We start from the raw sequence: 57671 nt of genomic DNA on the forward strand, positions 1-57671 counted from the left end.
ATTCGCTTTCGCGAAAGCGTTAAATAAAGTCGTTACATACCAGCGACGTCCTACGGTATTCAAGAACTCAGCAATTTTCGCATCTACGTTGTTACCATGATAGTTGTTCAAAATAGCTTGCTCGTACCAAACCATAGTGATGTAAGAGTTAGTGGAATTAGTGAAGTCAAAGGTATCATCTAGTTGTTGCATTTGATCCACCGAAATGTCCTCTGGAAAATTGCGAACGAAATGTACCCATTCTTGAGGTGTCCAGTTTTGCGTTGCTGCGACGTCAATTTTGTTGGTCTCAATAAATGATTGCAAGGTTTTCTCCACGTTTGTGAATGCGTTTGATTTTATAATCGCTGCATTATCGGGAACTCCAGGTTCATAAATCCATTCCTCTGTATTAAAAGTGATGTTGTTTTTTTCTAGCAAATTCTCGTTGAGATAAGTGATGAAATCCTCCGTATTTGTTGTAGAAAAAGCATTTTTATTGAAGTAAGATTTTAGAAAGGCATCCATTTTTTCACGACCTACTTTTTCTTCTAGCGTGCGCAAAAACAAATATCCTTTATCATAAGCGATGCTGTTCATACCATCATCTGGATTACGACCTTTTAAATCTAGTTTTAATTTGGTGTCATTAGGAGTTTCTTTCATTCCTTCTAATTCATCATCTAGATCTTGACGACCTATTAAGGCTAGCATATTTGCACGTTCTTTTCCATAAAGAGCTTCCATGATTCTGATTTCAAAATACACTGTGAAACCTTCATTGAGCCAGAAGTCGTTCCAAGTCGCATTTGTCACTAAATTTCCAGACCATGAATGAGCCAACTCGTGAGCCACAAGTGATGTCAAGCTTTTATCTCCAGCAATAACCGTAGGAGTCGCAAAGGTCAACCGCGGATTCTCCATACCGCCAAAAGGAAAACTAGGTGGCAACACAATCACATCAAACTGTTCCCAGTCGTACTCTCCATATAAATCCTCGGCAGCAACAACCATTTTTTCCATGTCTGAGAATTCCTCATGAACTTTATCCAGCATAGATTTTTCTGCATAGACACCAGTGCGGTCGCTGATCGCTTTGTATTCAATATCTCCTACTGCCAGCGCTATCAAATAAGCTGGAATAGGCTGTTTCATCTTGAAGTTATAAACTCCAGAAGCATTTTTCTCTTTAGGATTCTCAGCACTCATTACTGCCATGAGGTTTGACGGTACTTTTACAGTCGCATCATAAGTAATCCTTATTTGCGGACTATCCTGAATAGGAATCCAGGTACGAGTCAATATCGCTTGACCTTGTGTAAATAGAAAAGGATTGGTTTTTTCAGCAGTTTGTTGAGCGGTGAGCCATTGTAGCGCTTCAGTTTGTGCTGTGGTTTTATAAGTAATGGCTATTTTTTTAGTGTCTTCTTTAATTTCAATAGTTAATGGTTGCCCTAAGGATTCATCCATTGTGCCTAGATAGAAACCTACTTCCTTACCATCAGCTGTTACTTCTTCAATTTCTAGGAATTTGGTATCTAGAATTATGAATGAACTGCTGTTATTTACGATATCATACGTTGCCACACCGCTAATTACTTGTGTGTCAAAATCTACGTCGATGTCTAGGTTTAAGTGTGTAATTACCGCATCATTAGGTTGTGCGTAGGAATGGGATTCTTCTAGGTAAGTTTTTGTGTTTTCTTGTTTAGATTCTTTGTTTTCTTGACAGCTGATTAATGTCAATATACTGGTAAGAACTAGAAATAGTGCCTTTTTCATTTGGGTTATTTTGGAGTTGCTAAAGTAAGAAAAGGGTAATGGAATGGGAAGGATTGTTCAATGGATTAAATAGAGTTTGATAATTCTATAACCATTTTTTTAGCATCTTCATAATCAGAAATATAATTGTCAAGTACCTCTATCATAATGTATTTGGCCTGTTTTAACGGCTCAAAATCATCAGGAAGTTTTTCTGTCGATTGTTTTAAATAATTAACACCAGATATAGCTTGGTTAATTGAACTCGGAATACTATTCAATAATTCTTTAGAGAAGTAAACCTCATTGTCATTCCCATTCATATTTTTATGTATTTTTAAAATTTGCTCATACGCGAACAATCCTTCAGTAAATGACTCAGTAAAAATTTGGTTTTCATTATCCATTCTTTTAGACAAAATCATTATATCTTTTGCAAATCTCCAAATTACAGCTTCTGCTTCTGGCGATTTTATAGATTGTCCCGATTTATTAAAATGTTTTACTTTTTCACCACAATCTCTAGTTTTCTCACCCATTTCTTCTATCATATTTACCATTCTAGAAGTTGACTCATTTGCATCTGCTATACATTTAGTTTTTTCTGAAAGATGATACAAACTTCTTTCATCGATTTGTTTCCCTTGGAAAATTTTAATTGATTGGTATTCTTTTCTCTTATTTGAAAGTAGCTTCGTTAAAACAGATTTAGATTTATAATTTAGTAAGTTTTCATATGGGATCACTAGTTTCCAACTTTTCTTAATTTTCTCAATTTTAACTTTTGAAATTTCTTGCCAATATGTTTTTTTATTTTCCGGTAAGTGCGCTATTATAATAACAGGTATGTCAAAATTTAACCAATAGTTATAATGTATATTCGAAATGTAATAGGTTAAACTATTCTTTGAAACATGGAAGTTACCTTTTCCACTTTTAATTTGTAGTGCAATGAATTTTCCTTTTGGATCGCCATTTACTGACTGTTCTACAAAAGCATCAATTCCTACGTCAACGGCATCTTGGACTCTGAAAATCCAATCAAAATCATTAATGAAGATACTCTCAGCGGCATTTACTCCAATTCTTTCTATTTTGTTGTATCTCATGATCTGTAATTAAAACAATATGATTTAAGTTTCAAAATATAATTATTATAACGTTGATTGAGCTCTAATTAATTTTTACAGATTCGATACCGAATGAGTTCTCCATTAGATGATTCTCGTATAATTCTATTTCTTTAAAATTTATATAGTTTTCTCTAAGTATTTCAATTATTTTTATTTTTAGTTTATCACTTGTATTTACTCCAAAATAGACTGATTTTAATCTATTTGGAGAATATTTTCTTTTTCTAGAACTTGGATTAGTAGGGTCAATATTATCTACAATCGATCTGTACTCATTTTCGTAACTCCATTCTTCTGACTTACTATACGTTAAATGAAATTCTGAATCCTTAACATTATCATAGTAATTTGTTTTATTAAAATCTTTGATATAATTCACTGGATATAGTTCTTCCTCTTTTTTTATAAACTCTAAACAATAACCTTTATGACTATTGGAGTAATGCGACCACATTAATATTGAATCTTTCTTAGTCGTAAAGCAACAAATCCCAATATTATCAAGTCTGTTTTTGAATAACTCTTTCTTTTTCTTATTAGTCTTTTTAAATTTACCGTTTTTTTTAAACGAAACTAAATTAATGTTACAATCAAAGGGATCATTAAATGATTTAAAACTGCTATAGTATAAATACTTATTTTTCAGAGCATCTAGATTTAAACCCTTTTCGTCATTCGAATAGTATTTAAATATCGTTTGAGGTTGAACTTTTTGTTTGCGTAATCTCAAAAGAACACCTTCTGTTGATCTTGAATAATCAAAACTATTTTTATTATCTAACAAATATTTCTCGCTGTCAATTAATTTTAAATAACTTTCAATAAAGGCAACTGTATCTCCGTCAAGTTTTGTGGTAGGTCTTAATTCTATTTTTAAATTTAGATAGTTTGCAATTTCACCAAATCGATTTAATGAAATGTTATGCTCTCTTAAAAACTTATTTAACCTTAAATTTCGTATCAATTCTCAAAATTTTAATCACTAATCAAAGAAGTGGTTTTAATATTATTATTTATAATAGCTTTTTTATTTTAACCCCAACAATTCCCCAGCCGCATCAAAAGGACTTTTCTTTTTACTCAACACTTCTTTTTCTAAAACAACCAATTTTTCGATCACTTCTGGTCGGTTATAGAAGTTGGTTTTAATGGCGTCTTCTACGGTTTGATGGAACCAGTAGAGTTCTTGTGCGTGGCGTTTTTGGGTAAAGCTTTGATTTGTGGTGGCGTGAGCTTTGTAGTTGTTAATTTCTTCAATAACTTCCGTAATGCCTATGCCATTCAAACCGCTACAAGTAAGTACTTGGGTAGGCCAGCCGTGATCTTTTTGTGGCATGAGGTGCACGGCGTTTTTGAACTCGCGTCGGGCATGTTTTGCGGCGAGTTGGTTATCACCATCGGCTTTATTGATGATAATAGCATCGGCCATTTCCATGATGCCGCGTTTGATTCCTTGAAGATCATCTCCAGCACCAGCGAGTTTGAGTAGTAAGAAAAAGTCGGTCATGGAGTGGACCGCAGTCTCGCTTTGTCCTACACCTACGGTCTCTACGATGATAAAATCGTATCCTGCGGCTTCACATAAAATGATTGCTTCTCTGGTTTTACGTGCCACGCCACCTAAGGTTGTTCCTGCTGGGCTAGGTCTTATGAAGGCTTGGTCGCTTTTGACGAGTTCTTCCATGCGTGTTTTATCTCCCAAAATACTTCCTCGTGAGATGTTGCTCGATGGATCTATGGCGAGTACGGCTACTTTCTTGCCACTTGCTATTAATTGTTTACCTAATGCTTCAATGAATGTCGATTTTCCCACGCCTGGCACTCCAGTGATTCCTAGTCTAAAAGACTTACCTGACTCGGGTAGGGCTTGTTGAATTAACGCTTTCGCGAAAGCGGCATCACTACCAGCAGTACTCTCCACAAGAGTTATCGCACGACTTAACGCACTAACTTGTCCAGCTTTCAGGTCGTTGAAAAGCTGACTTATATTTAGAGTTTCCTTATTGCGTCTTGCCTTAGGGTTGATATGAGATTTTGAGTCCAATTATGATTTTGGAGTTTTACAGGTTGCAATTTTACCGCCAATCCATGCCATAGGGATGTAAGCTAGTAATAGATCTGCTACGTTGAACCACATTGCTCCAGGATAGGAAACCACCATGATTATTCCACCTAGTAAAAAGAAGAATCCTATAGCCATGGCAAATTTCATTTTATGAGTTGCAGCAATAATACCAGCTACCATGGCACCTATTAAGGTTCCAATCGCATGTCCTAAAAATGGAAAAATGTAATTCTTAAATTCAAATTGAGAAATAGCTCCTTTTAATCCTTCAGGTGTAGTGATGTCGTATCCTTCTATAGGAAATACGGCGTTTCCAGTTTCTACTAATGATATGTTTACAAATCCACCGACTAAAATCCCTACGATTACTGCGATGATGTTTCTTAATATTGGGTTCATGATAATTGGTTTTAGGATTTAAAAATAGTAATAATAGTTGTTACTCCAGTCAAACCTCACAGGTTTCCAAAACCTGTGAGGTTGACTCCTTTACGTCATTTAAAAGCTCTTCGCCTAAGAATAGGCGAGGACAGATGATACTTCGCTTGCCGAAGTAATATCAGGAGTGGTTGAAATACCTTGATGTTATTATAATCTTTATAGATCTTCAACCTTTCCGACCAAAGTTCGCTGTCGCTTACTTTGCCCACCTTTCCTCATCTGAGGCAAGGAGCTTTTACAATCTAGAATGAAAAGCTTCTCGCCTTAGAAAAGGCGAGGACAGATTTAGCAGCTTTGCTGCAAATCAGGAGTGGTTGAAAAATGCTGATTTAATACTCAAAATTCTATTCTAACTTACAATGTTTCTTAATATCTCCTAAAACATGCTCTAACTCTTCAAAAACATAGTTGTTCTCATATCTTAATACAGTCAAATCCATTTCACTGAGTTCCTTATCTCTTAATTCATCTTTATTTTGCTGTTCTGTCTCATCATGATAATCTCCGTCTAACTCTATGATCAATTTGTGCTGAGCACAATAAAAATCAACGATGTAGTATTTAATAGAATGTTGTCTCCTAAACTTTATACCATGAAACTTCTGAGATTTTAATTCATTCCATAAAAAAGCTTCAGCTGGAGTAAGACTTTTTCTTAGACCTTTACGGTTCCTTTGTAGATTTCTCAGGTTATGGATAGGTTTGCGGCGATTCATAATTTGAAGATAATTAAAATTGGTGATTTGAATAATATTTGTGTTTTCAACCTTTCCGACCAAATTTACGCTGCGCTACAATTTGCCCACCTTTCCTTTTCTAAGGAAAGGAGCCTTTTTTGATTTGGTTTTTAAAATCTAATCGTTCACCCAAACATGCCGAAAGTTAAACTTTGCATATTAGTAAAAAACTATTGATTGAGGACTGAGGTTCTCGAAGTCCGCATTTCGAGAACCTTAATATTGGTGTTGGCATGGTATAAAACGGTTGTAAGAATGTTTAATATATTTTGATAAGCAAAACCTCACAGGTCTTCAAGACCTGTGAGGTTGGATTTAAAAAGGTAAAACAAAAAATGCCTTACTATTGAGTAAGGCATTTTTGAAATTATCTTTTCGCAATAGCGTGATTAAAATACTATCGTTCCAGAACCCATTCTCCTTTATTAATTAAAGGTAGAGCAGACTTATACTTAGTTTCTTTAGTCTCGCCGGTCATTATATTTTTAATAGTGACCTTATCATTACGACCTATTTTAGGTTGGTCACGTGTAATGGTCTCAGTAACTGGTGGACGTTGTCCTGCGCTACTTGCTCCAGCACCTACGGCACGGTTTTGTGCCGCGCGCTCATCACTATTTAAAACTTCTTCTTTTTGAGTAGTCGTCTTTTCAACTTTGCGCTGTTGAGCCTCTTGAATGGCTGTGGTATCTCGAGAAGGTAAATCTCCTTTAAACATAAAGCTGATCACTTCTTTATTTACCTTATCTACCATCTTTTTGAAAAGCTCAAATGCTTCAAACTTATAGATGAGTAGTGGATCTTTCTGCTCGTGAACGGCAAGTTGAACACTTTGCTTCAACTCATCCATTTTACGCAAGTGTGTTTTCCATGCGTCATCTATGATAGCAAGAGTAATGTTCTTTTCAAAGTCAAGTACAAGTGACTTTCCTTCACTTGTATAAGCTTCTTCAAGATCTGTAGAAACATTTAAGGTTTTAAGACCATCAGTAAATGGAACGGCGATGCGCTTGTACTGGCGCTCGTCATTTTCATATACATTCTTAATTACCGGATACACCTCTGCAGCAGAGCGTTCCATTTTTTCTTTATAATGCTGGTAAGCTGCTTTATAAATTTCTCCTGTGATTTGTTGTTCACTCTTAGAACCAAATTCTGATTCAGAAATTGGGCTCGTCATGGAGAAATAACGCATGATTTCAAACTCAAAATTCTTATAATCCTGTGCTTGTTTATTGCTTTCAGTAACGACCTCGGCAATATCATAAATCATGTTTGCGATATCTACCGCAAGGCGATCTCCAAATAATGCATTATAACGACGTTTATAAATTACTTCACGTTGCGCGTTCATGACATCATCATATTCTAGCAGTCGCTTACGTACACCAAATGCGTTTTCTTCTACTTTCTTTTGTGCTCGTTCAATAGATTTAGAAATCATAGAATGCTGAATCACTTCACCTTCTTTCATTCCTAGTTTATCCATGGTTTTTGCCATACGCTCAGAACCGAACAAACGCATCAAGTTATCATCAAGTGCTACATAAAACTGTGAGCTACCTGGATCTCCTTGACGACCAGCACGACCACGTAACTGTCTATCTACACGACGTGAATCATGACGTTCTGTTCCTATAATAGCTAGTCCGCCAGCGGCTTTTACCTCGTCAGATAATTTAATATCTGTTCCACGACCTGCCATGTTTGTGGCAATGGTAATTTGTCCAGGATCACCAGCTTGTGCTACAATCTCTGCCTCACGTTTGTGTTGCTTTGCATTCAGTACGTTATGATCTATTCCTGCACGTTGTAATGTTCTACTTAAAATCTCAGAGATTTCTACAGAAGTTGTTCCTATCAAAACAGGACGACCAGCTTGTTTTAAACGAGTTACTTCTTCAATAACTGCATTATATTTTTCACGTTTTGTTCTGTAAACTAAATCTTGACGATCATCACGAGCAATAGGTCTGTTAGTAGGTATTTCTACTACGTCTAGTTTGTATATTTCCCAGAATTCTCCAGCCTCTGTAACTGCAGTACCTGTCATACCAGACAGCTTGCGATACATACGGAAGTAATTCTGTAAAGTAATCGTTGCAAATGTTTGAGTAGCGTCCTGAATTTTTACATTCTCCTTAGCCTCAATCGCTTGGTGAAGTCCATCGCTATAACGACGTCCATCCATAATACGACCAGTTTGCTCATCTACAATCATTACTTGCATTTCTTGCACAACACCTTGAGGAGTGCGTTTTTCATGCGCTTGAACTACATACTCTGTATCTTTTTCAAATAAAGTATATGCTTTCAGTAATTGATTCAAGGTATGAACACGTTCAGATTTTACAGAGAACTCACGGAATAGCTCTTCCTTAGCCTCAGCCTGTTCTTCAACGCTCAATCCTGATTTTTCAATCTTACCTATTTCTAATCCCATTTCTGGCATTACAAAGAAGTTAGGATCATCAGCACCAGAGATGTACTCAATACCTTTGTCAGTAAGTTCTACTTGGTTATTTTTTTCATCGATAACAAAGTAAAGTGCCTCATCAATTTTAGGCATTTCACGATTGTTATCCTGCATGTAGAAATTCTCAGTTTTTTGAAGTAGGGTTTTAATTCCTTCTTCACTTAAGAATTTAATCAGTGCTTTATTTTTAGGTAAACCTCTAAAGACGCGTAGTAATTCTTTTCCTCCTTCTTTTTGATCACCATCTGCAATCAGTTTTTTTGCAAGGGCAAGAGTTTTAATAAGCTCAGTACGCTGTGCTTGAACTATGTTTTCAACAGGAGCTTTCAATACATCAAATTCCTGACGATCTCCTTGTGGTACTGGACCAGAGATAATTAATGGAGTACGAGCGTCATCAATAAGAACAGAATCTGTCTCATCAATAATTGCGTAATTGTGCTTGCGTTGCACTAAGTCTTTAGGACTGTGCGCCATGTTATCACGCAGGTAGTCAAAACCAAATTCGTTATTAGTACCGTAAGTGATATCTGCATTATAAGCAGCTCTACGTTCTTCAGAGTTAGGCTTGTGGTAATCAATACAGTCGATTGTTAAACCGTGAAATTCAAATAATGGTCCTATCCACGCACCATCACGTTTTGCGAGGTAATCATTTACAGTTACTACGTGAACACCATTTCCAGATAATGCATTTAAGTAAACTGGCAGCGTTGCAACGAGTGTTTTTCCTTCACCAGTTTGCATCTCAGCAATTTTCCCTTGGTGTAAAGCAGCTCCACCTATGAGTTGCACATCATAGTGAATCATGTCCCAAACGATAGGTTTACCAGCGGCATCCCATGAGTTTTGCCAGATGGCGTGATCACCTTCAAGGCTTACATAATCTTTAGTAGCAGATAAGATACGGTCTTGTTCTGTAGCTTCCACTTTTATGGCGCTATTATGGAAAAAACGTTTTGCCGTTTCTTTCATTACTGCAAACGCTTCAGGAAGTAATTCGTTTAAGGCAACTTCACCTTGCTCGTATGCAACATCTTCTAGCTTGTCGATTTCATTGTAGATATCCTCACGCTTATCGATATCTTCTTCGTTCTCTGCTTGTTCTTTAAGAGCAGTTATTTTTGCTACTGTGTCCGCTTTCGCGAAAGCGATTTTATCTTTAAACTCTACGGTTTTATGACGTAGCTCGTCTATAGAAAGGCTTTCAATAGCTGGACCTAGAATTAAAGTTTGATCAACTAAAGGTTGAATTTCTTTAATGTCTTTTTTGGTCTTGTCGCCTACAAATACTTTGAGTACGGAATCTAATAGTCCCATTATGTGGTTATTTAATTGGTTTATAGTGGTTTATGAAAACACACGTTCCAGTTGCAATATCAAAAAATTAAAGCAAAAAAAAAGCCTCTTACGAGACTTTTTATGCAGCGATTATCGCTATTAATATTCGTCCTCATTCCAGAGGTAGTCGTCGTCTGTAGGGTAGTCAGGCCAGATCTCTTCAATAGAGTCGTACATCTCTCCTTCATCTTCAATTGCTTGAAGATTTTCAACTACTTCCAGAGGTGCACCTGTGCGAATAGCGTAATCAATAAGTTCGTCTTTCTCAGCAGGCCAAGGTGCGTCACTTAAATAAGATGCTAGTTCTAATGTCCAGTACATAATTTTACCGTTTTAATTTTTGCAAAAATAAACTTATCGTGAAACTACACAAGTTATTTTTGAATTAATGATATCAAGATTTTAAAGAGCGTATGAGCCTTTAGAAATCAAATTGTTTTTGCTGAAAATACTCCTCAGTTGCCCCACGTTTTTAATACTTTTTTGGGATCCATTTGATTTCTTCTGCTTGTAAGTCTTGTGACAATTTACGTGCCAAGACAAAAAGGTAGTCAGAAAGTCTATTCAAGTACTTCAATACTTGTTGATCAATAGGAGATTGTGCGTGTAACTCGGCTGCAATACGTTCTGCACGACGGCAAACGGTACGTGAAATGTGACAGAATGACACAGATTGATTGCCTCCAGGTAGAATAAAATGAGTCATAGGCGGCAGTTCCTGCTCCATAGCGTCCATTTCGTTTTCTAGCATCGTGATTTTTTCGTCGTCTAATTTAGAGATATTGAGACGTTCTTTCCCGTTTTTAAGGATGGCTTTTTCTGGGTCTGTTGCCAGTATGGCACCTGCAATGAATAAATGATCTTGAATATCAATTAAAACCTTTTTAGTGTGCTCATTTACCGGTTGATCTCTTACTAAACCTATCCAAGAGTTCAATTCATCTACAGTTCCATAACTATCTATGCGCAAATTATGTTTAGGAACACGTGTTCCACCAAATAATGCTGTAGTTCCTGCGTCTCCTGTCTTTGTGTATATTTTCATAGGTTTAGGTATGTTAATTTTCTGTTTGCTTTCGATTTTCTTTAAGTCTCGATTTTAAGTTACCACGATAACTTTTTCTTTTTTCTACTCGTTTACTTCGTTGATGATTATTCAACCATATAAAAAAGAATATTCCACCGAATCCAAGGCTACCCCATAAAAGCATAACAGCTGTTTTTATTCAAATATAAAACAGTACTCTTAAAAATCCCATCTGTTCTGTATACATCTTCCCAAAGGGAAGAATTAACCTAAAGCTGACGGCTTACAACTACTAATTAAATGCTTGCTCAAGAAAATGACTGAGGACTGAAGACTAAAAGACTAAAGACTTACGCTTTTTCCACCGCATCCCAGTACTCATATGCACGGCGTAAATGAGGAATAACGATCGTTCCACCTACAAGCGTAGCAATAGAAAGAGCTTCTACAACTTCTTCTTTAGTTAAACCAGCTTTGTGGCTTGCTTCAAGATGATATTTTACACAGTCGTCACATCGCAGCACAGTACTTGCTACTAGACCTAGCAATTCTTTAGTTTTTTTATCAAGGGCACCTTCTGCAAAAGCGTTTGTGTCCAGATTGAAAATGCGTTTGATAATTTTATTATTATCCTCAAGAATGGCACCGTTCATTTTTTCACGATACTCATTAAATTCCTCTACTATATTACTCATAGGGTTATGCTGCTAATTGTTCTTTGCGTTTTTTGCGGAGTACAAACATCGATATAAAAATACTGAGCTCATATAAAATTAACACAGGTATAGCAACTATTACTTGACTCTGTATATCTGGTGGTGTTATAAGAGCGGCTACGATAAGAATAAGAACCAGTGCATATTTGCGATATTTTCTCATAGCTTGTGGTGTGCACAAACCTATCTTAGTAAGGAAGTATACAATTACTGGAAGTTCAAACATTAAACCACTGGCAAGAACACTGGCGCGTACTAGAGCAATGTAACTTTGTAAGTCTGGTTCAAATTTAATTCCTTCACTCAGGTCATAAGTTGCTAAGAAATGTACTGATAAAGGAGCAATTAAAAAGTATCCAAAAACAACTCCTGCAAAAAACAACAGCGAGCTCACGATTATAAAACCGCTAGAATATTTACGTTCGTTTGCTTTAAGTCCTGGTGAAATAAATCTCCAGAATTGCCATAGAATCCATGGGAAGGCAGCAACAAAACCTACAGTTATAGAAGTCCACACGTGAGCACTGAATAAATCAGACATTTTACGTGATTGTGGCATGAAATCTAGTTGAGGATCACAAAACTCACTTTCTACGCCTATAAATCTACCTACATCGCATAAAGCACCATAGGTAATAAAGTCTTTGCTCTTAGGACCAAAAATGATGGTGTCAAAAATAAATTCAGTAAAAATAAAAGCAATTATAGCTCCTATTAATATACCAATTATAGAACGTATTAATGACCAGCGCAGCTCTTCTACGTGGTCCAGAAATGACATATTATTAGGGTCTGCCTTTTTACGTGCCATGTTATAAAATTCCTTCTCTGATTAAATCATGAATATGAACTACTCCAGCATAACCGTTTTCATCAACGGCAACCAGTTGAGAAACGTTATGTTCTTCCATTACTTCTCGAGCTTGAACAGCCATATCGTCTGCAGCGATGGTTTTGGGAGATGTACTCATTATATCTGCAGCAGTAAGACTATCGATATCTTTACCTGTGGAAAGCATGCGTCTTAAATCACCATCAGTAATAATTCCAGTAAGTTTAGAATTGTCTACAACAACGGTCATTCCCAGTCGGTTCTCAGATATGTTAACTATAACTTCTCTTAAAGAACTACTAGAACTCACTTGAGGTTTTGCATTCTGGTCGATTAATTCTTGAACTCTTAAATACAGTTTTTTACCTAACGCACCACCTGGGTGATAACGAGCAAAATCTTTGTCCGTAAATCCTTTTAACTCAAGAAGGCAAATCGCTAGAGCATCACCTACAACTAATTGTGCTGTCGTACTCGTAGTAGGAGCTAGTCCATTAGGACAGGCTTCTTCTTCAATAGGTGCGTGAAGTACAAAATCTGCTTCCTTACCTAGAAATGAATCTTTATGACTAGTAATGGCAATGAGTTTATTTTCAAAGTTCTTTATAAGAGGAACGAGCACTTTAATCTCTGGAGTGTTACCACTTTTTGAAATACATATGACGACATCATTCTTTTGGATAATACCTAAATCACCGTGAATCGCGTCGGCAGCATGCATGAAAATGGCAGGTGTACCCGTTGAATTCATGGTTGCTACAATCTTCATTGCGATGATAGCGCTTTTACCTATTCCCGTGATAATGACTCTTCCTTGAGCAGTATGGATGTGTTGAACCGCTTTCGCGAAAGCGGAATCCAAACTATTTTCAAGGTTCTTAACAGCTGCAGACTCGATACGAATCGTGCGTTTTGCTACTTCTAAAATATTATTTTCAGTGTCCAAGAAGGTAATTTAGTTTTAGGGTTTGTAGAAAAAGATAAAAATCGTAAATTTCAAGTTACAAAGATAAGTAAAACGTAACAGCCCCATGCCAGAATCGTCTACAGGACTCGAGCAACAGTTAAAGAAGTATTTCGGATTTGATCAATTCAGAGGTTTACAGAAAAAAGTAATCACGTCGCTCCTTAACAAGGAAGACGTTTTTGTAATCATGCCTACCGGTGGTGGGAAATCTTTATGTTATCAATTACCAGCATTAATGCAAGAAGGAACTGCGATTGTAGTCTCTCCACTCATCGCGTTAATGAAAAACCAGGTAGATGCTATACGTGGGATAAGCGATCATGATGGTGTCGCTCATGTATTGAACTCCTCATTATCTAAGACTGATATACAGCAAGTTAAAGATGATATTTCAAACGGTATTACTAAATTATTATACGTAGCGCCAGAATCGCTCACTAAAGATGAGTACGTAGATTTCTTAAAAGATGAGAAAATCTCGTTCCTAGCCGTAGATGAGGCACACTGTATTAGTGAATGGGGACACGATTTCAGACCTGAGTATCGCAACTTGCGCAAGATTATAGATCGTATCGATGATCACATTCCTATTATAGGACTGACTGCAACCGCTACACCTAAGGTGCAAGAAGATATTCTTAAAAACTTGCAAATTCCTAATGCAACTACTTATCAAGCCTCATTTAATAGACCTAATCTCTACTATGAAGTACGTCCTAAAACGTCTCAAGTAGATGCAGATATTACACGATTTATAAAATCTCACGAAGGAAAAAGCGGAATCGTTTACTGTTTATCACGCAAGCGAGTTGAAGAACTTTCTCAGGTATTACAGGTAAACGGAATAGATGCCGTTCCTTATCACGCTGGACTAGATGCAAAAACTCGAGTGTTGCACCAAGATAAATTCTTGATGGAAGATTGTGATGTTGTAGTTGCTACGATTGCCTTCGGTATGGGAATAGATAAGCCTGATGTGCGATTTGTAATTCATCACGATATTCCTAAGAGTATAGAATCTTATTATCAAGAAACTGGTCGCGCTGGTCGTGATGGTGGAGAAGGAATATGTCTTGCATATTACTCATATAAAGACATCGAGAAACTCGAGAAGTTTATGGCAGGAAAACCTATTGCCGAGCAGGAGATAGGCCATGCCTTATTACAAGAAATGGTAGGATATGCTGAGACTAGTATGAGTCGCAGGCAGTTTATCTTACATTATTTTGGAGAAGAGTTTGATCCAGAGACTGGTGAAGGTGGCAACATGGATGATAATATGCGCAATCCTAAACCGCAAAAAGAAGCTGTGGATAATGTCAAGAAGTTAATTCAAGTGATTGAAGCAGCAGGACAACGTTATAAATCTAAGGACATCGTAAACATTATCGTAGGTAAATCTAACGCCATGATAAGTTCTCATAAATTAGATCAACACGATTTCTTCGGTAGTGGAAAAGATATGGAGCCATCTTACTGGACGGCTCTTATAAGGCAAGTTCTTGTAGCACGATATATTAAAAAGGATATAGAATCCTACGGAACCTTGAGATTGCTGGACGCAGGAAAAGAGTTTTTGAAAAGCGGTAAATCGTTTATGATGACTGAGGATCACACTTATCCTGAAAACGCTAGTACAACCGTAAGTGGCGCTGGACAAGGTGGAGCGGTAGATACAGCACTTGTAAAAATGCTCAAGGAATTGCGTAAAAAAGTAGGAGCACAAAAGAACGTTCCTCCTTATGTGGTGTTTCAAGATCCTTCACTAGATGATATGGCTACTAAGTATCCTGTTAACATGGAGGAAATGGCAAATATCCATGGAGTAGGAGAAGGAAAGGCCAAAAAGTATGGAGCAAAATTTCTGGAATTAATACAGCGATATGTAGAAGATAACGATATCACTAGACCTGATGATTTAGTGATAAAATCCACAGGTTCTAAGTCTGGGAATAAGCTCTACTTCATAACAAGTATCGATCGCAAGTTAAGTTTTGATGATATCGCAAGTGCAAAAGGTATGGAAATGGATCAGCTCATTGAAGAGCTGGAAAGTATTGTTTACAGCGGTACACGACTTAATGTGGGCTACTGGATTGATGAAATGCTCGATGAAGATCAACAAGAAGAACTGCATGAATATTTTATTGAATCAGAAAGTGATAAGATTGAAGACGCAATGGAAGAATTTGATGGCGATTATGAAGAAGAAGAGTTACGTTTATATCGTATAAAGTTTATAAGTGATGTGGCAAATTAAGTAGATCATTATAGTATTAAATAGAATTAAGCGTGCTTTTTCAAGTGCGCTTTTTTTATAGCTTCAAATTATTTCGCTTTCGCGAAAGCGTTATAAAACAGATATTTACAGGCGCTTGTCAATCAGTCATATATATTTTACGCAAACGTTTGCGTAAAATGGCACGGCATTTGAAACTTACCTAACAAGCGATCGCCGAAAAGCTTATAGAGTAGGCAAAACCCTAAATATTTAAGTCATGAAAAAAATGATACTTTTTATTGCAGCTGGTCTAATGATGATGACTACTGCTCAGGCAAATGAAGTTCTTGCTAGTCAAGACAATTTAAAGGGTGAATTAACACGTTACCGCAATGCGCAACCAGTTCTTTTTGCTCTCAATGGAATCGACTTTGCAGTCTTTCCAGATGGACGTGTAGAATTTGAATTACCACGTACAGTACAAACTTATGGTAATAGAAGTAGCAACCGTAGGTATGACCGCAATAGACGTTCTTATAACCGCAGCCGCGCTGCAGTGAGATACAATAGAAAAGGTCAAGTCACTAAAATAGGAACTACTCGTATTTCTTATTTTGCAAGTGGACAAGTTGCTCGCATAGGACATCTCAATATGGACTACACTCATAGAAGTGGAGTTTTGAATCAAGTAGGTGGATTACAAGTACGTTACAATCGTAATGGTAGATTAATCGCCGCTCGTGGTCAAGTAAATCTGAGAGACCGTTTAAGTCATAATCAAGATTTTGGTCATTTTCCAGATGATAACAGCGATTGGGATGATGGAGTATTCTTTAAAAGAGCAACTACTGAGTAATCTCAACGAGATATAAATTTAATAGCCACCATAACACTTCTGTTATGGTGGTTTTTTTATATGGAATTTATGAGAATGCTATGTACTAGACTTTAAGTTGATTGCCTATCTTTGCAGCCTTAAAAAAAGAAGATATGCAAGAAGGTATTTATGCAAAATTCAACACAACCAAAGGCTCTGTTCTAGTTCAATTACACCACGATAAAACTCCTGGTACAGTAGGGAACTTTGTAGCACTAGCTGAAGGTAACTTAGAAAACGATGCAAAACCACAAGGAACTCCTTACTATGATGGATTAACTTTTCACAGAGTGATTCCAGACTTTATGGTGCAAGGTGGTGATCCTCAAGGATCTGGTGCTGGTGGTCCTGGATATAAATTTGATGATGAATTCCATCCAGAATTACGTCACGATGGTCCTGGAGTATTGAGTATGGCAAATGCTGGTCCTGGAACAAATGGCTCTCAGTTTTTTATCACTCATGTCGCTACAGACTGGTTGGATGATAAGCATACTGTTTTTGGGAAAGTAATTGAAGGTCAAGATGTCGTAGATGCTATCGCTCAAGGTGATAAAATTGAAACTCTTGAAATTATAAGAGAAGGCGCAGCTGCACAGTCTTTTAACGCTGTTGAAGAGTTCCGTCAGTTTGAAGGAGCTGCAAAACTACGTGAAGAGCAAGCTCGCAAACAAGCAGAACAAGATTTAGATGAAATAGCTGCTGGGTTTGATAAAACAGATAGTGGTTTACGTTATAAAATTATCCAAGAAGGTAGTGGAGCACAAGCCGAAAAAGGCAAAATGGTTTCTGTTCACTATAAAGGTATGTTGCCTAACGGTAAAGTATTTGATTCTAGTTTTGAACGCAAACAACCTATCGATTTCCAATTAGGAGTAGGACAAGTTATCGCTGGATGGGATGAAGGAATCGCATTATTAAAAGTAGGTGATAAAGCAAGATTAGTAATACCATCTCACATAGGTTATGGTAGTGCTGGTGCAGGTGGAGTTATTCCACCAGATGCTACTTTAGTGTTTGACGTTGAGTTAGTAGGAATTAAGTAATTCCTCAATATTATATTTTGATAAGCATCAATTTTTAGGAATTGGTGCTTTTTTTATGCTGCTTTTAACCATTGCCGGCAAGCTGAAGTCTGCCGCTGTGAATTAATACTGTCGCCTGCGGCGTTCTTTCTATTTGCGCCGACTGAAGTCGGCTTTTTCTCGTCATTCCGCACTAGATGCGGAATCTGATCATTATGGAGAATAATGAAGATTCCACCTCATTATCCACCCTAAGATCCATTCAGACAATATTATAATCAACCTAGAAACCTACCCTTTAGGGCTAGGGAAAAGGTTTCGGCTTGTTATTACAAATATTGTGTACTTATTCCCTGCCGGCAAACTGAAGTATGCCGCTGTGAATTAATGCTGTCGCCTGCGGCGTTTTTATATTGCGCCGACTGAAGTCGGCTTTTTAGTTCCTAGCTGTGAATAAAATATGTAGAAAATGACTTGTGCTTGATCGCTGCTCAAATAGAAACTTCATTTCTTTTAACCCAACAACCCAACAACCCAACAACCCAACAACCCAACAACCCAACAACCCAACAACCCAACAACCCAACAACCCAACAACCCAACCTAAAAAACTCATAAACTAAATTTACCAAAGCTCACAACTCATCGCTAATTCATATATTTACCCAACTAAAAATACAGCATGAAAATACTAGTTCAATTTTGTAGATGGTTTGTAGGTATCTTATTTATATTCAGTGGATTAATTAAGGTTAATGATCCTTTAGGATTCTCTTACAAGCTGGATGAATATTTTAGTGCAGCGGTTTTAGGTTTGGAGTTTTTGCAGCCTCTGGCATTACCACTTGCTATATTTTTAGTTGTTTTTGAAGTTGTTTTAGGAGTGATGTTACTTATCGGTTTTCAGAAGAAATTTACGATTTGGTCACTATTATTAATGATTGTATTCTTCACCTTTTTAACTTTCTATTCTTGGGCGTTTGATAAAGTAACTGACTGTGGTTGCTTCGGTGATGCGATTCCATTAGTGCCGTTTGAATCCTTTATAAAGGACGTTATTCTCACGATTATGATTGTGATTATGTTTTTTAACATGAAGTATATTCAACCGCTTTTCGCGAAAGCGAAATTAAAATACATCGTGCTCGCAGTAACCATAATCTGTTTTGCAATTGCATATTACGTGTTGATGCATTTACCTATCCTAGATTTCAGAGCTTACAAAGTAGGTGTGAATATTGAAGAAGGAATGGCCGAAGATCCTAACCGACCAGACGTTTATACTTATGACTGGTATTATACCATAGACGGAAAAGAGGAAATAGTATCTACTGATGGTGCGCCACCAAGCGGTTATCCTAAATACGATAAGGTAGAACCTAGATTACTTGAAAAAGGCTTTGTGCCACCTATTCATGATTTCTCGATAGAAAGAAACGGAGAAGATTTTACAACAGATATTCTATCTAAAGAAAAAATTGCATTAATTATCACCTATAATTTGAGCCTCGCCGAAAGTGATGGGCTATATAAAATGAATGCCTTTATAGATCGTGCAGAAAGTGCTGGTTATGAAGTACTGGCACTAAGCTCCTCGCCAGATTCACAAGCGCAAGAAGTAATGAAAAAGTATGGTTTTGAAACCACGTTTTATGTTACTGATGCTACTGCTCTTAAAACAATCATACGTTCTAGTCCAGGAATAGTATTGCTAGATAAAGGAACTATCGTGGCAAAATCTCACTGGAATGATGTGGAGAAGTTAGAGCTATGATAACTTATGTCCTGCGCAAGCTAGGCTATGCGTTATTGACTCTTTATGGAGTTGTAACGGTAGTTTTCTTATTGTTTTATATGTTACCTGGTGATCCAGCGCAAATGATGATGGGACAAAATGAGAGCGCAGAACAACTTGCGATTGTGAAACATAAATACGGTTTTGACCAGTCGCTGGGAACGCAGTATTTATATTTCTTAAATGATTTATCACCGCTATCTTTTCATAGTACTGATGCTGGAGATTTCACGCATGATGATAGTTCTAAATACAGCGCAGTAGCACTCTTTACCATAGGAGAAACACAAACTGTGTTAAAGTGGCCTTACCTCAGGCAGTCTTTCCAAAAAACAGGTAAAAATGTAAGTGCCGTGATCAGTGAGACATTACCTAATACTATGATTCTCGCTGTTGCAGCGATAAGCGTAGCACTATTTTTAGGTTTGTTTCTAGGAGTAATTTCAGCGTTATATAGAGATGGCTGGTTGGATAAATTAATTCAGGTGGTAAGCACAATGGGAATGAGTGTGCCGTCTTTTTTTAGTGCAATATTATTTGCCTTTCTATTTGGTTATGTGTTGCATGAAGCGACTGGATTAAATATGAGTGGTAGTCTTTATGAAATGGATGATTATGGTGAGGCGATGCACATTCAATGGCGCAATTTAATCCTGCCAGCGGTAGTTTTAGGAATAAGACCACTTGCCGTAATCACTCAGTTAATGCGTAATAGTTTGCTGGAAGTTATGGGACAAGAATACATCACTACGGCTTATGCAAAAGGATTAACCATTTTACAGGTATTTAAAAAGCATGCGTTTAAAAATGCACTCAATCCGGTAGTTACTGCTGTAAGTGGTTGGTTTGCCAGCATGCTAGCAGGAGCTGTGTTTGTAGAGTATATATTTAACTGGAATGGATTAGGTAAAGAGATTGTAGAAGCACTCAATACACTTGATCTTCCAGTAATTACAGGAGCAGTGTTAGTAATTGCCACACTCTTTATAATAATCAATATCTTTGTAGATGTGATTTACGTTTGGCTCGATCCTAGAGTGAAACTGGATTAACACTTACTTTAAAAACAGCAAAATGAGAAAAAACATAGTTGCAGGAAACTGGAAAATGAATTGTGATTTACCCATGACACAAGACTTAATAGGTGAATTGAGAAAAGCACTTAAAGCAGATTATAATTGTGAGTTGATGATCGCACCATCGCATCCATGTTTATATCCAGCATTTAATAGTACCCTTGATACTCCTATAGAAGTGGTAGCTCAAAATGTAAGCGAACAAGAAAAAGGAGCTTTCACAGGTGAGGTATCTATTGATATGTTGCAAAGCGTAGGCGTTAAGACAGTAATCATAGGTCATTCTGAAAGAAGAGATACTTATGGTGAAACAGACGAATTGCTTGCTGCAAAAACTAAAGCAGCTGTAGAAAAAGGAATGCGTGTTATCTTTTGTTGTGGAGAACATCTAGAACAACGCAAAGCAGGAAATCATGTGAGCACTGTAACTTCTCAAATTGAGAAAGGATTATTCCAGCTGAGCGCTTCTCAAATGGAACAAATAGTTATTGCTTATGAACCTGTATGGGCGATAGGAACTGGAGAAACGGCAAGTCCAGAGCAAGCTCAAGATATGCATGCAGAGATCAGATCATTTGTGCAAGCAAAATATGGTGACATGACTGCTAATCATACGAGTATTCTATATGGTGGAAGTGTAAAACCAGCAAACGCTGCTGAGATTTTTGCAAAGCCAGACGTAGATGGTGGATTAGTAGGTGGAGCATCTTTAGACGCAGCATCATTCCTCGCAATTGCCGATGCTTTCTAGAAAACTCATTTTAAGTCTCTTATTACTTCTTCCTTTTTTAGGAATAAGTCAGACTGATTTTGGGTGGAAACTTGCAAAAGCCGCAAGTCAGCTCACAAATGATGAGGTCATTTATAATGGTGCTTATTTTTCAATAGATTATCCTAACGGTGATGTGCCAGTAGGGTATGGAGTTTGTACAGACGTTATCATAAGAGCTTATCGCAAGCTAAATATCGATCTTCAAAAGGAAGTTCATGAGGATATGAAAGCACATTTCAGCGCTTATCCACAAAACTGGGGACTGCGAGGAACTGATAAAAACATAGATCACAGACGTGTCCCTAACTTGAGACGATTTTTTGAAAGGCACAATGCTTCTCAATCAGTCACAAAAAACGACTCAGATTATAAACCTGGTGACGTAGTAAGTTGGGTACTCTCAAACGGATTGACTCACATAGGAATAGTAAGCGATAAGAAAGTGCCCGATACAAACCGATTTTATATGGTGCACAACATAGGCGCTGGACAGGTCTATGAAGATTGCCTTTTTCAATTTAAAATAACAGGACATTACAGATATGAGCGATAGCGTTACAGATCAAATTTATATAGAATATCAATTCACAATCAAGCCGTTAGAGCCTTGGAATGACATCTTAATTGCTCAACTTGGCGAGGTAGGTTTTGAGAGTTTTGTGGAGACAGATACTGGAGTTACAGGTTACGTGTTGCAGTCGCTGGACACAGATCATATTCTTGAAAATGTAGATGTGATGAGTAGTAAGCTGGTTGATATCGCTTTCGCGAAAGCGGAAATACCACCAACAAACTGGAACGCAGAATGGGAGAAGAATTTTGACCCGATTACCGTGGACAATCGCTGCGAGGTGAGAGCACCATTTCACGAACCGACTGGCGTGGAATATGATATCGTAATTGAGCCAAAGATGAGTTTCGGGACTGGTCATCATCAAACTACACACATGATGATCCAGCATTTATTAAAAGAAGATCTATCTGGATTGTCAGTTCTCGACATGGGAAGTGGAACTGGCGTGCTGGGAATTCTAGCTCAAATGCGTGGTGCAACAGCTGTGGACGCCATAGATATCGACACATGGTGTTATGAAAATGCGCTTGAAAATGTGGAACGTAATAAGGCAGATAAGGTGCGAGTTATCTTAGGCGGCGCTGAACAACTCGATTGTAAATTGTATGATTTTATAATCGCAAATATTAATAGAAATATACTTCTTCAAGACATTCCACGTTATGCAAATAGTCTTAAATCTGGTGGAACAATTCTTTTCTCTGGTTTCTATACTGAAGATCTAGAATTAATTAAACAAGCTTGTAATAAAGTAGGTATCCAGTACGACTCACACATAGTGAGAGATAATTGGGTAGGATTAAAAATGGTAAAGAATTAAACTTTAAGAGACTTTTAATTTAATAAATAATATCTTTTATATCTTTGTAATATGATGATTATGAGTACAAAAGAAAAAGTAGCTCCAGAGTCCGAAGTTGATGTGCTGGAACAAATAGAGAATAAAATTATTCTTTATAATGATGAGGTGAACACCTTTGACCATGTCATAGACATGCTGGTAGCAGCTTGTGATCACACACCTATCCAAGCTGAGCAGTGCTCTATGATCGTGCATTATAAAGGGAAATGTAGTGTGAAAACAGGTTCATATGATGATTTAAAACCACGATGTACTACGCTACTTGAAGCTGGTTTAACAGCTGAGATTGAATAAAAACTTTTTATTTTATAATGACTAAGACCTGTGATTTCTCAGGTTTTTTTATGCTTAATTTTTTCTGAATAACAGTTAAACTGTTAAATATTATCAAAAGTATATTGACGTTAATAGTATTGCTATTAGTATTGTAGTGTAATACAATTACTATGGATCGATTACTGCAAAATTTAAAAGTACAAATTAACGACAAGATCTTCATTAAAGATCCAGAATCGTCTGAGCTGGGACAACGTATCATTAGCAACAGCATTGAGATGATCCATGAAATGGGTTTTGAGCAGTTTACCTTTAAAAAATTAGGTAAAAAGATAAGTTCTAATGAAAGTTCTGTTTACAGGTATTTTGAGAATAAACACAAGCTTTTATTGTATCTAACTTCATGGTATTGGGGCTGGTTAGAATATCAACTAGTAATAGATACTATAAGGATAGTCCAGCCTGTAGAACGTTTAACTCGTGCTGTTGAAATAATCACACAACCTACTCAGTTTGATTCAAAGTTTGAGCACATTGATGAAGTATTGCTTAATAAAATTGTCATTGCAGAGTATTCAAAGTCATACCTCACTAAAGAAGTGGACGAAGAGAATAAAAATGGCTATTTCACAATTTATAAGCGATTAGTAGAGCGCGTTAAGGATATGATACTCGCAGTTAATGAGAACTACCCTTATCCTTCTTCACTTAGTAGTACCATATTAGAAGGAGCATTACATCAACATTTTTTAAAAGATCATTTTAAGAAGATGACAGACTGTAATGATCAAGTATCACCTACTGACTATTTCAAACATTTAGTATTCCAAACTTTAAAATAAGAAATGGCTACACAAAAAAATATTTTAACAGCTTGGCAGCGTTTGGTAAGAATGCTCAAGCTTGATAAAAAGGACGTTAGACAAATCTTTTACTATGCGATTTTTGCAGGACTGGTAGGGTTGTCTTTACCTCTTGGTATACAGGCAATTATTAACCTAATTCAAGGTGCTCAAATGAGTACATCTTGGATTATACTAGTAATACTTGTAACATTAGGAGTCGCCTTTGGAGGAGTTTTACAGCTCATGCAAATAAGAATTACAGAAAATATTCAACAGAAGATTTTCACTCGTTCCTCATTTGAATTTGCTTATCGCTTTCCTAAAATAAAAATGAGCGAGCTGCACGGAATTTATCCGCCAGAGCTGGCAAATCGATTTTTTGATACTTTGACGATCCAAAAAAGTCTTTCTAAGATTTTAGTGGATTATCCTACTGCTTTATTGCAAATTATATTTGGACTGGTTTTACTTTCTTTTTATCATCCATTCTTTATTATTTATGGATTTCTACTTGTGTTGCTGGTTTATATTCTATTCAAATTTACGGCCCAGAAAGGACTTGATAGTAGTTTAATGGAATCCCAAAGCAAATATAAAGTGGCACACTGGTTACAAGAAGTGGCACGTTCCATAGTGAGTTTTAAACTATCTGGTAAAACCACTCTTGCTGTTGATAAAAATGATGAGTTGACATCTCAGTATTTAAAATATAGAGAAAAGCATTTTAACGTATTGATCAGTCAGTTTACACAAATGATAGGTTTTAAGGTTCTTGTAACTGCAGGATTATTACTTATAGGTGGGATTTTAGTATTGAGTCAGGAAATGAATATAGGTCAGTTTGTTGCCGCTGAGCTTATTATACTTATCATTATCGCTGCAGTTGAAAAGTTAATTACTGGTCTAGAATCAGTTTATGATGTTCTTACTTCATTAGAGAAATTAGGTAACGTTGTCGATAAGGAACTAGAGCCGCTAGATGGAGAAAAACCATTTAAAGAAAATGAGAATTATAAAGTAGACCTAGAACACGTTTCTTATGAGGTGCCAGGAAGAACCTTACCTATTATAGATAATGTAAGTTTGAGCATATCTTCTACCTGTACCATCGCATTACGAGGTGCAAATGGTAGTGGTAAAGCAACATTGTTGAGACTTATTGCTGGAATTGTAGAACCTACAAATGGAAACATTTATATCAATAATACAGATTTGAGAGGTGTGAATCTCAATTATTATAGATCACATTTAGGGCAATCACTTACTGAGGAAACTCCATTTGAAGGAACGTTGAGAGAGAATATCACTTTTGGAAATACTGAAGTTACAGATGAAGATGTGTACTGGGCTCTTGAAAAAGTAGGACTTAATGAATTCTTGAAAAAACTACCTCTCGGATTAAAAACAGTCCTTTTTCCAGAAGGTAAACAGCTCTCTTACACAGTTTCAAAGAAAATTGTATTAGCTCGCAGCATCGTACGTAAACCAAAGATGTTGCTTCTCAAGGATCCGTTAGATCAATTTGATGAATTAGAAAGTGTCCGTATCATGGATTTCTTGACTGATAAAAGTAATGGTTGGTCACTATTAGTAGTTAGCCAAAATCAAGATTGGCTGAGCAAATGTAGTCGTGTGATCACCTTAGATCACGGTAAATTAATTGAAAATAAATAAAAGAGCATGCTTAATATTTCTCAAACAGAACTAGTGGAGAGGCTTGATCTTAAAAAATATAGGTCAGGTAAAAGAGTGCTAGAACGCAAACATTATAAATACTTTAATAGATTTATTGCAGGAGCAGCAATAGCTTGTATAATTATATTATTCCTACCATGGACGCAAAATGTGAATGGTAACGGTTATGTTACCACATTAACACCAGATCAGCGCCCACAAACTATTCAATCTACTATTCCAGGTAGAATTGAACAATGGCACGTGCGTGAAGGTGATTATGTTGCAAAAGGTGATACCATACTTCGCATTAGTGAAGTCAAGAGTGAATATTTTGATCCTAATATTGTCGAGCGTACTGGTCAGCAAATTGATGCTAAAACTATGACAGTTTCCTCTTATGGAGAAAAGGTAAAAGCTCTTGAAAATCAAATAAGTGCTCTTTCTCAAGAACGCCAGTTGAAACTAGAACAAGGACGTAATAAATTAATGCAGTCTAAGTTAAAGGCAAAAAGTGATAGCATAGATTTTATCGCAGCTCAAACCAACTTAAAAATTGCACAAACACAATTGGAACGTGCTCAAACTTTAAATAACGAAGGCCTAAAGCCTATGACTGAGGTCGAGCAAAAGAGATTAAAAACGCAAGAAACTGAAGCTAAATTAATCTCTCAAGAGAATAAATTACTCACTAGTCGCAACGAAATTATAAACGCTCAAATTGATTTAAATCGCATCCAGCAAGAGTATGCAGAAAAAATTGCCAAAGCGAGAAGCGATCAATTCACAGCTCGTTCTAGCCAGTCAGACTCTGAGGCTGAAGTTTCTAAACTAGAAAATGCACGTACTAATTATCAAATGCGTAACGACCTTTATTTCATCACCGCACCACAAAACGGTTACATAAATAAAGCTATAATTGGTGGAATAGGAGAATCATTTAAAGAAGGACAACCGCTAGTTAACGTCATGCCTGCAGACTATGACCTTGCTGTTGAGACTTTTGTCGAGCCTCTAGACTTGCCATTGATTCATCTTGGAGAGGAAGTGCGCGTCCAGTTTGATGGCTGGCCTGCTATCGTATTTTCAGGTTGGCCTAACGTTTCTTATGGAACCTATGGTGCAAAAGTGGTCGCCGTAGAAACCTTTATAAGTGATAATGGAAAGTACAGAGTTTTACTCGCGCCAGATGAGGATGATCATCCATGGCCTAGCGCATTGCGCGCTGGTTCAGGTGCTTACACGATTGCGTTGCTGGAAGATGTTCCTATTTGGTATGAGTTGTGGCGACGCTTGAATGGTTTCCCACCTAATTATTATCAGCCTAAAAATGATAAAGATGCCACTAAGAAAAAGAAGTAATTTACTACTTGTCATAGGATTGCTCAGTGGTTTATTAATGAGTGCTATGATTGTTGAGAGTCCGCTTTCGCGAAAGCGTATTCAAAACAACCTACAGCAACCTACCGTTGCGCTGGATTCTACTGAGATGAGTTTTAAGGAATACATGGGTTTTGTAAAAGCGCATCATCCTATCGCAAAACAAGCGCAACTACTCATCGATGCTGGACAAGCAAATTTGCTGCGTTCTCGTGGTGGATTTGACCCAAAGATTGAGGTAGATTATGATCGTAAAGAGTTTAAAGGAACCGAATACTACGACCAATTAAACGGTATGTTTAAAATACCGACGTATTATGGAGTGGAATTTAAAGCTGGAGTAGAACGTAATGAAGGAACGTTCCTGGATCCTTCAAATACGGTTCCAGATGATGGACTCTACAGCGCTGGAGTAAGTGTAAATCTAGGTCAAGGTTTATTAATTAATGACCGTATGGCGACCTTAAGAAAGGCCAAAATTTACAATCAGCAAACTCTAGTAGATCGTGACTTATTAGTAAATGCGGTGCTGTATGAAGCAGCGTTAGCATATTTTAAATGGTGGGAAATATATGAGGAATATAAAGTTTATGATCAGTTTTATGATAATGCTCAAATTAGGTTACAGGCTGTAAAAAGCAGTGTGCGTGCAGGAGATAAAGCAGCAATAGATACGGTAGAGGCTGGAATAGCTGCTCAAAACCGCGCTCTTAGTAGAGAACAAGCTCGAGTGCAATTAGTAAAACAACGACTAGAACTCGCAAATTTTTTATGGCTGAATGATGTTCCAGTTGAATTGCAAACCAATATTATTCCGCAAGCGGCGCTTGATGAGGAGATTGATGCAACACTAGAGATATTTGGATTTGCGTTAAGTGAATTTACCGTGGATAATCATCCTAAGTTGCGTTCTCTCAACTTTAAAATTGATCAACTCGATATAGATAGAAGACTGAAAGCAAATAAATTGTTACCTAAATTAACTTTGGATTACAATTTTATTTCACCAGAGTGGAATGAATTCAATAGTTTTCAAACCGCAAATTATAAAGGAGGAATTACCTTCTCAATGCCGTTGTTTTTAAGAAAAGAACGTGGTGATTTAAGACTAGCAAACATTAAAATCGCCGATGCTCAATACGACCTTGCAGCAACCCAATTAGAAATTAAAAATAAAGTAACCAGTATTTTTAACGAGTTAGATTCTTATAAAACTCAGGTGAAAATGATTAACGGAATCGTAGAATCTTCTCAAATCATGTTAACTGGAGAAGAGCGTAAGTTTGAATTAGGTGAAAGTTCATTATTCTTGATTAATAGTCGTGAGATAAAATTAATAGACTCTAAGCTTAAGGAAATAAATACTTTTAAAAAACTTTTTATCTCAAAAGCTAACCTATTCAAGAGTCTAGCAGTAATGCCTGAGAATTTATAGCGTGTAGGAAATATTTTCACGCAACCTATTGGTAATTAGTTCATCTATGTAATAAGTCAGTAATCTAAAAGTTCTTTTTGTTAGCCTTTTTAGTACTGATTTACACTAACTTACAACCATAAACTAACTACCATGAAAAGATTTTTACTCTTAGCAGTTTTTCTGTTTACCACCGTAATTTCAGCTCAAATAAGTGCTGGGCCAGTATCAGATTATTTAGTATGTGATGATCCTTCAAACGACGGAATTGAGAATTTTGATTTAAGCGTTTGGGATGCTCAAGCCATAGGAAATCAAAATCCAGCGTCTCTAGTTGTTTCATATTTCCTCACACAGGCAGATGCTGATAACAACACTGGAATGTTGCCAACTAACTTTACAAACACAATAAATCCACAAGATATATTTGTGCGTGTAGAGGATTTATCTACAAATGCTTTTGCTACAACTATAGGAACGCTAACAGTGGATTCTATTCCTATTGTAAATAATCCTCAGGTCTATACTTTTTGTGGTGTAATGAATGCTGCAGGATTAGTAACTGTAGATGTTTCTCAAATAGAGCCAGTTTTATTAAATGGACAAACAGGCTATAGCGTTACTTACCATTTTTCTCAACAAGACGCAGATAGTGGTCTTTTTCCACTCATAGGTAATCTTACTCAACCGGCAAATTCAGCCGTAGATATTTTTATACGTATTGAATCTTCGGCTTTATGTTATACTGTGATCAACGTTGTGGGACAATTTGTGGATTGTGGAAATCAATCTCAAGTAGCAGATCTTCAAGCATGTGAAGACCCTAATAACTCTGCATGTTTTGATTTACAAGAAAATGACTTTGCGGCATTAGGCACTTTTTCACCTAATAGCTATCAGGTATCATATCACATCTCACAATCAGATGCTGATAATGGTGTAAATGCTTTAATATCTCCATATTGTACGGCAACGGCACAACAAATTTTCATAAGAGTAGAGGATAGCACTAATAATACGGCAGTAGACACTACTCAGTCTTTCAATTTAATATTGAATCAATCTCCACAAACTTATAATTTTACACCTATCACAGGTTGTGATGATGATGGTGATGGGTTTGTAGAATGGATGAGTAGTTCCGTGATTTCAGAAACTACAGGAATTCCTAGTAATGTGACTTCATGGTCCACAGAGTATTATTTAACAGAACAAGATGCGTTATCTCAAATTAACTCATTAGGAATTCTAAGCAACTTTGTTACTGATGTAAATACAACCTTAGTTTATGTAAGAACACAATTTAACCCAACGGGTTGTGTAGGAGTTTCACCGTTGCAATTAAATATTGACCCTAACTGTTTTTCTATAGGAAACCCATCACACCTTATTCAGTGTGCAGATCCTGGAGCGCCAGTTTGTTTTGATTTAACTCAGCATGCTGCACAAATCATGGCAAACAACAATCCGATAGACTTCACTTTATCCTACCACAACAGCGATGCCGATGCAAATGCAGGTACAAACTCAATCGCAACACCTAGTAACTATTGTGTGAATTCTAATCAGGTGATTCATTTCAGATTAGAAGAGAACGCAACTGGAGCTTATAGAGTAGGGACGTTTGATTTATTCATTAATACTTTTATTTATATGAATAGTCTTGGACTCAGTCTAGAAGAGTGTGATGCTGATTTAGACGGATCTGTTGATTTTGATTTAACACAAATAGCAACTCAAATCATTCCTAATGGGACACTGACATATTATGAGGATCCAGTAAATGCTGAAAATCAAACTTCACCTATTACGACTCCAACTTTATATAATCAATTAGTAACAAGTCAATTTACAAATGTTTTTGTGAGAGAAACTGTAGCCGGAGATTGCGACTTGATATACTCACTAGAATTAAATGCATTAGGAAATTGTAATAACTCATACTTATGTGATAATGCACTTTCGCTTTGTGATCGTATAGGACAACCATTTGTAAATATTTTCGACGGTTCAACCGCTGAGGCTGGAAATTACTATCCGTTCTCACAAGCTGCAGGACCTAGAAATCCTTCATGGTATTATATTCCTATTGAAACTAGCGGAGATTTAACACTAGAAGTATGGCAAAACACGCAGCCTGATTTCTTAGGGCAAGATCTTGATATTGATTATGCACTTTATGGACCTTTTTCTACAGCTACAGGTGGTTGCACAAACGGAATCACACAGGCTAACTATGTAGATCATAGTTTCTCTGTTGCTATGCCTGAAATAGCACAAATCAATAACGCGCAAGCAGGCGAGTATTATTTACTGTTAACTTCAAACTTCTCGAGCCAGCCAGGATTCTTGAAAGTTGAAATAGGTGCTGGAAGTACGGCAACAGTAAATTGTGACGGTATAAGAATGCAATCTATACTAGACGTGAATCTTAATGGAGTAGTGGACGCAAGTGATGTTCCTTTCCCATTAGGGATATTCAACTGGGAAAAGAACATGAGTGGTAATGTGATGCAAATCGCTACACCAGAATCTGCTTATGCGGTTTATGATTCAGATCCTGCAAATAGTTACGATCTAGGTTATAATGTATTACCAGCTTATGCGGCAAATTATTCAGTATCGCCAGCAACTTATACAAACCAAACCATTCCTGCAGGCTCAGGTCTAACCACTAGAGATTTTCTAGTGACGCCACTCACAGCCTATGAAGATGTTGCGGTTTATATCATCCCACAAGAACAACCACGACCAGGATTTACCTATAAAGAAACAGTGATTTATGCAAACCTAGGAACCACACCAGTTCCTGTAGGTCAACTACAATTTACTTATGATTCTCAATTAACCATAGTTGCCGTGGATGATCCAGCAGCTGTGATAGGAGCAACATCTGTTGATTTAAACTACGCTAACTTATTGCCATTTGAGTATCGTACTATGGAAATAGAGATGCAAATCCCTACTATTCCTACGATTAACTTAGGTGATTTGTTAACTAACACGGCGAGTATCACACCAGTTGCAAACGATATTACACCTGGTAATAACACAAACGTGAGCTCACAAATCGTGATAGGTAGTTATGATCCTAACGATAAAATGGAATCTCGTGGTGAATTCATCAACCCAGCGGAATTTGGCGCAGATGACTATTTCTACTACACTATCAGGTTTGAAAACACTGGAACAGCAAGTGCAATTAATGTGCGCATAGAAGACACGCTGGATGCTCAACTGGACTGGAATAGTATTGAAATGATTAACGCGAGTCATAATTATGTGATGGAACGCATGGAAGAGCAAGTAGTATGGAGATTTGATAACATCTTGTTGCCAGACTCTACGACAGATCCTGTAGGAGCAAATGGTTATGTGTATTTCAAAATCAAGCCATTATCACGTACTGAAGGAACTGTAATTCCTAATACGGCGGAAATCTACTTTGATTTCAATCCACCTATTATAACTAACACGTTCACATCCACATTCCGCACGCCACTGAGCATTGATACAGTAGATGAGGTGACATTCAACTTGGTGCCTAATCCTACTTCGGGAATAGTTCAAGTGAACTTGCAGCATGGAATATTAGAAAATGCAGAGCTGGTTTTATATGATGTGAGAGGAAGAATCACGCTTTCGCGAAAGCTGACTAACAATAATCCTCAACTAGACTTAACAGACCTTCCAGCAGGAATATACATTGCTGAGTTGCGCAATGGAGACGCTGTTTACACTACAAAAGTGATGAAGCAGTAAACAGAATTTAAATTAAATACAAAAGCCTCGATTCCATGGAATCGAGGCTTTTTTAATTAAATAGAATTTATAATCTATAGTTCCTATAGAAATCATCAATCCACTTCGTCGTTGATATCGTTTTCCTCGTTGTAAATTTTGGTGCTTTCTGCTGTGAGTCTGTATATTTCGTCCAGTTCTTCTTGAGTTAAATCTCGGTAAGTTCCTTTAGGAATATCGAGCTCTACGTTCATGATACGTATACGTTTTAACTTAGTCACACGATAATCGAGATACTCGCACATGCGGCGTATCTGTCTATTCAATCCTTGAGTAAGAACAATTCTGAAAGTTTTGCGACCTATTTGTTCTACCTCACATTTTTTAGTAACCGTTCCTAAAATGGGAATTCCGGCAGCCATGCGTTGGATAAAACGATCATTGATACTATGGTCTACGGTAACGATGTATTCCTTACCGTGATTATTACGAGAACGCAATATTTTATTAACGATGTCTCCATCATTAGTCAAAAATATAAGCCCTTCACTCATTTTATCCAGTCGGCCTATCGGGAAAATACGAGTAGGATAATTGATGAATTCTATAATATTATCTGGTTCTACTCGAGTATCAGTTGTACATACTATTCCAGTAGGTTTATGAAAAGCGATGTAAACTGGTTTCTCTTTTTTCTTAGAAATAGGCTCACCATCTACAGCTACTTCATCATCAGGTTGCACTTTTGTTCCCATTTCAGGAACAGATCCGTTGATAGTAACGCGGCCTTTCTCGATCAACTTATCAGCAGCGCGACGTGAGCAAAAACCTTGTTCACTCAAGTATTTATTAATGCGTATTCCTTTGTTTTCAGACATGGGACAAAGGTAGGATTTTGAGATTGTTTTCAAGTAAAATAAAATCGTGGTCTAGGTATAAATAATCCTAATTCAATAAACATTCTTAGATTATGAGTTTAATTGAATATCTTTAAGGAACCTAGGGAAAGTTCAAGAGAAGATGAGAAAAATAGAGTTTACACATAAATGTTCAGAAAACTGGGATGGAATGAAACCTCATGCCCAAGGTAAATTTTGTTCACAGTGCGATAAATCGGTAGTAGATTTTACTGATAAAACAGCTCAGGAAATATCAAACTTAATGTCTAAGCATAAAAATAATTTATGTGCTCGCATGACATCTGAGCAACTTAAAATGATATATCCTGAGCCTCAATCTCCAACTTTTAAACTTCCTTATTCTAAAATTGCATCAACAGTTATGATTGCGGCAAGTATAGGTATTTCCTCAACTGCGCAACAACAGGAGCCTTCATTAAATCCTTCGTTAAATCAAACGCAAGCCAGCACTGATTCTATGTCAAATGCTGTTTCCGTGAAAAAGGAAAGTGTTATTAATAATGAAAATCAAAATGTCGAGTTTGTTAAGTTAAGAGGATTAATAACTTTTCCAGATTCTGATGATCCTTTGCCTAATGTTAAAATCACCTTCTATGGTCTTGCTAATTTTGTAAGCACCTATTCTTTAGAAGATGGAACTTTTCTTCTTAACGTACCTAAAAATTTAGTGAGTGATAAAAACTTAGTTAGCTACACCTTTGATGACGCTCAGTTACCTGAAGAGTATGTAAAGGGTTACTTTCATTATGAATCTATTGATGTGGTTTTAAATGAGAGAGAAGTACAAGTGTATCACAAGTTAAAAGCTAGACATGCCGAAGAATATTTGGGCGTTTCATCTTCATTTATCGTTGATAAAAACCCTGCAATTGTAGTGAATGGTGAAAAAGTTCCTTATCGATTTTACAAAAGATTTCTTGCTGGAAAAAGTGTCGATATTAATTTTTCTCAAATGACAAGGAAGTATGTTGAATTTAACGTAGCTGAGAAATTTTATGGAAACAGAGCCGCCGGCGGACTCATTTTATTCTACAATCAAATCGCAGAATAAATATTTATTTGATTTAAGATAAGATTATCTTTGTCATTCAATTTTTATCATGACTCCACAAGAACAATTTTTAACTGAGATTTTATTTAGTAACCTTGAATATGAAGATAAAGGTGACGGTATTTATGTATTTGAGGCTTTAGTATTTAAAGAGCTTATTGAGCGTTGCCGTACTAATGGAGTAGGTGCTTATAGAATGTTAGTGTGGAAAGATAATGAAGTGATGACCATTGCTTTACACGATGATTTCAATAAAAAAGCAACCGATGTAAGATGGTTGAAAACAGCGTTCTTCAAATATTTCTACGAGGATAAATCTTGTAAATACAGCACAGAGTTCAAGATTTCAGAAAAATTACTGGAACGCAAAGAAATGTTTGTTCCTAAAGTAAAAGACGAGGAAGAATAGATAAACTCTATTTCTTCACTATATCACGCACGATTTTTAAATGATGCTCTGTGTGAATCCATAAAAATTTCTTGGATTGCTTCACATTTAAATCTCCAAATAAAGGATGTTTAAAATGACATTGCGCATCAAGGCTATCAATGGATTTTAATCCTTCCATAGCTTTTCCTAGTCGTTCCGTCAATTCAATTTTTGTGATGTTTTCTTCGGGCAATACATGTTTAGGAGAACGACCTTTTCCTCTTGGAATTTTTTTAAAGGTCATGATCATCCATTTCATGAAGGTGAATTTAGGTTGGTACTCTTTAGGATTTGAATTTTCTAATGCTTGCGGAATTCCATTAATAACACGCAAGGCATGATCTAGCTGCCAGTAAGTATCTACTTTAGAAACAGCAGGATTTGAAATAGCACCTAGTTCAATGAACTGCTCTATTTCTTGGAGTTGATTGTGAAGCTTTTTCAAAGTTAGTAAATATCTTTAATGGTAAATTTTTGATTATTAAAACTCACTATATCGGTAACCATTTTATGCTTAATAGCAACACCTATAGGTGATTGAAGCGAAATACAAAAAACGTCTTTACCATCTACAGTAATTTTTCCCATTCCAGCACTTATATAAAACCAGCCAGCTGGTAATTGAACCATGGCGCCTGGTTCTACCTGAGTACATTTTTTAGAAACTTCTATTTTTTTGATTTGCTCAAGAATTTTAGAAGTGTCGGCAAGTTGTCTTTTAAAGAGATCTTCTTCATTTTGAATCATGGCCATACCAGTTTCATACTTATCTCCAGCGCTACTTTTAGTTTCGTTTTGCTTAGAATCCATTAATCGGTCTAAATTTTTATGGATAGTAACCATGCGGTCTTCTAGAATGTGAAGACAGTGATTATAAACCTCTTTTTTAAAAGCAATAGATTTCATATAAAATAGTAAGCTGTAAAAGTAAACAATAAGATACCGAAACAATAGAAAACAAAAAAGCCTCACGCACGAAGCTATGAGGCTTTTTCTTCTACTAACCTAAGTGATTATGGTCTCAATACAAAATCAATGGCATGTACGACACCATTTATGGCAGTAACATCTGTTACTACTACGTTTGTTTCTGTTCCTGTTGCGTCAGTAATAACTACTCCAGCTGTTGTATTTATTGTGAAAGTTCCAGGTCCTATAGGGTCTACTACCATTCCATCCATAATATCTCCAGCTCTTACTGCTGCGCCGCCTACCACGTGATAAGTAAGAATGTCTGATAGAGTTGCAAGATTAAGGATATCTTGTACACTTGAGATTCCGTCAGCAGGATCTGCGTCTATAAGTGCTTGAAATGCATCATTAGTAGGAGCAAACACTGTGTAATCAGTGGTAGTTAAACTCAATGTAGGAACTAATCCTTCTTGATCTACTGCTACGACTAAATTAGAGAAAATAGGGTTTGCTGCTGCAAGTGTTACTACGGTAGGTAAAGCAATAACTTCATCCACTACGTGTACAACACCATTATCTACTGAGTTATCAGCAGCGGTTACTTCAGCACCACCATTTAAAACAACACCTGTTGTAACATCTACATAAAGATCAAGAAAATCTCCGTCAGCGTTTTGAGCATTTGTTTTTACATAGCCGCTAGTTAAGTCTGTAGAGGTTGCCACAGTACTTAAAACGTGATTACGTAATGTATTTCTCAATACTAAAGTAGGTACGTCATCTATAGTTGCAAATCCGTTATCGTCTAGGAATTGTTGGAAAGCAACATCAGTAGGAGCAAAAACCGTAAATGTTCCACCGCTTTGATCAAGCGTTACATCCAGTCCTGTTCTTAATAACGCAGCATTAAGAATTGTAAAATCTGGGTTATCTACAGTTAGGTCATATGCAGAATTATTATTGTCTAACACGTTTCCGTTGTCATCATCACCGTCACAAGAAATCGCGCTTATGGCGATAACTGCAAGAAATAAAACTTTGAAGTTTGTTAATAGCTTTTTCATGGTTTTGGGTTTTAGTTTATTTTGTTACCTCAAATATAGATGCTATAACGAAGTGATTTGTTTAAGAGTTTGTTAAAAAAGGTAAACAAAACCATATTGCTAAGACGATAGCATTTTTAATGGTGCGCTATAAGTAAAATCAACAGGTATCTTAATTAAACTCTTGAAGAGAAGAATTATTTTTGCACCATGGCAAAAGTAGTAGTAGGACTTTCTGGTGGAGTAGATTCAAGCGTCGCGGCATACCTCTTAAAAAAGCAAGGTCACGAGGTAATAGGTCTATTTATGAAAAACTGGCATGATGACAGCGTTACCATAAGTGATGAATGTCCATGGCTTGAGGATTCAAATGACGCTATGCTCGTGGCAGACAAGCTAGGAATACCATTCCAGACTGTAGATTTAAGCAATCAATATAAAGAACGTATCGTCGATTACATGTTTGACGAGTACGCACGTGGACGCACACCTAATCCAGACGTGCTTTGTAATCGCGAGATCAAGTTTGATGTTTTTCTAGATATCGCACTAGAGCTAGGAGCAGACTATGTCGCCACAGGTCATTATTGTCAAAAACAGACTTCTATCATCCATGGAAAAGAAGTTCACCATTTAATAGGTGGCGCAGATTTAAATAAGGACCAGAGCTATTTTTTATGCCAAGTTTCTCAAGAACAACTCGCCAAAACACTTTTCCCAATAGGTCACCTTCAAAAACCTGAGGTACGTGAAATAGCTGCTGCACAGGATTTAATTACAGCCGGAAAGAAAGATTCACAAGGATTATGTTTTATAGGTAAAGTAAGATTACCAGATTTCTTGCAACAGCAATTAAAGCCCAAAATTGGAGATATAATAGAAATTCCAGCCCAACTAAGTATAGAGAAAGCAGCTGTTGAGAGTGGAGAAGATGAATTTGTCACACTTTCGCGCAAGCGTAAATACCATCCACATGAAGGTAAAAAACTGGGCACACATCAAGGTGCACATTATTTTACTCGTGGACAGCGCAAAGGACTTGCCGTAGGTGGAACGCCAGATCCGCTATTTGTCATTGAGACAGACGTGGAGACTAATATCATTTATGTAGGTCAGGGAAAACAGCATGCAGGACTATACCGTCGCGGACTGTTTATAGATCAGAGTGAGCTGCACTGGATCCGTGAAGATCTTGCGATTGCTGCAGGAGATTCTATGGAAGTCATGGCGAGAATACGTTACCGTCAGGCGCTGGAAAAAGCCATGTTACACGTTGTTGAAAATGGTGCATATTTAATTTTTGACACACCGCAAAGTGCGATTTCGTCAGGACAGTTTGCCGCCTGGTATCTTGATAATGAGTGCTTAGGTTCGGGCGTTATTGCTTAACTTGCCGTTATGAGAATAGTTATTTGTATCGTTTTTTATCTCGCTTTCGCGAAAGCGTATGCACAAGAATTTCATGCTTTAATTTACTTTACAGATAAACCTAACGTCGCTGCCAGTCTTGCAACACCGCAAAATATACTGACTCAAAAAGCCATTCAACGCAAGGCGAGACATGGAATAGCTATCGATTCTCGAGATGTTCCAATGAATCAGAATTATGTGGCACAAGTAAAATCGCAACCTGGGATTACCTATAAAACTCAATCTAAATGGTTCAATTGTGTGCACGTGACTGGACTCGAGGCAGATATTAATGCGCTGAGCTCACTGTCTTTTGTAGCGAGTATAGATTTTAGAGATCCCAGTAAAATGGTTCAGCAGCCTTATCGAGATAAATTTATTGAAACGACCACGCCACCACTTACTTATGGAAATGCTTCTAACCAAATAAGCATGATAGGTCTCAACACCTTACATGATACTGGAAACACAGGAACTGGAGTTACTATTGCAGTAACAGATAGTGGTTTCCCAAACGTGGATACAAATGTAGCTTTTAACCAATTGCGCGGTAATAATGGTATTGCTGGCGGTTATGATTTTGTAGCTGGAGATAATTCCATATATGGTGATCACTTTCATGGCGCTCGTGTATTGAGTATAATGGCAGCACATGAAAATGGGAATTTTGAGGGCAGCGCGCCCGATGCGCAGTATTATTTATTCCGTACAGAAGATGTTGCTAGTGAAACACCTGCCGAAATGAGTTATTGGGTTGCAGCAGCTGAGCGAGCAGATTCCTTAGGAGTAGATGTCATGAACGTGTCGTTAGGTTATCTAGGTTTTGATAATTCCAGTGAGAGTTTGAGCTATACAGATCTCGATGGACAGACCGCATTTATATCTCGAGGAGCAAATGTTGCAGCAGAGAAAGGAATGATCATCGTAGTAAGTGTTGGTAATTCAGGAACCAGCGCATCACATCCCTACATCGCCGCACCTGCAGATGCTGATGGAGCGTTTACCATAGGATCTGTAAACGCGACACGTCAGAAATCCAACTTTTCTAGTATAGGACCAACGTTTGACAATAGACTAAAGCCTGATGTCATGGCGCAAGGAACATCTACTGCATTAGTTGATGAAAATGGAATACTGGTGAATGGAAGTGGAACTTCATACAGCGCTCCAGTGATAAGTGGAGCTATTGCGTGCCTGGTTCAAGCTTTTCCTAATCTTACACCACAACAAATTCAGACGGCAGTAGAAGAAAGTTCAGATAATTTCACAACACCTAATAATCAATTGGGTTATGGAATTCCAGATTTTGGCGCTGCGTTTACAACCTTGAGTACTTTGAATGTGGAGTCGGTAGACTTTAATTTTTATATAAAAGAAAAGCAGTTAGTCGTTGTTTTACCTCAAGAGCATCCAGCGGTAACGGCAAGATTGTATAATTTGGTAGGTCAGTGCGTGTGGCAAGGAACTATAGAAAGTAATACGCCAGTTGAATTAGATTCTTATAATTCTGGAATTTATATATTACAACTAGATGGAATAGATGAAGTAGTTAAGATAGCTTTTTAACTTCTTATTAAAAGCACCTTGCCTCAGATGAGGAAAGGTTGAAAAATGTACGCTGCTTTTAAATCCACAAGCCATAATTTTTCTCATAAATTTGTAACTAGAATCAGCAAAACATGGAAAACAGAGTGACATCCTTATTTGGTATCAAATATCCTATTATTCAAGGTGGAATGATATGGGCGAGCGGTTATAAACTAGCTAGCGCTGTATCAAACGCTGGCGGCTTAGGATTAATAGGCGCAGGTTCTATGTATCCAGATGTTCTTAGAGAACATATTCAAAAATGTAAAAAAGCGACCGATAAGCCTTACGGTGTAAATGTTCCTTTGCTATACACAGATCTTGAAGAAATACTGCAAATCATTATTGAAGAAAAAGTCCCGATTGTTTTTACGAGTGCTGGAAATCCTAAGACTTATACCAAACGTTTAAAAGATGCTGGAATTATTGTTGTTCACGTAGTAAGTTCTGTAAAGTTTGCCTTAAAATGTCAAGATGCTGGAGTAGATGCCGTCGTTGCTGAAGGTTTTGAAGCCGGCGGACATAACGGTAGAGAAGAAACTACTACACTCACCTTAATTCCTATGGTAAAAGCTGCTCTTGAAATCCCATTAATTGCTGCCGGAGGAATAGCTACTGGTAGAGGAATGCTTGCCGCGATGACGTTAGGAGCTGAGGCTGTTCAAGTAGGTAGTCGTTTTGTCGCAACTCACGAAGCAAGTAGTCATCTAGCTTTTAAACAAGCTGTGGTAGATGCCAAAGAAGGCGATACGCACTTAACTTTAAAAGAGCTCGCACCAGTAAGATTATTACGCAATAAATTCTGGGGCGAAGTTCAAGAATTGTACAAAACAGCGCCAACTCCAGAAAAATTGAAAGATTTACTAGGTCGTGCACGAGCTAAAAAAGGAATGTTTGAAGGTGATTTAAATGATGGCGAACTAGAAATAGGACAAATCTCTGGATTGATTAACGATATTATTCCAGCCGCTCAGGTTGTTGAAAATATGGTCGCTGAGTATGAAGAAGCTCGACAGGAAATGATTAATAAGTCATTACATGGCTAGAATGCAATCGCCACTGGAAGAAAAGTGGAATGTTATTACGCATGGTTTTGGTTTTATACTCGCGATAATAGGCGCAGTGTTATTATTTTTTAGAATAGGAGAAAGTACACAAGCTTATATTATTCCAGCTATTGCCGTTTACACGCTGTCACAAATATTCTTGTATTTCTCATCTACTTATTACCATTGGGTTGCGGTAGGATCTAGAAAAGATTTATTGCGCAAAATGGATCATATCGCTATTTACGGATCAATTGCAGGAACTTATACACCTATGTGTTTGCTACTATTGCAAGACAGCAACGGCTGGTTGATTCTATATGCAGTTTGGGGAATTGCCTTATTTGGATTGACATGGAAACTCTTCTTTACAGGAAAATACGAGGCTTTTTCTAGTATTCTCTATTTAGTAATGGGTTGGTTGATAATTCTTGATTTAGAAAGTGTTCAAACACTTTTTACAGATTCCATGATTTATTGGTTGATCGCTGGTGGCATGTTCTTTACCGTCGGAATCATTTTTTATGCATGGAACAGATTGTACTTCAATCATGTGATATGGCATCTGTTTGTTTTAGGTGGTAGTATCAGCCACTTTTTTATGGTGCTTGAGGTGGTGAGTAAGTCCTTAAACTAAAAACCCCAGAATCGCAGCAATTAACATCACTACAATTTTTGCAAGATTGAATTTATGTGCTTCACTAGATTCTAATATAAGAGTCGTAGATACATGAAGCACAATTCCGGCCACAATCGCTTTTATAGGAGTCATATACGATTCAAAAAATGCAAGTTCGCCAGCAAGCAAACTACCTAAAGGCGACATTACTGCAAATAATAATAGTATCACTACTGCTTTCCATTTAGCCATTGCACTATTCATCAAGAAGCTAGCAAAAATAAAAGCAATCGGGATTTTATGAATTGCAATCCCGTAAACCATACCGCTATTTTCTTGCAATGGCATTCCTTCTAGTAAGGCGTGTAAGCAAAGACTTATAAAGAGTAGATAAGGAAATTGTTTAGATTCTTTATGAATGTGTAGATGACCATGCTCTGCACCTTTAGAAAAGAATTCAAGTATGATTTGTAAAAAAACACCAGCTATGAGATAAATACCCATATTGTGATCTCCATTTTCATAAATTTCTGGTAGAAACTCAGATGCAACACTACTTAATAAAAAAGCGCCAGAAAAGGCAAGCAATAATTTCATGCGACTAGCAGCAGACGATTTGAAAAGCATCGCAGCTCCAGCACCTAGGATTACAGCTATAAATGGAAGTAAAAAATTCAAGTCTTTGGGTTAGTTATTAAGTGGTAAAGGTTGTATAAAAATTTAATATGGCTGAATCAGATTGCTGGTTTTCTCACAACCATAATCAACCGTTCACTGGTCGATTCATCAAAGTTATTAAGTTTATAATCTCCATAGACATCGATCAGTTCTAGTCCTGCTTTTTCAAAGTAGTCAGTGAAGTCAGAGAGATCGAGTGCACTTACTCGTTCTGTAAAATGATAATCACGTTCCTGGTCAGTGAATTTTATATCTTTATAAATGTGTCCATTTTCAAAACGGCGCCATTGTTTAAAGGTAATTCCTTCTTCAGTTTTTTCATTGAATGGCACCAAGTTTTTAACGACTTGTGGTGCGTTCATAAAATCTATAACACCATATCCACCAGGCTTTAAGTTAGCATGAATCGCTTTAATCGTGTTCACATTATCTTCAACATCATCAAAATATCCAAAACTCGTGAATAAATTAAAAACTGCGTCAAACTGTGTTTCATAAGGAACGGTCATGTTGTGCACTTCAAAGTTGATACGGCTGGCATCTAGCGGTAGTAAATATTTTTCATTCTCTACAATTGAAGTGGAAGTAGTGTTGTTTCTTAATTGCGCTTTTGCGAAAGCGATACTTGAAGGACTCAAATCCACACCAGTCACTCGATATCCTAACCGGTTGAGGTACATACTGTGCCTACCACGTCCACAAGCCAAATCCATAATATGAGAAGCGGTAGAAAGTTCTAAACGCTGCGTGAGACGGCGCATAAAGGCTCCAGCTTCTTCATAATCTCTATCTCTATAAAGAATGTGGTAATATGGTGTGTCAAACCAACTTGCGTACCAGTGATCTGTTTGTGATGCGGTGCTCATAGACCGCAAAAATAGCTTAATTTTGTGGCTCAAATCTGTAAAGAATGTCCCAAAATTTTAAGATGATTGCCAAAACTCTTTTTGGCCTAGAAGAAGTGCTTGAAAAAGAACTACTCCAGTTAGGTGCCATGAACATCAAACCTGGTGTGCGCATGGTGAGTTTTGAAGGTGATCTAGGCTTTATGTATAAAGCAAACATGATGTTGAGGACAGCAGTACGTATTCTAGTCCCGATACATTCTTTCAGAGCGCGTACTGAGGTAGATTTATATGATGGAATTTATCAAATGGACTGGTCACAGTATTTAACAGCTCATGATACTCTTGCAGTGCATGGAACTGTAGCGTCACAGTATTTTAATCACAGTCAGTATGTGGCATTAAAAACTAAAGATGCTATTGTAGATCAAATACGTAATAATACTGGTCGCCGTCCTGATGTAGATACGAAGCATCCAGATTTGAGAATATCTGTGCACATTAATGATCAGGTTGTAGATGTTTCTATAGATTCCAGTGGTGAACCGCTTTTTAAACGTGGATACCGACAAGAAACTAATATTGCACCTATAAACGAAGTACTTGCTGCTGGATTAATCTTATTGAGCGGTTGGGATCAACGTTCTCAATTTATAGATCCTATGTGTGGTAGTGGTACGATTGCGATTGAGGCTGCCATGATTGCGGCAAATATTGCACCTAACTTGAATAGACCAGAATTTGGTTTTGAAAAATGGCCTAATTATGATAATTCTCTTTTTGAGAGTATTCAAGAAAGCTGTTTGAAAAAAATGCGTGAATTTGAAGGTCCTATCATCGCCCGCGATGCAGATGGTTACACGCTTGAAAAAGCAAAAGAGAATGTAAAGAATGCTAATCTGGGTGATTTTATTAAGTTAGAAAAAGGAGATTTCTTTAGAGATCATCAAAGTGCTCAAGCTTTCTTGATGTTTAATCCGCCGTATGATGAGCGTATTGAAATCGATACAGAAAGTTTTTATAAGTCTATAGGTGACGCTTTAAAGCAACGTTATGCAGGTTCAACCGCATGGATGATTACAGGGAATCTAGAAGCATTAAAGTATGTAGGATTACGTCCATCTCGCAAAATAAAGATGTACAACGGTAAGCTAGAAGCACGTTTTGTCAAGTATGAAATGTATCGCGGAACTAAGAAATTACATAAACTTGTAGATAGAGAACAAGAAAAAAGTCAAGAGGAAGAATAATATCACTTATAGAATATTTAAATACCCAAACATAATTTGCAAGTGCATATGATGTTTGGGTATTTTTTTGTGTTCGAGTGATTTGTTTATGCTCAACTCATTTGTGTGATTCAACTTATGACATCAATGATTTTAGAGTTTTTAATTTCCGCACTTGATGCGGAATCTACTGATGAAAATTCAATCTTTTTATATATGCTACTATCTCTTTAAACTAAAGTGTCCTCTCACATCAAAGTCTCCTCGAGAATCTTTAATTTCAAGCAAGAACCAGTAGTCTGATGATGGTAATGGGTTGCCATTGTACATTCCATCCCAACCTTGCGAGTCTTTATCAAAAGTCTTTAAAAGTTTTCCATGGCGATCAAAAATTGCAAAAGTCGCATCATCAAAAGTTTCAATGTCATCTACCTGCCAGAAATCATTGAAATTATCTGAGTTAGGAGTGAAGAATTTAGGGTAGTCTATGATAAGAACACGCTGCGGTGGAGTAGGATCACAACCATTAATATCTATAACGACCACATCGTGATAACCACGAGTGACGTCAGGAAATACATTACTGCGTTGTGGTTCACCATTATCGAGTACGTAAAGATAATCTCCATCACCGCTTACTATTACTATTATAGAATTAGGATCTGCAAAATCTACTTTAAGAATAAAATCTAGCATAGCGCTGCTGGATTGAGTCACTAGGAATCGAGCTGCTGGTGAAGAGCAACCTTCGGCACTTGTGATTACAACGGTATAATCTCCAGGAACTGTGATGTCAATGGAAGAAGAAGTTGCACCATTAGACCAAAGATAAGTTTCTCCAGCAGCTCCTGTAGCAGCATCTACTGTTACAAATATGTCACAAATTACATAATGTCTATCGATAGGTGGAACTGGTAAAGGATTCACGATAATATCAAAGTTTCCTATACTCGTACAGCCTAAGATTGTTTCTGTAACTAAAGTAAAGATTTGAGTACCATCAACGGCAGTAATATTACCTACGATTTCATTGGTTTGATTTTCAGCGTCCGCTTGTGAGAAGTAATATTGAACCGTATGATTTGCTGGATTTAAAGATCCCAATGTGGCTGCTTCATTATCAGTAACATCAACAATTAATAAACCATCATAATCATCATCACAAAGCACCAAATCATAAGTTCCAGCTGCTGGTAGAATAGGACTAGGTTGTATTTGTAAATCAAAATCAGTTACAAAGAAACAGCCTGTAGTTGTATTTTCTAAGCGAGTGAAAATAGTAGTTGAGTTTGCAGTATATACGTATGGAGTAGGTAAAGAATTAATACCATCAGCAGCATCTAGTGCATTATCATAGTAGGTTACCATATTATTACCAGGCAACGGATTTATAAAATTAGAAGTAACTTCATTTAAATCTACTTCCATTGTTGGATTGTCACAAAACCTGTATGAGGCAACTGGCGTAAATGCTGGTGGTAGATTCACTTCAAGATCTAAGGTTCCTACGATATAACAATCAGAAACGGTATTGTACAGTCTTAAATATACGGTTTGAGGATTGCTCGTGTTTGTGAAATTAGTACTATCTGGAATTGGATTCACTCCATTTTCTGCATCCATCGGGTCTGTGTGCCACGTAACGATGGAGTTGAACGGTCTGGTTCCTGTGATATCGCTTTCGCGAAAGCTAAGATCAAACGTAGTTATCCCATCATAATCTTCATCGCATTCTACAGATGGATTTACAGTTAAAACTGTAGGAGCGTCCACAACGTTAAGCTCAAAAGACTCAAGTTCATAACACAAAGCATCGTTACCTATCCTTGCGATGATGGTTTGTGGATTTACCGTGTTTGTGTAAACTAGAGGTAATGAATTTAAATTTGCCTCAGCATCAATTGTGTTTTCAAAGAAATTGATGGTTAAATTAGATGAGATTCCATTTCTAATCTCGTCGATAGTAGGTTGTAAATCAAATGTGGAAATTCCATCATTATTATCATCACAAACTGTTAAATCAGTAGGAGCATTATAAGTAGGAGCGTCATTAACTTCAAGGTTAAATGAATCAGTGTCAAAGCAAGTCGGATCAGATATATTTTCCACACGTACATAAATAGTTTGCGGCGTGGAAATATTCATATAACCTACGTTTTTATCTATAGGGTTACTGTTGCTACTTGCCTCAGCTGGTGTGAGGTGATATGAGACCACTTTTCCAGCTTGACCGTTAAGAATTTCGTTATCCTTTGTGCTTAGTAAAAAGCTTTCAGTATTATCTCCGTCAGTCTCACAAACATTATAAATGGTGATTACTGGAAATACGGGAATAGTACTTATGGTAATGGATTGTTGAACTATAGTAGGACAACCATTAAGATCATCTAAAACTCTAACATAAACTGTTTCAGTTTGAGCATTATAAGATGTAGTTCCAGAAATAGAGTTGCTTCCAGATTCAGCATCGGCAATGGAGTTGTGGTACGTAATAGTGCGGTCCGGATCTATTGTTATTTCATTTTCCTTACTGGTTAAATCTATGATAAAGAAACCATCTTGATCATTATCACAGATAATGTATGGTGACGGATCTGCAGCTACTGGAGCTGGTAAAATGGTGATTTGCATAGGATGTACATCACTACAACCATCTAAATTTGTCACTTGAACATAAACATCAAATGGATTGGTAGTGTTTACAATTGTATTTATAGGTGAATTACCATCATCTGCATCCTGTTGAGATATAAAATATCTTACTGGAAAATTTGTTGGAAGCATACCTCTTGCAGCATCATCAAAAACAGTCAAATCTACTGCAGTAACTAAATCTTGATCCTCATCACAATAGGTTTGGTTTGGAATAGGATCTGATTCAAAGAATGGTAATACTTCTATTTCTATCTCTGCAAACTCTACACAGTCTGGACTTGTGATACGTATCCACAACGTCTGCGGATTTGTCATATTAGCATATCCTACCGTTTTATCTAACCTATTGATATCTGCTTGTTGATCTGCCATGGTTTCATAGAATTGAATTTCAACCATTTCTAAGCCATTAATCATAGTGATCTCCATATCATCGAGGGCAAAATTTTCTATTCCATCATTTGTGATATCGTCACAAAGGTCAAAGTCTTGAATGTTTGTTGCATCCAGTAATAAGTTAGAATACAAAGTAATGTTTCCTGTTGATGGACAGCCATTTACAGAATCTACAACTCTTATGTAAACAGTTTGAATTCTATTAACAGTATTGTTGAACGCATTAGGATTTGGAATTGGGTTAGTTCCATCATCTGCATCCATTTGGGAGGTGTGATAGGTTACCATTATATTCGATTGTCCACCAGTAAAATCTGTTTCTACACTAGTTAAATCAAATGTGGCAAAGCCATCACCATCTGCATCACAACCATCTATTAACTCGAGAGGTGAATTTAAAACTGGCGGCACATTAACTATGATATTTACATTACTTGTATTATAACAACCTGTAACCGGATCAGTAATACGAGCAAAAATAGTTTCTGGATTTGAGTTGTTAACGTAATTTGTAGATAACGGATTTGTATTATTTACCACATCCATCATGGTTAAGTGATATGTAATTGTACTAGTTGTGCTTGTAGTTACTTCTACATCTATAGGTGCAAGATTAACTGGTGTAAATCCATCATAGTTTCTATCGCATACTTCATAAGTATAATCCATCGCGTCTGCAATAGGATTTACTACTAGATTGAGAATTGATATTCCTTGACAACCAGAATCGGTATCATTTACTCTAAAGTAAATTGTTTCGGGATTTGAGATGTTTGTATATGATGCTGGTAATGCGTTCAATTCATTTTGAGCATCATTAAAATTTGCATAGAAGTCAAAATTATAGGTGCTAGGTGGAAGTGTGTTTATTATAGAATTACCATGTGATAAAAGATCAAAATTTTCAATCCCATCATTTGTATCATCATCACAAAGAGAAAAATCTGGAAGATTTGTACTCAACTGATTAGGATCTACTGTAATTATGACACTATCGGTAATTACACAATTATTTCCAGTACCAGGAATGGTTACTTCAACTGTGTAAGTAGCTGTTGAATCTACAAAAAGTGTGCTACCTGTTGCACCAGGAATAGGTACAGAATTATCAAACCATTCATAAGTTGCAAGTGGATTTCCAGTATCTGCATCAAGGGTTGTGTCAGTACAGACTAGTAAATCAGGTCCTAAATCAACTTCGGCTCTTAGACTACCACTTTCTATAAAAACAGCTGTGTCAAATCTGAAATCAAATTGATCTGCAACGACCATTTTTAAATGGTACGACTGATTAGGAATAACTGGAGCGCTAGCAGTAAAACTTACCGTTCTACCTTCATAATTAGTATCGCCTATTTGTGTACCACCAAAGAATGCTACATTTTCCTCTGGACATTGCCCTACTACTTCGGGATGCACGGTATCTATTCCTACTGGTATATTAGTTCCTGGAATAACTGCCATGTTTTGATACGGCGCAGTACTTCCCGTAGGTCTTATTAAAAGAGCAAATCCGTCTGCTACATTACAGGGAAAATCCATCTGATATTCCTCAGATGCCATGAGATAGTTAAAACTGATAGCATCAGTAACACTCACTAAATCAAACTCGATAACTGTAGCGTTGAGTGTATTGGTAATCCCAAGTGCGTTTTCTAAATCTGCATCTCCAGTCCATGTGGTAGAACCTTCATTAAGATCTGGTACAATAGTATTATTACCTGCAGAAAGAGCGTTACCTGAGGTTATAAAAAAGCCATCATTGAATGGAAAAGCAGATCCTGCTCGATCAAAACTCCCAAAACTCCCTAATCCGTTGATAGAACCATTCACAGGAGACGTAACATTGCTTATAGTTACACAATCATTATCAAGTGCTTGCCTTACGAGTTGATCTGCGGTAGCACCAGTAGTGGTTGTAATAAGTTGAGCGGTTGCTGAGAAGCTTAATAATAGTATTGCTATAGGCAATAAAATACGCAGTTGTTTTCTTTTCATATATGAGCAAAGCTATAGCTAGATGGTAAAAATAGGTGTTTTGTCGGGTTTCATTATTGTAAACTCTTGATTATGACGTTTAATTAACGATTTAATCGATAAAGTGTATGTTTGGGTAATAATTTATTTTCTACATTATAATAAACTCAAGTTTATCTGTATTTATTGTAAGTTATTGATAATCAATTGTAATATGAGTTTGCGGTTATTGTAATTCATAGAGTTGAAAATCTTACTCTTTCCTTCTTATCTTTGGGCTTGAAAAGTTGATATTATGGCTATGAATAAAAATGGTGTTTTAGGCTGGGCGACACTTATAATGATTATTATAGGATTGGGACTTATCGCTCTAGGCGCATTTAGATATAATGAAGTTGCTGGTTATGGCTTTGGAGCTGTAGGAGTAGGTTTTTTTGCAATCGCTTGGGTTTTTAACGCCTTGAAAGGAAGAGTTTAAGTGAAAGAAAAGATTCAATTTGAAGATTTAACTTCGCTTAAAAATATACTTCCCACGGCTATAGGAGCAGTTTTCTGTCTTATATGTGGGATTCTAATCGTTAGGGATCAAACAACGATTTATTTTGCCATCCTGGGAATTATTGGAATTGCTCTGATAGGAATTCCACAAATTAAAAATATACGACGTCGCAATACGATCAAGTATAATAACACAGGATTGACGGCAAAATTCTTAGGTCGCAAAACTTTTGGTTTTCAGTTTAGTGAAATAGAGCACATCAGTTTAATTGAAAAAGGACTGATTTTAAATATAAAAGGGATGGATGAGGTGACGCTTTCGCGAAAGCGTTTCCAAGAAGATTCCCTCCAACAACTACATACATTAATTAAACAAAAAACAACGCAATCATGAGCGATGATAAACAAGTAATATTTTCCATGTCCGGTCTTTCAAAGACTTATCAAAGTACTGGAAAACAAGTTCTTAAAAATATTCACCTCAGTTTCTTCTACGGTGCAAAAATAGGAATCCTAGGTCTCAACGGATCTGGTAAATCTACACTGATGAAGATTATTGCTGGGATAGAAAAGAACTATCAAGGTGATATTAATTTCTTACCAGGTTATAATGTAGGGTATTTAGAACAGGAACCTGAGCTAGATGATTCTAAAACCGTGATGGAAATAGTACGTGAAGGTGTTGCTGAGACTGTTGCGATACTTGAAGAATATAATAAGATCAACGATGATTTTGGTCTAGAAGAAGTTTATTCTGACGCTGATAAGATGGAGAAGTTAATGAACCGTCAGGCAGAATTACAAGATAAAATAGACGCAGTAAACGCTTGGGAACTAGATACTAAGTTAGAAATCGCGATGGATGCACTGCGCACACCACCTGGAGATGCAAGTATTAAGAATCTATCTGGTGGAGAGAAACGTCGTGTTGCTTTATGTCGTTTGTTATTACAACAGCCTGAGATTTTATTACTCGATGAGCCTACTAACCACCTGGATGCAGAGTCTGTTCTATGGCTGGAACAACACCTTGCACAATATAAAGGAACCGTAATCGCAGTTACTCACGATAGGTATTTCCTTGATAACGTAGCTGGATGGATTCTTGAACTAGATCGTGGTGAAGGTATTCCATGGAAAGGAAACTACTCGAGCTGGTTAGAGCAAAAAGGAGATCGTTTAAGAAAAGAGGAAAAAACAGAATCTAAACGCCAGAAAACACTGAAGCGTGAGCTTGATTGGGTACGTCAAGGCGCAAAAGGTCGCCAGACTAAACAAAAAGCACGTTTAAATAACTATGATAAGTTGTTGAACGAAGACCAAAAACAAAAAGAAGATAAGCTTGAAATCTACATTCCTAACGGTCCACGTCTAGGAACAAATGTGATTGAAGCAACAGGAGTAAGTAAAGCCTTTGGCGATAAGTTACTTTATGAAGATTTGAACTTTGTACTTCCACAAAACGGAATCGTAGGTATTATAGGACCTAACGGTGCTGGTAAAACAACCATTTTCAAAATGATTATGGAACAAGAACAACCAGATAAAGGTTCTTTCACGGTAGGAGAAACAGTGAAACTAGCTTATGTAGATCAAGCACACAGTGATATAGATCCAGATAAATCCATATGGGAAAACTTTGCAGATGGTCAAGACATGATCATGATGGCTGGTAAAATGGTAAACTCAAGAGCTTACTTGAGTCGTTTTAACTTCTCAGGATCAGAGCAAAACAAAAAAGTATCTGCTCTATCAGGTGGTGAGCGTAACCGTTTACACCTTGCGATGACACTTAAGGAAGAAGGTAACGTATTATTACTCGATGAGCCTACAAACGATCTTGATGTAAATACATTACGTGCACTGGAAGAAGGACTCGATAACTTTGCTGGTTGTGCGGTTATAATCTCGCATGATAGATGGTTCCTAGATAGAGTATGTACTCATATCATAGCCTTTGAAGGTGATTCTCAAATCTATTCTTTTGAAGGTAGTTTTACAGAGTATGAAGAAAATAAACGCAAGCGATTAGGTGATGTAACTCCTAAGAGAATACGTTACAAGAAATTGATTAGAGACTAGGTTTTAAGTCTTTAAGTATATAGTCCGCAGTTCAGTTATATGAATTGCGGATTTTTTTTAGACAGAATTAGTAAATAGGTATAAGAGAACTTTTTAGTTATTCAAAAACTATCGTTCAGTTTCCATTCCCCAACCCTAAAGGGTGCGGAAACTAAAAAGCTTTAAGATTACGAAAGAAGAAACTTTGCCCTTTAGGGTTAGGGAAGAGGTTTCGGTTATGTACTTCTTTAATGTTTGTTTATTCTGAGGAATTAATTTTTATGTCAGTTCGAGCGAGAGCCCACAATCAACCCCAGATACCTTTTTCACTTTCATAAAAATGCCTTTTTTCTTCTTTGTTTAATTTTTCTCTTCTTTTTTTCGTTATTATTCTTTGATCGATAATTATAAAATCCTTGATTAAATAAAACCATACAAACGGTATTAACCAAATGAGTATAGTATTAATTAATTTTTGTTTCTTGCTTAATACTAATGCGTTTGATACTATCTCTTGTGCCTTGATAGTGTACTTTATATACAATACAATGAAAACGAGCAGACCAATAATAAAGTACCACATCATAGTTGATTAAAGTTTCTTAATCGAAAAATACAAAAAAACACCATATTTCGACCGCCGCACGATATCGCATTTATTTCATTATTTCAACTAGATTTTAACCAAAATAATATGATTCCAAAAACCGCCGATATAAGAACACAAATTGAGTTCTATGCAAAAGAAGTAAGTGATGGGAAAATGGATTTAAGTGCCGTACGTAATAAATTGAAACATCAAATGATGGATTTAAATGATGTAACTTATACGGTAAACAGAGTTGATAAAAGAGTCACTAGATTAACTGAATTAAAAAATATTCATCAATCTGGAAAAACTAAACTGTGGATAGGTGTTGCCTTGTTATTTTTTGGATGCGTTTTTCCATTTATTTATAATGTCATCACGTTAAATAAATTTGTGATTGCGGTATATACATTTCCTTTTGTACTAGGACTTTATTTAGTGTGGAATGGTCGAAATGATATGGCGAGGTATTAAACCTCAAAAATCCACTCATCCTTAAATAACAACGCCGTTTTAAAATATTCAAATAGTACTGGGAAACCAGCTTTAAAATCGGCAGGCGATTCAAAGAAGTACTCTGTGAGAACTGATAAGAATTCATACTCATTTGTAAAAGCATAAGCTCTGAAATACTTCGTACGGTCCAGTCGTTCTCTCACTTCGGGTTTCATGATGTGGCGCAAGATTTTTTGCTCGTATTTATGAAAACGTACAGAATCTACGTCTGTGCTGTGTTTACTTTCAAAGTGCATGACATGCATGAACTCATGCAATCCTAGATGTAAATTATCATTATCGATGACCATACCTTTGAGGAAATCTTCCCAGGACATGGCTAGTACTTTTGCACGAGGATTGTATTCTCCTTTATGCATTGCTTCATTGGTAGGACTTTGAAATGCTTGTTCAAAGAACAGCACGGTATTTATCATGCTATACAAGTAGTTTGCACGTCCAAAGCTGAGTTGAATCGCTACAGCAGTAGTGTAAACTATTTGTGCATCGCTTACCTGTGGTTCATATCTGTGCTTGAAATCCTTATCTTTAATGAACGCCGCCATGCGGTGCTCAAATTCTTTCTTATATTTCTTAGAAAGCTTTAAATAGAAAGGATATGTTTCTAGAATACGCTTTTGCGCAAGCGGCAATTTGCGATAAGTAAATGGCTGTCTGTTCCAAACAAAGTCTTTTTTGTTCTGCATTTTGCGCAAAATGAGGTGCGTAAAAAAGAACACAAAACCTAGACCTACCGCTGCAAATGCATACGGCGCCATCCATTGAGTTTCGGGATTTAAAACTAGTATGTGTAGTAAATATCTAATCTCTAGAGAAAATGCTTAATAAGTACCAGAAAAGTAACATTAATGAAGCAAATAGACCTAGAGAAGCACCTACATGCTGATCTGTACTGTACTTATGAACCAGGTTTGAAGTTTGATAAAGAATAGAACCAGCAGCTAGAACTACCATTCCACCACTAAAAGCAAGACCTAGATTAAACCCAAAAAGCATTCCAGCCACAATTAATCCTAGAGCGATAAAAGAACCGATCATGATAACATTGCGCAAAAAGCTAAAATCCTTCTTAGTAAAAAGCACAATCGCACTCAAACCGGTAAATAAAGCCAGTGTCATTACTGCTGCTTGATTAATAACAGGATTAGAAAATAAATCCATACTACCACCAGAGTAGGCAATAGAAATCCATATCAATGGTAAAAAGATAAAAGCCTCGGCAATTACAAAAAGTATTAAGGCAAGATATTGTTGCGTTCTGTCATGAGATTTATGAGCGAGACGTTCTGCATAGTTAGTAGCAAGCATAAAACCACCTAACATGATCATCCATCGCCAGCCTTGTGTCATCGATAAGGCAAACTCTACAAGTGGTTCAATTCTTAAAAATATAGCCTCTACGATTATGAATAATCCTACCGCAAGAGCAACATGTGCATAAGTACGTTTATAAAAAGCAACTCTAGTATCTTCATCTACAGAGATAAGCGGTTGATATGTTGAAGGGTTGTTATTTTCCATTTTTAAATTTTATTACAAGAAGTGAAGATAAATAAACTCTTATTTCACAACGTAAAAAGATTAATAAAATTTTATTCACTACGATTAAACCTTATCTTAGATTTCTAGTCATAACATGGACTATGATAGCAGATAAAGAACGTGAAATTCTTGAGCTTATACAATCCACTCAAACTGTTGAGGCTGGTTACCGTATGCTATTACAAGACTTTCAACAGCAATTATACTGGCAAATAAGGAAACTCGTCATAGATCATGATGACGCTCATGACGTGCTGCAAAACGTATTTGTGAAGGTTTTTAAAGGAATTAAAAATTTTAAAGGAGACAGTAAATTATCCTCATGGCTATATCGCATCGCTTATAATGAGAGCATGACATTTCTTACTAAAAAAGGGAAACAATTACAGGTGAGTGATATAGAATTGCAAACCCATCTGGTGGATCAACTCGAGGCAGACGTGTATTTTACTGGTGATGAAATACAACTCGCGTTACAAAAAGCACTGGCGCAGTTACCAGCTAGACAAAGCCAAATATTTAAAATGCGCTATTATGATGAGGTTAAATTTAAAGAAATAGCAGAGCTGTTGGATCTTAGTGAAGGAGCTGTGAAATCCAGTTATCATATTGCGGCAAAGAAGATTGAAGAATATATAAAAAGTGATGAGTAGTTAATTAGATGTTTTATTACGCTTTCGCGAAAGCGTAATTCAAAAAAGCACGTCATTTTAAATTAAACAATTAATGTAAATTAAACTTTTTAAGAACTTAAGAGTCTTACAAATAAGAAGATGAATAAAGAAAATAAACATAACAAGGATCTAGGTTTTCAAGTGCCGCAGGACTTTTTCAAAAATTTTGAAGAAGAAATGATGACGCAAGTAGTTCTAGAAGAAAAACTAGGTAAGAAAACTGGTTTTCAAGTTCCTGATGGTTATTTTGAATCATTAGAGGATCAATTGCTTCCAGTGATGGAAGAACCTAAAGTGGTACAATTGCCACATACTAATTATAAGAGAATACTTTTTCCTATTCTAGCCATTGCCGCAGTTCTTGCAGTGATATTCACACTTAATTTTGAGCAGGAAACTTATGATCTTGCAAGTGTGCAAACTCAAGAACTAGAAGAGTATTTGATAAATAATGAATCTTTATATGATGATAGTTCACTAGAAACATTATTTGCAGACAATGATATACTCGATACCATGAGCATATCGAGCGATCTAGATACTGATGAATTGTATGATTATTTACAAGAAGAAATGGAATTAAACGAAATTATAACAGAATGAAAAAATATATAGTATTACTGGTAATCCTTATAAGTGCTGTAGGAATGGCACAAGGTCCAGGCAGCGATAGAGATAAGGAGCGTAAAATGAATAAAGAAAAGATTCACACGCTAGCCGTTGCTTACATAACGGAACAACTGGAGTTAACGCCTAGTGAAGCGAGTAAATTATGGCCGTTATTAAATGGGCTGAGAGATCGACGTCATCAACTGGATCGCGATAAAATGAGTTTGATTCAGGAAATGGAAGGAAAGTTTGAATCACTCACTGATGCAGATGCTGCGGTTTATGTCAATAAAATAGCAGATCTAGAAAGTCAAATTTTTGCATCAAGTTATGAAGAAAATAGAGCCCAAATCATCGAAATTATAGGAGCCAAACGTTTCTTAAAATTGATGAAAGCGCAATTAGATTTCCGTAAAAAGATGCTTAAGGAGTATAAAGATCGTAGAGGTAGAGGCAGACCTTAAGACAACTGTCGATTTATTTAGTTAGTTTATGGATAGAGCCTTTTCAATAAGCCATTGAAAAGGCTTTTTTATGTTTGAAATATTCACAGCAACTCGTAACTTTGGTTGAAAATAACAGTCATGAAAAAGCTCCTTTTAATTCTTCTAGTTATAGCAACAGCATCTTGTAAACAGACTGACGCGACCACTGCAAAAACTACTGACGCGATAAGAAGTAGTGCCGCATATAAAGATTATGTAAATGCATTTAACGACTATCAATCTTGTAAAGAAGAACGTCCAGCAATTACTACGGCATACATGAAAAAGGAACTTACCGCTCCTGAATTTGAAAAGGCACTTGAAAAAAATGCAAAAGCTTGTTCACTTAAAAAGCAAGTTTTCAAAACAAGATGGCAGCTGCTACAGAATGAATACGATAAACTGTCTGAAGAGTACGAGATTAAAGTTGACTAGTTTATTAAGCATTTAAAATCATTAGGTAGCGCACTTTCCAGATATGGTTAACGATAGACTTTTATAGTTCTAAGAAGTATTAATCTAAGAACTCGCCAAAGTCCTCTACATTCTCAACAGATATCCCATCATAGACTACCGTCCAGCCCATAGAATTACTGAGAGCAAAAAGGCTAGTGAGTTCCGTAAGTAATCGGTCGTCGGCATTTTTGAGGATATCACTTTTTCTTATTTGACGTTCTATGTCTTTAGAAATTTTTTGTTTCATACTGTTGAAATCCTTTGCTTCAAACGTGTTGAGAATCCCATTATCCAGTTCATAGAAATTTAAATTGGGATTTATATTGATGGTAGGTTTAGGTAATTTAGAGAACACAATTTCTTTACGGTCGCTGTCTATTTTATACTCTAGATTTTTAAGGTCATAAATTACTTGTGCTTTGGCATTTGAAACCACGAGCGCTTTTTTCTGACTTGAGAAAAAATCCCAGCCATAAGATTTTGAATTCTCGTATGTGTAAACTTTTCCATAGTTAATCTCAGTAACAATCAATTTACTTACACTGCGCACTTCTTTTTCTATGAGCTCCGTTTGTGCAATTAATTGAGATTGCTCTGTACGATAACTTTTTATGTAATCATAAAGCAGTACAATGGCTAGCATGATAAGTCCACCTAGAACAAGGGTTTTTAAGTTTTTCATAATTGTACTTGAGGATGTTTTTGAAGTAAATCCATTTCAGATTTATGAATTTGTTCTCGGTGTAATTCTAAATTATGAGGTCTGTGCTCAACGAGTTTGCGGTGTTTTTCAACAGCTTTCATAATAGGGAAAATGTTTTGGTTAATTACGCTTTCGCGGAAGCGTTCCCAAACTAGCTCTACACCTAACTCACTTAAATGAACCATATCACGACCATAGAATCTATAATCCCGCAATTCATCCATGACGATTTCATAAGCTGGAAAATAGCTCACATTTTTATCTTCTACGACAGATTGAATGGATTCAAAAAGTCTTGCTTTACTGCGTTGATTCTCTGTAAAACCATCTTTAATATGTCGTACTGGAGAAAGAGTAAAAACAACTAGAGCTTGTGGTTGTGCTTTTTGAATTAACGAAATAATAGAGGTTAAACAGTCTGTAATTTTATTTATGGAAAGCAGCTTTTTATTAAATAATGCTTGCGGTTGTTTATGACAATTTGCAACAATCATTTGTTGCTCCATATGCTCATAAACCCAAGCCGTTCCCAGTGTAATAAAAACATGAGAAGCCTTTTTAATTTGTTGAGCTAGTAATTGTGCTGAGTCATTCAAGTTCTTTACAACAGTTTCTCGGGTAGCACCATTTAAGTCAGAATGTGCGAGGTAGGAGAAGTGCGATTCTACATCATCTTCACTAAACATTTCACTCGATATAGATCGTTCCAGCAACACCATCAAACTATAAGGAT

General features: G+C 36.7%; 52 protein-coding genes (2 of these 52 cut by a window edge). 29 read left to right on the plus strand and 23 right to left on the minus strand.

Annotated features, from left to right (window positions below; genetic code table 11):
• From ACSHWW_RS07900 to ACSHWW_RS07955, 12 genes are all read right to left on the minus strand, one after another.
• A protein-coding gene (locus tag ACSHWW_RS07900) for a M1 family metallopeptidase (protein WP_435681896.1) crosses the window boundary here: on the minus strand, nt 1-1761 show its 5' portion. It extends 93 nt beyond the left edge of the window; only the first 1761 of its 1854 coding nucleotides appear in the window; its start codon is at nt 1759-1761; its stop codon lies off the left edge, out of view.
• 65 nt (nt 1762-1826) lie between these two features.
• Nucleotides 1827-2849 (minus strand): DUF4365 domain-containing protein, encoded by a 1023-nt coding sequence (locus tag ACSHWW_RS07905; RefSeq protein ID WP_435681897.1) that lies wholly within the window; start codon nt 2847-2849, stop codon nt 1827-1829.
• 64 nt (nt 2850-2913) lie between these two features.
• Nucleotides 2914-3837 carry a DUF2971 domain-containing protein gene (locus ACSHWW_RS07910; RefSeq protein WP_435681898.1) on the minus strand — a complete coding sequence of 308 codons (924 nt, stop codon included), beginning with the start codon at nt 3835-3837 and terminating at the stop codon, nt 2914-2916.
• 63 nt (nt 3838-3900) lie between these two features.
• Complete coding sequence (meaB, locus tag ACSHWW_RS07915; protein WP_435681899.1) at nt 3901-4917, minus strand: methylmalonyl Co-A mutase-associated GTPase MeaB; 1017 nt, start codon at nt 4915-4917, stop codon at nt 3901-3903.
• Nucleotides 4918-5337 carry a hypothetical protein gene (locus ACSHWW_RS07920; protein WP_435681900.1) on the minus strand — a complete coding sequence of 140 codons (420 nt, stop codon included), beginning with the start codon at nt 5335-5337 and terminating at the stop codon, nt 4918-4920.
• Between the two features lie 386 nt (nt 5338-5723).
• Nucleotides 5724-6095, minus strand: a complete 372-nt coding sequence (locus tag ACSHWW_RS07925) for an endonuclease domain-containing protein (RefSeq protein WP_435681901.1) — start codon at nt 6093-6095, stop codon at nt 5724-5726.
• A 418-nt stretch (nt 6096-6513) separates the two neighbouring features.
• Nucleotides 6514-9912: a preprotein translocase subunit SecA gene (gene secA / locus ACSHWW_RS07930; RefSeq protein ID WP_435681902.1), complete on the minus strand. Its 3399-nt coding sequence runs from the start codon at nt 9910-9912 to the stop codon at nt 6514-6516.
• Nucleotides 9913-10032: 120 nt separating this feature from the next.
• The gene (locus ACSHWW_RS07935; protein WP_036581376.1) at nt 10033-10254 is read right to left on the minus strand and encodes a DUF2795 domain-containing protein; all 222 of its coding nucleotides are present in this window, start codon (nt 10252-10254) and stop codon (nt 10033-10035) included.
• Between the two features lie 151 nt (nt 10255-10405).
• Nucleotides 10406-10978: a cob(I)yrinic acid a,c-diamide adenosyltransferase gene (locus ACSHWW_RS07940; RefSeq protein ID WP_435681903.1), complete on the minus strand. Its 573-nt coding sequence runs from the start codon at nt 10976-10978 to the stop codon at nt 10406-10408.
• A gap of 332 nt (nt 10979-11310) precedes the next feature.
• Entirely contained in the window at nt 11311-11655 is a 345-nt protein-coding gene (locus ACSHWW_RS07945) for a carboxymuconolactone decarboxylase family protein (protein ID WP_435681904.1), read from the minus strand.
• Between the two features lie 4 nt (nt 11656-11659).
• Nucleotides 11660-12487 carry a twin-arginine translocase subunit TatC gene (gene tatC / locus ACSHWW_RS07950; protein WP_435681905.1) on the minus strand — a complete coding sequence of 276 codons (828 nt, stop codon included), beginning with the start codon at nt 12485-12487 and terminating at the stop codon, nt 11660-11662.
• A 1-nt stretch (nt 12488) separates the two neighbouring features.
• Complete coding sequence (locus ACSHWW_RS07955) at nt 12489-13454, minus strand: KpsF/GutQ family sugar-phosphate isomerase (RefSeq protein WP_435681906.1); 966 nt, start codon at nt 13452-13454, stop codon at nt 12489-12491.
• Nucleotides 13455-13539: 85 nt separating this feature from the next.
• On the opposite strand from ACSHWW_RS07955, the gene recQ reads away from it, so the two are divergent.
• From recQ to ACSHWW_RS08025, 14 genes are all read left to right on the plus strand, one after another.
• Entirely contained in the window at nt 13540-15735 is a 2196-nt protein-coding gene (recQ, locus tag ACSHWW_RS07960; RefSeq protein ID WP_435681907.1) for a DNA helicase RecQ, read from the plus strand.
• Nucleotides 15736-15973: 238 nt separating this feature from the next.
• A complete protein-coding gene (locus ACSHWW_RS07965; protein ID WP_435681908.1) occupies nt 15974-16552 on the plus strand; it encodes a hypothetical protein in 579 nt (192 codons plus the stop codon).
• A 134-nt stretch (nt 16553-16686) separates the two neighbouring features.
• The gene (locus tag ACSHWW_RS07970) at nt 16687-17619 is read left to right on the plus strand and encodes a peptidylprolyl isomerase (RefSeq protein ID WP_435681909.1); all 933 of its coding nucleotides are present in this window, start codon (nt 16687-16689) and stop codon (nt 17617-17619) included.
• Between the two features lie 661 nt (nt 17620-18280).
• Nucleotides 18281-19372 carry a BT_3928 family protein gene (locus ACSHWW_RS07975; protein ID WP_435681910.1) on the plus strand — a complete coding sequence of 364 codons (1092 nt, stop codon included), beginning with the start codon at nt 18281-18283 and terminating at the stop codon, nt 19370-19372.
• Nucleotides 19369-20445, plus strand: a complete 1077-nt coding sequence (locus ACSHWW_RS07980; RefSeq protein ID WP_435681911.1) for an ABC transporter permease — start codon at nt 19369-19371, stop codon at nt 20443-20445. Before ACSHWW_RS07975 ends, ACSHWW_RS07980 begins: the two co-directional genes overlap by 4 nt.
• Nucleotides 20446-20467: 22 nt before the next feature.
• Nucleotides 20468-21220 (plus strand): triose-phosphate isomerase, encoded by a 753-nt coding sequence (tpiA, locus tag ACSHWW_RS07985; RefSeq protein WP_435681912.1) that lies wholly within the window; start codon nt 20468-20470, stop codon nt 21218-21220.
• Entirely contained in the window at nt 21210-21794 is a 585-nt protein-coding gene (locus tag ACSHWW_RS07990; protein ID WP_435681913.1) for a DUF1287 domain-containing protein, read from the plus strand. Before tpiA ends, ACSHWW_RS07990 begins: the two co-directional genes overlap by 11 nt.
• Entirely contained in the window at nt 21784-22635 is an 852-nt protein-coding gene (gene prmA, locus ACSHWW_RS07995; protein ID WP_435681914.1) for a 50S ribosomal protein L11 methyltransferase, read from the plus strand. Before ACSHWW_RS07990 ends, prmA begins: the two co-directional genes overlap by 11 nt.
• A 60-nt stretch (nt 22636-22695) precedes the next feature.
• The gene (locus tag ACSHWW_RS08000; protein WP_435681915.1) at nt 22696-22971 is read left to right on the plus strand and encodes an ATP-dependent Clp protease adaptor ClpS; all 276 of its coding nucleotides are present in this window, start codon (nt 22696-22698) and stop codon (nt 22969-22971) included.
• Between the two features lie 152 nt (nt 22972-23123).
• Nucleotides 23124-23795: a TetR/AcrR family transcriptional regulator gene (locus tag ACSHWW_RS08005; RefSeq protein ID WP_435681916.1), complete on the plus strand. Its 672-nt coding sequence runs from the start codon at nt 23124-23126 to the stop codon at nt 23793-23795.
• A gap of 3 nt (nt 23796-23798) precedes the next feature.
• Complete coding sequence (locus ACSHWW_RS08010) at nt 23799-25472, plus strand: peptidase domain-containing ABC transporter (protein ID WP_435681917.1); 1674 nt, start codon at nt 23799-23801, stop codon at nt 25470-25472.
• 6 nt (nt 25473-25478) lie between these two features.
• On the plus strand, nt 25479-26834 hold the full coding sequence (locus tag ACSHWW_RS08015) for an HlyD family secretion protein (RefSeq protein ID WP_435681918.1): 1356 nt from the start codon (nt 25479-25481) through the stop codon (nt 26832-26834).
• Nucleotides 26812-28287: a TolC family protein gene (locus tag ACSHWW_RS08020; protein ID WP_435681919.1), complete on the plus strand. Its 1476-nt coding sequence runs from the start codon at nt 26812-26814 to the stop codon at nt 28285-28287. Before ACSHWW_RS08015 ends, ACSHWW_RS08020 begins: the two co-directional genes overlap by 23 nt.
• A gap of 132 nt (nt 28288-28419) precedes the next feature.
• The gene (locus tag ACSHWW_RS08025; protein ID WP_435681920.1) at nt 28420-32028 is read left to right on the plus strand and encodes a T9SS type A sorting domain-containing protein; all 3609 of its coding nucleotides are present in this window, start codon (nt 28420-28422) and stop codon (nt 32026-32028) included.
• Between the two features lie 95 nt (nt 32029-32123).
• Here ACSHWW_RS08025 and rluF read toward each other — a convergent pair whose 3' ends face one another.
• Nucleotides 32124-32885 (minus strand): 23S rRNA pseudouridine(2604) synthase RluF, encoded by a 762-nt coding sequence (rluF, locus tag ACSHWW_RS08030; protein WP_435681921.1) that lies wholly within the window; start codon nt 32883-32885, stop codon nt 32124-32126.
• A gap of 142 nt (nt 32886-33027) precedes the next feature.
• Here rluF and ACSHWW_RS08035 point away from each other — a divergent pair, with 142 nt between their 5' ends.
• A complete protein-coding gene (locus tag ACSHWW_RS08035; protein ID WP_435681922.1) occupies nt 33028-33978 on the plus strand; it encodes a hypothetical protein in 951 nt (316 codons plus the stop codon).
• Nucleotides 33979-34027: 49 nt separating this feature from the next.
• The gene (locus ACSHWW_RS08040; protein ID WP_435681923.1) at nt 34028-34387 is read left to right on the plus strand and encodes a hypothetical protein; all 360 of its coding nucleotides are present in this window, start codon (nt 34028-34030) and stop codon (nt 34385-34387) included.
• A gap of 7 nt (nt 34388-34394) precedes the next feature.
• Here the strand turns inward: ACSHWW_RS08040 and ACSHWW_RS08045 are convergent, their stop codons facing one another.
• The 3 genes from ACSHWW_RS08045 to ACSHWW_RS08055 form a co-directional block, all read right to left on the minus strand.
• Nucleotides 34395-34853: a DUF1569 domain-containing protein gene (locus ACSHWW_RS08045; RefSeq protein WP_435681924.1), complete on the minus strand. Its 459-nt coding sequence runs from the start codon at nt 34851-34853 to the stop codon at nt 34395-34397.
• 2 nt (nt 34854-34855) lie between these two features.
• Nucleotides 34856-35314 (minus strand): transcription elongation factor, encoded by a 459-nt coding sequence (locus ACSHWW_RS08050; RefSeq protein ID WP_435681925.1) that lies wholly within the window; start codon nt 35312-35314, stop codon nt 34856-34858.
• A 107-nt stretch (nt 35315-35421) separates the two neighbouring features.
• On the minus strand, nt 35422-36384 hold the full coding sequence (locus ACSHWW_RS08055; protein ID WP_435681926.1) for a fasciclin domain-containing protein: 963 nt from the start codon (nt 36382-36384) through the stop codon (nt 35422-35424).
• A gap of 189 nt (nt 36385-36573) precedes the next feature.
• On the opposite strand from ACSHWW_RS08055, the gene mnmA reads away from it, so the two are divergent.
• The 4 genes from mnmA to trhA all read left to right on the plus strand — a co-directional run bounded on the left by mnmA (nt 36574) and on the right by trhA (nt 41043).
• Entirely contained in the window at nt 36574-37752 is a 1179-nt protein-coding gene (gene mnmA / locus ACSHWW_RS08060) for a tRNA 2-thiouridine(34) synthase MnmA (protein WP_435681927.1), read from the plus strand.
• 9 nt (nt 37753-37761) lie between these two features.
• Complete coding sequence (locus tag ACSHWW_RS08065) at nt 37762-39339, plus strand: S8 family serine peptidase (protein WP_435681928.1); 1578 nt, start codon at nt 37762-37764, stop codon at nt 39337-39339.
• Nucleotides 39340-39452: 113 nt separating this feature from the next.
• Nucleotides 39453-40406, plus strand: a complete 954-nt coding sequence (locus tag ACSHWW_RS08070; RefSeq protein WP_435681929.1) for an NAD(P)H-dependent flavin oxidoreductase — start codon at nt 39453-39455, stop codon at nt 40404-40406.
• Nucleotides 40399-41043 (plus strand): PAQR family membrane homeostasis protein TrhA, encoded by a 645-nt coding sequence (gene trhA / locus ACSHWW_RS08075; RefSeq protein WP_435681930.1) that lies wholly within the window; start codon nt 40399-40401, stop codon nt 41041-41043. The genes ACSHWW_RS08070 and trhA overlap by 8 nt, the downstream gene beginning before the upstream one ends.
• Here trhA and ACSHWW_RS08080 read toward each other — a convergent pair.
• Nucleotides 41035-41703, minus strand: a complete 669-nt coding sequence (locus tag ACSHWW_RS08080) for a ZIP family metal transporter (RefSeq protein ID WP_435681931.1) — start codon at nt 41701-41703, stop codon at nt 41035-41037. The two genes, trhA and ACSHWW_RS08080, sit on opposite strands and share 9 nt — an antisense overlap.
• 56 nt (nt 41704-41759) lie before the next feature.
• Entirely contained in the window at nt 41760-42569 is an 810-nt protein-coding gene (locus tag ACSHWW_RS08085; protein ID WP_435681932.1) for an SAM-dependent methyltransferase, read from the minus strand.
• Nucleotides 42570-42613: 44 nt separating this feature from the next.
• Between ACSHWW_RS08085 and ACSHWW_RS08090 the strand changes: the two genes are divergently transcribed.
• Nucleotides 42614-43798, plus strand: coding sequence for a THUMP domain-containing class I SAM-dependent RNA methyltransferase (locus ACSHWW_RS08090; protein WP_435681933.1), 1185 nt, complete (start codon nt 42614-42616; stop codon nt 43796-43798).
• A 201-nt stretch (nt 43799-43999) separates the two neighbouring features.
• Here the strand turns inward: ACSHWW_RS08090 and ACSHWW_RS08095 are convergent, their stop codons facing one another.
• Nucleotides 44000-48826, minus strand: a complete 4827-nt coding sequence (locus ACSHWW_RS08095; RefSeq protein ID WP_435681934.1) for a choice-of-anchor L domain-containing protein — start codon at nt 48824-48826, stop codon at nt 44000-44002.
• Nucleotides 48827-49106: 280 nt separating this feature from the next.
• Between ACSHWW_RS08095 and ACSHWW_RS08100 the strand changes: the two genes are divergently transcribed.
• The 4 genes from ACSHWW_RS08100 to ACSHWW_RS08115 all read left to right on the plus strand — a co-directional run bounded on the left by ACSHWW_RS08100 (nt 49107) and on the right by ACSHWW_RS08115 (nt 52427).
• Nucleotides 49107-49283, plus strand: coding sequence for a CAL67264 family membrane protein (locus ACSHWW_RS08100; protein ID WP_435682082.1), 177 nt, complete (start codon nt 49107-49109; stop codon nt 49281-49283).
• Nucleotides 49284-49697: a hypothetical protein gene (locus ACSHWW_RS08105; protein ID WP_435681935.1), complete on the plus strand. Its 414-nt coding sequence runs from the start codon at nt 49284-49286 to the stop codon at nt 49695-49697.
• On the plus strand, nt 49694-51385 hold the full coding sequence (gene ettA / locus ACSHWW_RS08110) for an energy-dependent translational throttle protein EttA (protein ID WP_435681936.1): 1692 nt from the start codon (nt 49694-49696) through the stop codon (nt 51383-51385). Before ACSHWW_RS08105 ends, ettA begins: the two co-directional genes overlap by 4 nt.
• Nucleotides 51386-52058: 673 nt before the next feature.
• Nucleotides 52059-52427 (plus strand): hypothetical protein, encoded by a 369-nt coding sequence (locus ACSHWW_RS08115; RefSeq protein WP_435681937.1) that lies wholly within the window; start codon nt 52059-52061, stop codon nt 52425-52427.
• Here ACSHWW_RS08115 and ACSHWW_RS08120 read toward each other — a convergent pair.
• The gene (locus ACSHWW_RS08120; RefSeq protein ID WP_435681938.1) at nt 52424-53227 is read right to left on the minus strand and encodes a zinc-dependent peptidase; all 804 of its coding nucleotides are present in this window, start codon (nt 53225-53227) and stop codon (nt 52424-52426) included. The two genes, ACSHWW_RS08115 and ACSHWW_RS08120, sit on opposite strands and share 4 nt — an antisense overlap.
• A gap of 43 nt (nt 53228-53270) precedes the next feature.
• Nucleotides 53271-53990 carry a Bax inhibitor-1/YccA family protein gene (locus ACSHWW_RS08125; protein WP_435681939.1) on the minus strand — a complete coding sequence of 240 codons (720 nt, stop codon included), beginning with the start codon at nt 53988-53990 and terminating at the stop codon, nt 53271-53273.
• A gap of 122 nt (nt 53991-54112) precedes the next feature.
• Here ACSHWW_RS08125 and ACSHWW_RS08130 point away from each other — a divergent pair, with 122 nt between their 5' ends.
• The 4 genes from ACSHWW_RS08130 (at nt 54113) to ACSHWW_RS08145 (ending at nt 56214) form a co-directional block, all read left to right on the plus strand.
• Nucleotides 54113-54664, plus strand: coding sequence for an RNA polymerase sigma factor (locus tag ACSHWW_RS08130; protein WP_435681940.1), 552 nt, complete (start codon nt 54113-54115; stop codon nt 54662-54664).
• A 120-nt stretch (nt 54665-54784) separates the two neighbouring features.
• Entirely contained in the window at nt 54785-55288 is a 504-nt protein-coding gene (locus ACSHWW_RS08135; RefSeq protein ID WP_435681941.1) for a hypothetical protein, read from the plus strand.
• Nucleotides 55285-55758, plus strand: a complete 474-nt coding sequence (locus ACSHWW_RS08140) for a hypothetical protein (RefSeq protein ID WP_435681942.1) — start codon at nt 55285-55287, stop codon at nt 55756-55758. The genes ACSHWW_RS08135 and ACSHWW_RS08140 overlap by 4 nt, the downstream gene beginning before the upstream one ends.
• A 120-nt stretch (nt 55759-55878) precedes the next feature.
• Nucleotides 55879-56214 carry a hypothetical protein gene (locus ACSHWW_RS08145; protein ID WP_435681943.1) on the plus strand — a complete coding sequence of 112 codons (336 nt, stop codon included), beginning with the start codon at nt 55879-55881 and terminating at the stop codon, nt 56212-56214.
• 79 nt (nt 56215-56293) lie between these two features.
• Here ACSHWW_RS08145 and ACSHWW_RS08150 read toward each other — a convergent pair whose 3' ends face one another.
• The gene (locus ACSHWW_RS08150; RefSeq protein ID WP_435681944.1) at nt 56294-56917 is read right to left on the minus strand and encodes a DUF4230 domain-containing protein; all 624 of its coding nucleotides are present in this window, start codon (nt 56915-56917) and stop codon (nt 56294-56296) included.
• On the minus strand, nt 56914-57671 hold the 3' portion of the coding sequence (locus ACSHWW_RS08155; RefSeq protein ID WP_435681945.1) for a GSCFA domain-containing protein. 202 nt of this gene lie beyond the right edge of the window; only the last 758 of its 960 coding nucleotides appear in the window; its start codon lies off the right edge, out of view; its stop codon occupies nt 56914-56916. The genes ACSHWW_RS08150 and ACSHWW_RS08155 overlap by 4 nt, the downstream gene beginning before the upstream one ends.

Source organism: Nonlabens sp. (assembly GCF_051251825.1).
Taxonomy (GTDB): domain Bacteria; phylum Bacteroidota; class Bacteroidia; order Flavobacteriales; family Flavobacteriaceae; genus Nonlabens.

What these genes read in the sequence shown, in the direction of transcription:
- ACSHWW_RS08020 (WP_435681919.1), top strand. Translation starts at nt 26,812, where the DNA reads ATGCCACTAAGAAAAAGAAGTAATTTACTACTTGTCATAGGATTGCTC.
- mnmA (WP_435681927.1), top strand. Translation starts at nt 36,574, where the DNA reads ATGGCAAAAGTAGTAGTAGGACTTTCTGGTGGAGTAGATTCAAGCGTC.
- ACSHWW_RS08040 (WP_435681923.1), top strand. Translation starts at nt 34,028, where the DNA reads ATGACTCCACAAGAACAATTTTTAACTGAGATTTTATTTAGTAACCTT.
- ACSHWW_RS07925 (WP_435681901.1), bottom strand. Translation starts at nt 6,095, where the DNA reads ATGAATCGCCGCAAACCTATCCATAACCTGAGAAATCTACAAAGGAAC.
- ACSHWW_RS07965 (WP_435681908.1), top strand. Translation starts at nt 15,974, where the DNA reads ATGAAAAAAATGATACTTTTTATTGCAGCTGGTCTAATGATGATGACT.
- ACSHWW_RS08050 (WP_435681925.1), bottom strand. Translation starts at nt 35,314, where the DNA reads ATGAAATCTATTGCTTTTAAAAAAGAGGTTTATAATCACTGTCTTCAC.
- ACSHWW_RS08065 (WP_435681928.1), top strand. Translation starts at nt 37,762, where the DNA reads ATGAGAATAGTTATTTGTATCGTTTTTTATCTCGCTTTCGCGAAAGCG.
- ACSHWW_RS08145 (WP_435681943.1), top strand. Translation starts at nt 55,879, where the DNA reads ATGAAAAAGCTCCTTTTAATTCTTCTAGTTATAGCAACAGCATCTTGT.
- ACSHWW_RS07905 (WP_435681897.1), bottom strand. Translation starts at nt 2,849, where the DNA reads ATGAGATACAACAAAATAGAAAGAATTGGAGTAAATGCCGCTGAGAGT.
- ACSHWW_RS07935 (WP_036581376.1), bottom strand. Translation starts at nt 10,254, where the DNA reads ATGTACTGGACATTAGAACTAGCATCTTATTTAAGTGACGCACCTTGG.
- ACSHWW_RS08035 (WP_435681922.1), top strand. Translation starts at nt 33,028, where the DNA reads ATGAGAAAAATAGAGTTTACACATAAATGTTCAGAAAACTGGGATGGA.
- ACSHWW_RS07945 (WP_435681904.1), bottom strand. Translation starts at nt 11,655, where the DNA reads ATGAGTAATATAGTAGAGGAATTTAATGAGTATCGTGAAAAAATGAAC.
- ACSHWW_RS08070 (WP_435681929.1), top strand. Translation starts at nt 39,453, where the DNA reads ATGGAAAACAGAGTGACATCCTTATTTGGTATCAAATATCCTATTATT.
- ACSHWW_RS08135 (WP_435681941.1), top strand. Translation starts at nt 54,785, where the DNA reads ATGAATAAAGAAAATAAACATAACAAGGATCTAGGTTTTCAAGTGCCG.
- rluF (WP_435681921.1), bottom strand. Translation starts at nt 32,885, where the DNA reads ATGTCTGAAAACAAAGGAATACGCATTAATAAATACTTGAGTGAACAA.
- ACSHWW_RS08090 (WP_435681933.1), top strand. Translation starts at nt 42,614, where the DNA reads ATGTCCCAAAATTTTAAGATGATTGCCAAAACTCTTTTTGGCCTAGAA.
- ACSHWW_RS08140 (WP_435681942.1), top strand. Translation starts at nt 55,285, where the DNA reads ATGAAAAAATATATAGTATTACTGGTAATCCTTATAAGTGCTGTAGGA.
- ACSHWW_RS08115 (WP_435681937.1), top strand. Translation starts at nt 52,059, where the DNA reads ATGATTCCAAAAACCGCCGATATAAGAACACAAATTGAGTTCTATGCA.
- ACSHWW_RS08025 (WP_435681920.1), top strand. Translation starts at nt 28,420, where the DNA reads ATGAAAAGATTTTTACTCTTAGCAGTTTTTCTGTTTACCACCGTAATT.
- trhA (WP_435681930.1), top strand. Translation starts at nt 40,399, where the DNA reads ATGGCTAGAATGCAATCGCCACTGGAAGAAAAGTGGAATGTTATTACG.
- ACSHWW_RS08005 (WP_435681916.1), top strand. Translation starts at nt 23,124, where the DNA reads ATGGATCGATTACTGCAAAATTTAAAAGTACAAATTAACGACAAGATC.
- ACSHWW_RS08095 (WP_435681934.1), bottom strand. Translation starts at nt 48,826, where the DNA reads ATGAAAAGAAAACAACTGCGTATTTTATTGCCTATAGCAATACTATTA.
- ACSHWW_RS08085 (WP_435681932.1), bottom strand. Translation starts at nt 42,569, where the DNA reads ATGAGCACCGCATCACAAACAGATCACTGGTACGCAAGTTGGTTTGAC.
- ACSHWW_RS08150 (WP_435681944.1), bottom strand. Translation starts at nt 56,917, where the DNA reads ATGAAAAACTTAAAAACCCTTGTTCTAGGTGGACTTATCATGCTAGCC.
- ettA (WP_435681936.1), top strand. Translation starts at nt 49,694, where the DNA reads ATGAGCGATGATAAACAAGTAATATTTTCCATGTCCGGTCTTTCAAAG.
- ACSHWW_RS07970 (WP_435681909.1), top strand. Translation starts at nt 16,687, where the DNA reads ATGCAAGAAGGTATTTATGCAAAATTCAACACAACCAAAGGCTCTGTT.
- ACSHWW_RS08125 (WP_435681939.1), bottom strand. Translation starts at nt 53,990, where the DNA reads ATGGAAAATAACAACCCTTCAACATATCAACCGCTTATCTCTGTAGAT.
- ACSHWW_RS08015 (WP_435681918.1), top strand. Translation starts at nt 25,479, where the DNA reads ATGCTTAATATTTCTCAAACAGAACTAGTGGAGAGGCTTGATCTTAAA.
- ACSHWW_RS08130 (WP_435681940.1), top strand. Translation starts at nt 54,113, where the DNA reads ATGATAGCAGATAAAGAACGTGAAATTCTTGAGCTTATACAATCCACT.
- ACSHWW_RS08055 (WP_435681926.1), bottom strand. Translation starts at nt 36,384, where the DNA reads ATGAAAAAGCTATTAACAAACTTCAAAGTTTTATTTCTTGCAGTTATC.
- ACSHWW_RS07940 (WP_435681903.1), bottom strand. Translation starts at nt 10,978, where the DNA reads ATGAAAATATACACAAAGACAGGAGACGCAGGAACTACAGCATTATTT.
- ACSHWW_RS07975 (WP_435681910.1), top strand. Translation starts at nt 18,281, where the DNA reads ATGAAAATACTAGTTCAATTTTGTAGATGGTTTGTAGGTATCTTATTT.
- prmA (WP_435681914.1), top strand. Translation starts at nt 21,784, where the DNA reads ATGAGCGATAGCGTTACAGATCAAATTTATATAGAATATCAATTCACA.
- ACSHWW_RS07980 (WP_435681911.1), top strand. Translation starts at nt 19,369, where the DNA reads ATGATAACTTATGTCCTGCGCAAGCTAGGCTATGCGTTATTGACTCTT.
- ACSHWW_RS07920 (WP_435681900.1), bottom strand. Translation starts at nt 5,337, where the DNA reads ATGAACCCAATATTAAGAAACATCATCGCAGTAATCGTAGGGATTTTA.
- secA (WP_435681902.1), bottom strand. Translation starts at nt 9,912, where the DNA reads ATGGGACTATTAGATTCCGTACTCAAAGTATTTGTAGGCGACAAGACC.
- ACSHWW_RS08120 (WP_435681938.1), bottom strand. Translation starts at nt 53,227, where the DNA reads ATGGCGCCGTATGCATTTGCAGCGGTAGGTCTAGGTTTTGTGTTCTTT.
- ACSHWW_RS08010 (WP_435681917.1), top strand. Translation starts at nt 23,799, where the DNA reads ATGGCTACACAAAAAAATATTTTAACAGCTTGGCAGCGTTTGGTAAGA.
- ACSHWW_RS08100 (WP_435682082.1), top strand. Translation starts at nt 49,107, where the DNA reads ATGAATAAAAATGGTGTTTTAGGCTGGGCGACACTTATAATGATTATT.
- tpiA (WP_435681912.1), top strand. Translation starts at nt 20,468, where the DNA reads ATGAGAAAAAACATAGTTGCAGGAAACTGGAAAATGAATTGTGATTTA.
- tatC (WP_435681905.1), bottom strand. Translation starts at nt 12,487, where the DNA reads ATGGCACGTAAAAAGGCAGACCCTAATAATATGTCATTTCTGGACCAC.
- ACSHWW_RS07990 (WP_435681913.1), top strand. Translation starts at nt 21,210, where the DNA reads ATGCTTTCTAGAAAACTCATTTTAAGTCTCTTATTACTTCTTCCTTTT.
- ACSHWW_RS08000 (WP_435681915.1), top strand. Translation starts at nt 22,696, where the DNA reads ATGAGTACAAAAGAAAAAGTAGCTCCAGAGTCCGAAGTTGATGTGCTG.
- recQ (WP_435681907.1), top strand. Translation starts at nt 13,540, where the DNA reads ATGCCAGAATCGTCTACAGGACTCGAGCAACAGTTAAAGAAGTATTTC.